Consider the following 55,622-nt stretch of genomic DNA (forward strand, 5'->3'; position numbering starts at 1 on the left):
GAGCTTCCAGATGACGACCTTGTACGACTTCACGACGCCGCCCCCTCCGCCCGTTCCTCCAACCAGTCGTTGAGCACGTCACGCCGGACCCGCAGCTCGCCGTTCGGCAGCCGGATGCAGGCCGGGGCGAGGCGCAGTTCGCGCCAGCGGTAGAAGGTGCGTCGGGAGATGCCGCCCAGTTCGTCGAGCACCTGGCGCACGGTGAGCAGCTCGGCCGCCTTCGTACGGGTGTCACGCGCCATGGGAAGCGCCGCCCTCCCGCACCGAGGCAGCCAGGAGAGCGGCTTCCGGTGAGTAGCCGAGCCCCGCGTAGCTCCACCGGCCGACCGTGATTGTCGGATGGCCGGCCAGGCCGAAGGAGGCTCGTTGCTGCTCCGCCCGGTGGTCGGTGCGGGCCTGCCGGAGGGCGGTCAGCGTGGTCGAGTAGCGCCGGGACTTGGAGGAGAAGTGGCCGCCGTACCCGAGCATGTGCGCCCAGTGGCGCAGGCCGAGCGGAGCGAACTCCGGTAAGCCCCCGAGCCACCAACACGTGGCGATCATGCGGAGCACGTGTGCCCGTACCGGCAGCATGACCATGTCCCGCGCTTGATGGATCCGGCCGTCCACCGCGCCAGCGGACTCCGCTCCTTTGGTGGCGTACTTGGCGATGTAGCCCGCCACGGTGGCCGGAGATGTAGGCCGCTCCCCCGCATCCTGCCGATACGAGATGACCGGACGTACGTCGACCTGGGCGCCGAAGCGCAGCACCCGCGGACCGATGACGCCTGCGCCGGGGGCGTTCAGCCCCACCCGTCCGACCACGGCCCGCACGGAGTCGACCAGGAGCGGGACGGTCGCCCAGTAGGGCGGATGCGAGTCGGATCCGTCCGGACCGTCGAGGCGGATCACGGCATGGAAGTGGACCAGGCCCCGCCGCTGGTACTCGGCGACTTTCGCGTACGACAGTCGGGCGACGTCCCCGAACTCGGTACGGGGCAGACCGGCCCGCCGTGCGACCTCCCGCCGAAGCTCCAGCCCGAACCGATGCCAGAGCCGACCGGCGAACGCGTGCCAGAGGACGGCCCCCGCGTAGTCGTAGCAGCGCGGGCAGAGCGGTTCGCCGAGACGAGGATCGTCCGCCAAGTGCCGGTCACGGCATCCGACCGGAGTCCCGTGCGGGCAGTGGTCGCCTGCCCGACGAGGCCGGCAGGGCGGCACCCGTCCGTCACGCTCGCGGCGGGTGTGCACCGGGCCGAACCCGGGGGCGGTGAGCGTGGCGAACACCCGCGGGTGACCGCTCACCGTCTCCGGGACGTTCTTGCCTCCGACGAGACCGGCACGGACGAGTTGGTATGTGTCCGCCCGGTACAGCGCCGAGCAGGCCGGGCAGACCGTCGCGCGCCGGTTGCCGCACGCGGTGAGCAGGCGACCGCCGTAGACGTCCGAGCCGTAGGAGAGCAGGGCGGCGCCGGTCGTCGTGTCGTACACGGTGGCCGCGCCGACCAGGTGGATCGGGTTGGTGCAGCCGCCGAGGCGGACGATGTTCCGGCGCCAGGCCGCGAACTCCGGCTCCGACGCCCTGTCGACGAGAGCGGCGACGCTCTGCGGAATGGTGGTTGTCATCGGCGACCACCCCCGTCGCCGAACGCCTCCCCCATCACGGCCGAGATCCCCTCCGGCCGAGTCTTGGCGCTGAAGCGGAGCGTCGGGTCCGTGAGCCAGACGGCGGCCGCGTGCGCGGGACACAGCCACTGCTCGGTTCCGTCGAGCTCGACGAAGACGATCTGTTCCCGTCCGGCGCAGGTCGAGACCTGAGCGTCGCGCTGCCTGAGGTCGCAGTCGAGGGACGGGGATTTGCGCGAATGATGCGCGGTGGACAAAGTGTGAGTGCTCCTTTCACTGCTCATGTGGCGGATGGAGTGGGTTCCTGACGGGGTCGGGTTTGGCGACTTCGCGCCCCGTCGGGAGCCCTTCGTACGGGCGATCACTGCCGTTCCTCGGGAGGAATCCCGATGGCGCTGTACGAGATCGGTCCGAAGTCGCGGCGTGCGTCGAAGTAGCCCCGGCCGATGTCCTCCGTCGGCACGCCGAGCGGAGCGGCGACGGAGTCCACGCCGTCGCGGCGAGCGGCAGAGTCCGAGGCGTCGACCAGGACGGTGACGGACGCGTGACGCGGTACGACGACGGCCGGGTTGGCGGTCAGGAAGTCGACCAGCTCCCGCAGACCGGCCAGGAAGGCGGCGCGGTCACCGGAGCGGATGACGTAGTCGGACACAGGAAGTCCCCTTGTCGGGTCAGTGGTGAGGTGCTTCAGAAGCGGAGTTGGCCGAGGAAGCCGTTCACGCCGTCGAGGAGGGCCTGAACGAACGGCGCGGCCACGGTCCGGGCGAGCAGGAAGCCGAAGGTTCCGCAGAGCAGCGTGTCGGCCCACCTGAGGTACCGGATGCGCAGGAGGAACCAGATCAGCAGGCCGAGCAGCAGCACGGCCGACATGGACACCAGCACGGCAGTCCCCTCTCACAGCGCTTCGACGTGGAGTTCGGACAGGACGGGAGTCAGGTGCGCGTACTCCGCGGCGACGGCTTCCGCCTCCGCTTCGGTGATCAGGTGGGACCGGGCGCGTTCCCAGCCGTCGCCGGAGGCGAGGACGGCCGTGCCGGCCTGTTCCGGGGTGATGGCCTGCGCCGCCTTCAGCGCGTCGGGGTTGAGGTCGCCGAGCGCCATCTCTGCCGTACCGGGGTCGGCCACGCGATGACACACCCGGCCGCCCAGCTGCGCCCGCAGAGCCGTGACACCGGGTCCGAGGTCGGAGCCGACACGCTGGCCGGCCACGACGAGGAACACCCCCAGCGCCGCCCCGAGTTGTGCGAGCCGGATCAGCGCCGTACCGGCCGCATGCGCTTCGTCCTTCTCGCTCCGGCTCGCCACGAGGAAGAGTTCCGCGATCTCGTCGACGATCACGACGACGGGGACCGGCCGTTCCTTGTCGGGCAGGCCCCAGATGTTCCGGACGCGGGCCGCCCGGCAGAGGGTCATCCGGTCGAGGGTCAGGTCGACGAGAGCAGCGAGCAGCTGGACGGCTTGCTCTCGGTTCGTCGCGAGGGCGGACAACCGCGGCTCGTAGAGGGACAGTTCCATGCCGCCCTTGCAGTCGATCCCGACCAGGGCGACGGGCTGCGGGGCGAGGCCCGCCACGAGTGCGTTGATCAGGGTCGACTTGCCGGAGCGGGTGGCCCCGACGATCAGCCAGTGAGGGACACGCCGCAGGTCGACCACCCACACGGCTCCGGTCTCGAGGGCGCCCACAGTCACGCGGAGCAGATGGCCGGGCCCTCGCTGCTTCGGCACCTGGGGATCGGCCAGCGGGTCGGCTGCCGAGGCGACGATCCGCACGACCCCCGGCTTCCAGGAGGTCACCCGCACCGCGTGCACCTGCCAGTTCTCCGCCATGGCAGGCGCAGCCTTGACGAAGTGCTCCGGCACCTGGCCCGGCAACAACCGCACGAGCACTACGAAGCCGCCGGAGGTTGGACGTATGAGTCCCCGCCGGGGCACACGCGGCTGCGGCGGAGGTGCCCCTTTACCGACGAGCCCGGACACCACAGTCAGCGCTGGCCGACGACTCACAGCAAGCCCGCACCCAGCCATCAGAGGCCGCCAGGTCTGCACGACACGGAAGGCCACGGCCGGGAAGCCGCATAAGAGCCACCAGGCAGCGGGATAGCGGCGGCGCAGGGCCGGGCCTGCCAGAAGCAGACCCGATACCAGCGCTGCGACCACCACCAGAACCCAGCTCGGCCAGGTCGCACCGGCCGAAGTTGCGGAGGCCAGCCTCATCACTGACTGGCCCCCTTACCCGCCGGGTTGGCGGGAGCGCTCAAGGGCCGGATCTCCGCCGCACGGAACGCGATCCCGTGCCGCCCCTCGTTCTCCCACGGCGTGGCGACCAGGTCCCGCACGGCCACCGGCATCCCGAGCTGCACGCCAGCCGGCTCACCGGCCACGCTCACGTTCACGACGTCGGCCGATGACCCCGCCATCAGGCAGAGGCCGACTTGGTACACGGTCTTACCCGTGTCGCGGTCAACACGGAGCTGACCGGTCTCACGGTTGGCGACCCGCGGAGCCGGGGGAACGGCGCAGATGATCCCCGTGAACTTCGCGGTATCGATCGGAAGGCTTGCCACTGTTCGGATCTCCTCATCTCAGGCACCCGAAGGCTGTTCCTCCGGACTGCTATACCACCCGTAGTACGGGTGACGAAGACAAGATTGGCCACCCGTAGTACGGGTTGTCAACCGCCTTCGCGTGGGAGAAGCTATGACCGTCCACGGACGGCACGTACCGCCCATGGACGGAAGAAGCAGTGACCACGGCCTGGAGGGCCCGCATGCCGCCGAAGAACACGCAGCCGAAGTACCGGCAGATCGCCGACTACCTGCGCGAAGGCATCCTGGACGGCACCTTCCCCGCCGGCCAACCGCTCCCGTCCGAGGAGGCGCTGGCGAAACAGTTCGGCGTGACGCGCCCCACGGTCCGTCAGGGCTTGAGCGAACTGCGGGCATCTGGTCTCGTCGAGGCCATCATGGGCCGCGGCACCTTCGCCCGCTCCCCCCACAACCGCCCCAGCCACACGCGCCCCCGCGGCGTACGCCGAACCCCGGATGGCCGCTACGTCGAGGCGGACGGCATCCGCTGGACAGACGCCGAGCCACCGGTAGCCACCCGCACCGACGCCCCACTTGCGCTCGCGGACCTACTCCGCATCCCACCGGGCGAGCCGATGTTCACGTACGACGCGTTGCAGACCGCAGACCACGGCCGCCTCCGCCAACTCCACCGCACGTACGTCCCGTTCTCCGTACTGATCGACACCAAGTACGAGGAGGAGGCCCCACCGCCGGCACCGGAGCTCTACACCGCCCTCGCCGACCTGGGCCACGAACTCCACTTCACGGAGTACGTCCGCACCCGCATGCCCCTACCCGATCAGGCTCAGGCTCTACGACTCGCCGACGGGGTCCCGATGCTCCACATCATCCGCGTGACCCTCACCGAGTCAGACAAGCCCCTCGCCCTGGAGGAGTTCCACCTCCCAGGCGACGAACTGGAGCTGTCCTTCCGGCTATAGCACCCGTTCGGGTGGCTCAGACTTTCTCTACGTTCATCAAGGCGCCCCGCCTACGGCGGCCCGCGCGGCGGCGGCCCTAAGCCGCCGCTACATGCCTCCACCCGACGCGCCAGAGCGTGCACCATCGGCAGTCTGAGCACTGGGCCAACGTCTACCACGCCCTCACACCCACCAACCTGGGACCGGTTCACGAACCGTAAGGCTATGAGCCGCAGGGTGGGTCAGGAGTCATGTAGCAGCGTCGCCAACGTCCAGGCTTGAGGACGTGCGGCCCGCGACGCTTGATAAACGTGGCTGAGACCCGAACGGGGCTACTGGAGACACACGTGACGGGCGCTCTCTTTGAGGCACCACCGTCGTGGCTAACTTTCTATGGCTCAGGCCAGAAAAGCGCTTCTTAACCGAACTGTCCCATGACTGCGCGGCAACAAAGTAGCGAGGCCACTGCAGTACCACCCGTTTTGACCCTTAGCGCAGCAGGGAACGCAAGATTTTCCTTCTGTCCGACTCCTCAAGCTTAGAAATCACACCAAGAACATACTGATTCGCCATAGCAGGAGGGTATATCTTGATCATCGAATCTCGCAGTATAATCACAGCCTTTTCCATCGGATCTATTTTCTCACATTCAGCAGCACATCCATCCAGGGCTTCTCTGCAGGCGGCGAACAAATCTCGTACTGCTTCACCCTGATGACCGGAAGCGTGCAAGGAGAGCGCAATAATTCGAGCGAGCATCTCATGGCGTGCCAAACTGTCTGAAGCGCCAGCGTAAGCTGCTCCGCTGATCGCCCTAGCAACCCAAATGGGTACCAGGCCAGAATCATGACGCGCTACTTCTTTTAGTAGACCTTCAAGCACGCTTAGACCGTTACCAAAATTGATCCAAGTCGCTGGCCTAGCAAGAACTGACGCCACAGCCCCGTCCTGGAACACCTCCTCCCTTGCCATCTCAAGTAGTCGCGGAAGCGACAGAGGCACGTCACCTACGTTTTGGGAAATTAGATGACGTACAGACTCCTCATAATCATCACTGGAAAGAACTCCGCGCTCGACCAACACTTGCAAAATAGCTGGCGTGGAAATGGTCATGACTCCTGCGGACCGAACTAGCCTACCCAGGGCACTGTCATCTACCCACAGAGGAAGACCACTAGACTTAGCCAAATCTGCAGGAGCCAGCCACGGGGCACCAAGTTCTTCGGGTATGCGCGAAAGAATTCGCTCCGCAGGCCTCGCCCTAATCCGACTTTCAGCAACAAAGTCAAAAACAGCCACAGCATCCCGCGCACGCTTCTCGGCGACATGCTTTGGGATTTCAAAGAGGCGCCCAGAATTACTGACTTCACTCCATCCCCAAGTGGATGTACTTCGGGGATCGACGTACTGAAGAGCGTCTCTTGCGTCCCTTAGGGCCGAGTTGGTCGTACTCAGGCTTTGAAAGTAGTTTATAACTTCCCCTCTAATCGCGGACGGAAGCTCATTACTCACCACAGCCGCGCTCAGGTCGAAAATAGCCGATTTACCAAAGTGCTCCCTAGCATGCCCGAGGCATACGAGGTTTTCTTGTGGGTCATGACTCCAGGCCGTCACCATTCCCGTGGATCGAGTCACAAGTGCCTGCGAGTAAGATTTTCTAGCGTACATGGCCAGAAAACCGGTAGGCAGCTGACCGAGGGTGAGAGCAGTCGTAAGCTGCCGTCGCCGACGCGCTTCCTCTTCATCGACCTTAACCATGTCGGTCATGTAGCGGATAACTTCCGCCGGATTACTCGCATCCAGTTTCTTGAAATACGGACTGTCAGGCCAACGCAAGAAGAAAGCCTCGTGCGCCTGCCTCATCTCAGCGGCAAGCTCTTCTGTGAGTTCGACTGACTCATACTGGGGTCTCAAAATTGCCATACAAGCTTGCGCTGAGACCACCTCAGAATCAGGAAACTGGCGCATCAGACGCAAACACCCCGCGATGACACCTTCAGCATCTGAAGATTTTTCGACGTGCATTTGCATCCAGGCGCACGCCTCACCCGAAGTCGATGGTTCCAGCGACTCAAAGTGATCATTAAAGACGCGCCATGCGGCACTCACTTCCTGCTGCTCCAGAAGGAGCCTGACCAGCCTCCAGCGAGCAGTGGCATCTTTTGCATCCTCTTCCAGCAAAGCACGGAGAAGGCGCAGTGAATTCTCTGGATCTTCTGCCCTCAATGACAGGTCGACAGCGAGCCTCAGAGCCTGGACTCTACCCGACCAGAGTGCTGACGCTACGGCCAACAATGAGTTGACTTTTTGTCGAGCTTCGTCAAAGCGACCTGCCCGGTAGAGCACACGCACAGCTTCATATCTATAGGCAATATCTCGGAAATCCTCTGCCGCCCTTTCGTAAGCTTCGACAGCGCCATCTGTGTCATCGATGGACATGTAGGCCATAGCCAATGAGATAGCTGCAGATTCGGAACTACTGGCCTTTGCTTGCAGGGCACGAATTCCCGGGCCAGTTCGCCTGCCACTCGCTACGTCTGCAATGGCTCTGATCTCGGCTACTACGTCGGGATGCCGATCAGCGTACTTGGCTAGCTCAGGAAGGTTATCTACACCGCATCGAGCCAAGCCTGAGAGGGCAATTACCTCTTCGTGTTCTTCTGTAGCCGCTGCCAGAGCCTCACGCCATAGAGACTCCGATTCCCGACCGGATCGCCGAGAAGCCAGGGCTAGGATACGCGCACGATTGTACGGATTAGTGAGAGTTTCAGCGATTTTCGCCGCTTCTTCATGCTGGCCCAGAGCAATCTTGGCAAGGGCTACGGCTTCTCGAACCTCGAGTACATCTGCCTCTGGCTGAAGGGCCTGACCGCCGCTTCCGTAGGTACCGAGTAGCAGGACCCGGTCTGGGTCACCAGCTTCGAGTAGAGCTTGACAAGCAAGCGCAACAGCCTCACCGCTGTCGCCGTTCCACGATCTCCGCTCATCCCGAGCTCTAATTGCGAGGTCAGCTGCTTTATAAAAGTCTGTGAGCGGATGGGATGACCAAGATCGCCTAGCCCTCTCAAGCAAATAGCGTGCGTGCTGAATGCCAACGCCAGGAAGCCATTCCACAGCAAGGATTTCTCCGGTCACCGCCACAGCGTCATCTAGCATCTTGAGGGTGATAATGACGTCTTCAGGCGAAAGAAATATGTGCCGCACTTTCAGATTTAGCCAGATAACTCTGTCTTCGGCCTCTTCCGGCCTCCATGAAGCAAGCTCCATGTCGAGGGAATTCCAGTCCTCTTCGAGTACAGCAGCCATTGCTCGCATTGAGCTCGCCTGCTCAAACAACAATGCCGATGCCCTGTTTAGCACAGTGCCGGCCTGCTGCGGATTCTCGTCGAAGAAATAGTATGCAGAAGCACGGCAGAACCAGGTAGCAGAACTTGGCTCAATCTCTGCCATTTTCTCGTACATCCTGGCAGAAAAATTCATGAGTCCGTAGGAACTCGTCAAGATAGCAGCGGCCAAGACTGCTGGCATGGAAGCTGTGTCAAGCCAGACCGGAGGTTCCTGACTCCACGACGTCAAGACATCGACAGGCATTTCGCTTATACCGGTGAGCTCTGTTACTATCCGGCCCACTTCGCCCGGTGAGCTCCTCCATAGATCAAACAGATTATCCCGGTCTCGACCCGGAAGTTGCCTTAGCCTGTCTTGTATTTCTACGGTGTTTTGCACTGCACTTTCATCAGATACGGAGCTTGCTGCCACGTTATAAGAGAACCAGATCCCCTTATCATCCCGCGGCGCCCAAACCCCGCCATCATGTGCGATACGTTGTGGCCTTTGCCCTACACAAGCACTTTGCAAAGGTGCTCGGAGTTCAGCTGCTCTTAGATAGGCTCCTACCGATGGTATCCCATCTCGGAAGATCGAAGTAATTGTTCTCGTAAAAATTCCATCGAACGCAGGTTGGTCAGCTGCAGACGTGAGTATCTCGTACCTTCTAAGGTGCGAACCAAGCCCAACTTCACGCCACTGTGATACCTGGCTTGCACCTTTACCCGAGTGGCAGGTATCTAGCAGAACTCCCAGGCCGTCGAGATTACTGCTGGCACGGAGATTCTCCTTCAGTAGCTGCGACAGGTGGACGTCCTTTCGTGAAGAACCTATCCCTTGCGAATCTTTCGCTAGGAAATAAAAGTCTTCATCGACCGCAATACCGTGCCCGATGAATGCCAAGATCAAAAGTGCGCCAGCATCGTCGGCCTCACGAAACGCCGCATCAACCTGCTCGATCACCTGTTCGCGACTTGGGTCTACGAGGAGACCACCGGCGGTTGATTGGCAGCATCCTCGCTCCGGATCCAAGAGGACCTTCGATAGATCGTCGCCAAGAGCTTCCACGAAGGTCAGCGGCGGAAGGGCGTCGCATTGGGAGGCGATGACAAGTGCATAGCGCTGCTGCATGAAACCAGGATGGCTGACGAAGGTCGGTCTCCGCCAGGTGTCTGCGGAACCTTGACTCCTCGCCGATCAGGATGTGCCAGAGTAGCTTCATGGTAGACATCGTTCTTGTACACGGCATAGCCCAAGAGCAGCGGTCAGCCGACGCGCTTGAGGCTGAGTGGGTTCCTGCGCTTGCGGGAGGCGTCCGGAACGCCGGCTTCCCCGAATTGGCTGACCGGTTGTGGCGTGCCCAGCGCCCCGGTTCTCTGGATACGCGTATGGCCTTCTACGGGAATGAGTTCATCAGAAAGGGATCTCAGGGGGCCACTGATGGCATTCTCATCGACACTGATGATGCGACTATCGAATCTCTCGCAACTGAGTGGCTAGAGAACGCCACGGAATCTTGTAACGAGAGAGACGCCGGGAACGCCGCAATGGAGCTGGCAGCGCTGCGCGCAACCGGCGAATCTCAAGGCCTCAGAAGTGGTGCCGTGCTAGCCGTGAGAGGGATAGATAGGATCCCTTGGATGACCCGAGGTGGCCTTGCCGTTGTTGGTCGATTCAATAAAGCCATCACTCAGGTCGGAGCATATATGTCCAACGATGCCGTGCGAAAGAAGGTCTTGAGTCGAGTCGAAGCATTGCTAGACTCTGATCCAAAAATTGTAGTTAGTCATAGCCTTGGCTCAGTCGTGGCCTACGAGTTGTTGCGGGATCGATCCCAGCGGATCCCTTTGTTCATAACACTGGGGAGCCCCCTCGGACTGCGGACTATTCGAAACCGTCTTTCGAAGGGAGCGCAGTTCCCTTCTGTTGAGAAGTGGATAAATTTGGTCGACCGGAATGACATAGTGGCCGCTCGACCAAATATTCAGCGTTTCTTTGACGCTGGCCGCCCGGAAGCGGCCTTGTTTGAAAGTTCCTATACAGTTGACAATGGTTCTAGTCCTCATGATGCACGCTTCTATCTAGGCAAAGAAGTCGTCGGTAGCGCTATTGCTCAACTACTGGACTCCGGAAGCTAGGTCGCCAAATCTGACAAGCGGTGAATCACGATGAACGATGACCACCAACACAGCCACGGAACGATCGTTCTCCCAGGCTCCCAAGGCCGCTCCAAACGTTCGCGGCTTCCAAACCCTTGCCATCAGTCCGCCTGTTGCTTCGTCCGGGCTGCGGCGCTGGGGCGCCGGTCCCGGCCAAGCAACAGGTCACACGATGTGCCGGGATAGCAGAGGGCCCCGTACAGCAGCGCTGGGAGCGGTGTCGTACGGGGCAGGCCAACTGATCACGGGAGTACGCTCGGACCGCAGTCAACTGGTGCCGAGGGAGTTCAGGCCGCAGGTGCTCCCCCTTCAGCGACCAGGGGCGTTTCAGCCGTCGTGCCGTGCAGCTCTTCTTGCAGCCCGGCCACGATCAGCGTCGCCAGCAGTTGGGCTGCTTCAGGGCGAACGGTCCCGAACTGCACCAGGCCGTCACCGAAGACGTTCACGTCGGCCACCAGTCCGGGAAAGTCGGAGTCCAAGCCGAGCAGCACGAGTTGATCGGCGAGAGTGCCGGCGCTTCGTCGTGCGCGGTTCCAGCCGCGGACGTAGGGCACGCCGGCCACCAAGTCCTCCGCGCGTTTGGCCACCACTCCTCGCCGGTCGGTCATGGTGTCAGGTCCTTCCCTGGTGTTCTTCGGCAGTGGTCTGTGCGTGTCCGTCGTCGATGCGGTCTCCGCCGAATCCGCTCGCCAGTGCCAGGCGCAAGAGCTCAGCGAGGCGCTCGGCCGTGTCTGGGGATACCCGACCCAGCTCCACCAGGCCGTGTCCGAACGCATTCAAGTCCGCGCGCAGGTAAGGGAAGTCCTTCTCCAGACCGGCGCGAACGAGGGCATCCCGCAATGCGGTGGTCGCGTTGCGTGTCGCGTACCACGCGTCGCTGTCGAGAGGTGACCACGTGGCGGTGTCGCGTCCGTCGGTCGACTCACCCGCCATCAGTGGTCGTCTCCTCGGGAAGCGCAGCGACCGCCGAGTAGGGAGTCGGGTATCGCTCGTCGAAGCGGTCGAGTCTGGCAAGGAGCTCCGCAGAGGCGACCAGTGCGGTCGCGAGGGCGACTGGGCGCAGTGGGTTGGCCTCCGGCCGGCGCGTCGGGGCGCGAAGCCACTGGTAGCGGTCTTCCGACAGGGGGATAGGACCCGGCACGACAACGGCAGAACCTTCGCCAAGGTACCGGAACGACGGCGGAGAGTCCGTCTCGCGTCCCAAATAGAACGCGAAGGTCTCCCGGCTTTCCGAGCAGAGGAAGAAGCCAACTCTCTGCGCCTTCCGGTCGATGACCGAGGGCCCGTGCGGCATCCCGGTGCGCTGGAGACGATCAAACATCTCCATTCCGAGGCGCTGCTCCACGCTCACCACGTCGAAGAAGCGGCCGGTCGGCAGCAGGCACGGCATCCGTGGGTCATCCGCCCAAACCTGTCGACATTCGGCCGGGTTGTCCGCCGCCGCGGACAGCCACTCCATGCCCCGCCTGGTCATCCTCTGCACGTCGTCTCACCCTCAGCCCGAGTACCGAGCGGCCCCGATGCCGCCGTGAATCCAGACTCACGGCCCAGTACCTGGCCAGGGCAGATGACGAGGGGTGACGGGGGATGACGCGTCCACGCGCGCCACGTCATCCCCCGTCACCCACTATGCGTGGACGATCTCCGATTACTGCCTGCGAGAAGCAATCACCAGCGCGTACATTCGATCGGACAGGCCGAGTTGCCACGCCGGCGCATGCGCACGGGAGTGAAGGGTCACGTCTTCATGAAGCCGACCAGTGCCCGCTTACGCGAGGCTCGCGCCGACCGTGGCTGGAGTCAGCCGCGTTTGGTGAGAGAGTTACGCCAGGCAGCCGCCCAGCGTGGTCATCAGCTCCCATCAGACGCCAGCGTTAAGCGGCGTATCGCCAGTTGGGAGAACGGGCACAGCACTCCGGACGACTTCTACGGGCCGCTTCTCTGCGACGCGTTCGCCGTGAGCGCGGCGGAGCTCGGTCTGAGTCATGGAGAACCACAGGACTCTCCGGTACTCGACGCTGCGTATCCCGCCAGTCCGGACGACGCCATTCAGGCAGTCGGCCAGTTGTGGCGCGCAGATCTCAATCAATACGACCCGCTACTCACGGCGGAGCCGTCCGAGCCTGCGTGGAACGAGGCGTCCCTTCGGTGGCTGGTTGCACCAGAGCCGGGCATTCCTCGCCCACGCAACGAGGGGGTGCGCGTCGGTCTCGGCGACGTGGCCGCCATCAAAACCACGGCGGACATGTTCGCCCAGCTCGACGACCAGTTCGGTGGAGACCACGCGCGTCACTCGGTCATCCAGTACCTCAACAACGATGTGACCCCACTTCTGCGCGGTCGGTACACCGAGCAGGTAGGCCGGGCCCTCTTCTCCACCGTTGCCGAAGCCACGCTCCTCGCCGGTTGGATGTCGTATGACGCCTGTCGCCACGGACTTGCCCAGAGGTACTTCCTTCAGGCTCTCCGCCTCGCCCAGGACGCCAACGACCGCCGGCTAGCGGGCAGCATCCTGTCTGCGATGAGTCACCAGGCGACCTTCCTGGGGCGGTACACCCAGGCCGCCACTCTTGCCCGCGCAGCGCTCATGGGTATCTCCCCCGTGGCCACGCCCACACTGCGGGCTCAGTTCCATGCAATGGAGGCCCGCGCCTTTGCTCGCACCGGGGATGTCGCAGCCTGCGAGGCCGCTCTGAGCGCGGCAACCAAGGCGCTTGAGAGTCGGAACAGCGAGGACGAGCCGGAGTGGATCAGCTACTTCGACGAAGCAGAGCTGGCCGCAGAGGCCGCCCACTGCTTCCGTGACGTCAACAGGGCTCGCCAGGCCGTAGCGCATGCAGAGAACGCCATGAGCGGCAGTCACGTACGAAGCGACTTCTTCGCGACCATGGTTCTGGCCGACGCTCACTTGCGCGCGGGTGACATCGAGGAGGCGTGCCGCGTCGCTCTCGACGCCATGGATCTCGGTGAGCAGCTGAAGTCTGCGCGGTGCATCAGCTACCTCGCCGAGTTCCGCCAGAACCTGAGCGCGGCCGGCCCCAATGCCGCAGCGCGTGACCTTGCAGAAGAAGCGCGAGAACACAGGTTGTGGATTGCCGCGGGGAGTTAGCACACCCCTCGCGGGCCAGTGACCGCGTTGCACCGCCAGCGTTTAGAAGGCTCCCCAAGTGTCGCGGCCCTCGCACGTTCGCAGAGACCGCATACGTCGAGCGAACTCTGCGGCGAAGCGCTCGCTGGTGCCCACCTGGTGGCCGATCCACGCGACCATCATCAGTTCTCGTAGGTCGGCCAAGGTCTCGTATCCGGGCCAGTTCATGAGGTCGAAGCCGTATCGGTGGACGAATTCGGCGTACTGCGCCTTCGTGTGCCAGCCGTACCGGTCGTAGTAAATCGCGGTCAGGATCAGGTCCCACTCGCGCGGGGCGAGGGCGAGGCCGTCGAGGTCGATGAGGACCGCATGGCCGTCTCGGTGACGGAGGACATTCCCAATGTTGGCATCCCCGTGGATCAGACCGAAGGGAAGGACGAAGTCCAGTCGGTCGTAATCCTTCGCAAGCTTGGCCGCCCGCTCCTCCAGGAAGGACCGGTCCTCCTCGGAGACATCAGTCAGACCGTCCAACGACGCCGACAGCTTGGCCAGGGGGTCGAAGTACGGGAGCCGCAGCGACTCGGGTTCTTCGAGCCAGTGGAACCGGCGGAGCAGGTCGGCCAGTTCGCCGATCGTCGCGTACTCCTCGCGCTCCTGGACGCTCTCCCAAAAGGTCACCACCAGTCCGCGCACGGCAATGGGCTGAGCGACGCCAACCAGGACACGCGTCGCCGGGAAGTCGACCGTCTCCAACCACCGGGCGACGTCCACGGCGCGTTCCATCTCGGCGAGAACGGCCGGGTCACGCGCGATGCGGACGATGACCGGTAAGGACGCCAACCGGTAAACCGCGTTGGATCCCAGACGCAGCAGTTCCGCCCCAGTCGAGTCCAGTCCGGCTGCCTCGCACGCCTCGCGGAGGACGACTTCCATCCCCTCCGCCGTGAACTCCGTACCGCCGCCGTGCACTTCCCCGCCGCTGCCCGAGATCATGTCTCCGACCATACGGCGCAGCCCCACCGCCGGACAGAGCGCCCACGTAATAGGGGCGTAATGATCTTCGTCTGGGTTGCTCTCTGGCACCGCTCCCCCGCAGGTCAGAGGCTCCGGAGCCCCTCGCTCTCACCTGGGCTCCGGAGCCGTGTGCGCAGGTTCGAATCCTGCCGGGGGCACCTTGAATGAGGTGCCCAAAGACCCCGCCACCAGCGCTTTCGCTGAGGACGGGGTCTTGGCGTATGTGCAGCGGTATGCCGCTCGGAGCGGCCGTATGTCGGGTGCTGTGGACTATGCGTGGACTGGCCGCCGACCAGGAATCAGCAGGTCAACCCCGGAAAACGACGAGGCCCCCGGACCGTAGTCCAGGGGCCATCATGCCGCAGTACGTGTGTCGCTATCAGAGCCCGTTGCCGGGCTCGTTCTCCTGGCCGTCGTCCTCGCCAAGGAGTTCGGCGATCCGGCGATTGGCGACGTCCTGCCGACCGTCGAGGCACTTGGCGTACCGGCTCAGCAGCACTTCGACGCTGTTGCCTGCGCGCTCCGCAACCTCGGTGGGGTCCACGCCGGCGTTGAGCCACGAGGAGAGCGCGGCGTGACGCAGGTCGTACGGCCGAGCGGCGAGCGGAGAGGCCACCTGCTCCGGGGTGAGCGCCAGGTGCCGCGCCTCGTCCCAGACACGCCAATACGTTGTCGAGGCGACCACTCCCCCGCGTTCATTGGCGAACAGTCGGCCGTCTGCGGCCATACCGAATTCCTCGATGTGAGCCCGGAGCATGCGCACCAGGCGGGGCGGAGCCGGAACGATGCGGGTCTCGTTGGCGGGTCGATTCTTGAGGCCGCGGTTGTCGTGTACCTCGCCCGTTCCAGTCCAGCGCTTCCCAACGGTAGGGCGGCTCTTCTCCAGGATCAGCGAGCCCCACCCTTTGTCCGGCAGCGTGCAGTCCGGACGGCGCAGAGCCACGGCTTCCGCCGGCCGCAGCCCGCCGAAGTACATGCAGGCGAAGAGTGCGACGAGTCGGCGCCCACGGGCCCGGCGGTAGCCACCGACGTACGAGACTGCGCCCAGAAGCTCAGCCGCCTGCCGGGGGTTCACCACGACTCGGCGGTCAACTTCCTTCGTGACCTTGGGCAGCTTCCACTTCACGAGCGTGACCGGGTTCTCCGGGAGCTCCCCCAACTCGACCGCGTAGGCCAGGGCGTTGAAGAGGACAGCCCGCTTGCGCCGCACCGTCTCGGCGGCGGCCGGAGCTCCGGCAAGGGTGAGCTTGAGCGAGTCGAGAACGCTGCGGATGCCTGCCGGGTTCTTGAGCGTCGTCAGCGGCAGTGAAGCCTTGGCGACCCATCGGAGGGCGTTGGCCATGTCCACCGGCGGGGCCTCCTCGTCCGGGGCCTGGACGACGAAGGCCCAGCCGCGTAGGGCACGCCTCAAGACATCGTCTGCCGGACGACCGGGCCGATCCCCCAGCAGTTGAGTCGTGACGAGCGTCATCGTCTCGTTCAGGCTGTCGCGGGAGTTCGGAGCGGCGTGCGGCCATTTCATGGCGACGTACGCCCGCGCGAAGTCGTACCAGGTGAGGGACTCTTTGATCGGCGCCATCGAGTCCGGCAGACCGGTTTCCGTATCGAATGCCTCGCCCTTTTGCGCAGCCCTGAGCAGCTTCGCGCGGAAGTTGTCGGCGAGCGCCTTGGTCCGGAAGGTCTCGGAAAACGGCGGGACGTCGCCGACTTTCCATCGCACGTCGTACGACGGCGTCTTGTACGGCCGCTTGCGGATGCTCCACACCTTCACGTCATGGGACTTCACGCCGCCTCCCCGAGTCCGTGGAGCCACGAGGTGAAGTCACTGCGCCAGAAGCGGAGTTCACCGTTCGGAAGCTTGATCGCCTCCGGAGCCTGTCCCAGCTCGCGCCAACGGTAGAAGGTGCGGCGGGAGACTCCGCCCAGCTCGGCGAGGATCTGCTTGACGGTCATCAGTTCGTCTCGTCGACGGTCCACGCCAACTCTCCTTCCGTGTCTGGGGTGTCGGGTCGCCGTGAGGTGGCGAGCCAGGATTCGGCGGCGGTCAGGCCGGTACCAGCGAATCGCCAGTGCGAGAGGACCAGGACGGTGTCCGGGTCCGGGAGGGGGTGGCCAGCCAGGGCTGCTCGTTCGCGGGTGAGTGCTTCGTTGTGGTCGGCGCGTTCCTGGCGGAGGGCGCCGAGGGTGACGGAATACGCGCGGGACTTGGTGGAGAAGTGGCCGCGGAAGCCGAGCATGTGGGCCCACTTGCGCAGCCGGAGTTCTTCGAGTTCGGGCAGTCCTCCTAGGTGCCAGCAGGTGAGGATCATCCGGCGGGCGTGGTCGGTGACGTCAGTGCCGATCAGGTCGGTGATGGGGTTGCGGATCGGGCGGTCGATGGTGCCGGTCGCGCTTTCCGCTCCCTTGGTGGCGTACTTGGCGATGTAGGCGGCGACGGCCCGGCTGGTCAGGTCGGTGGTTCCGGTGAAGTCGGCGGAGCGGATGGGGCGGATGTCGAGCTGTTCGCCGAAGCGGAAGGTGTGGGCGCGGCCATCGAGGGTCGGGCCGGGGGTCTCGGCGAGCCGGACGGCCGAGCGGATCGCGTCGGTGAGGAGCTCTGTCGTGGCCCAGACGGGCGGAGAGTCCTCGGCACCTTCGGGGCCGTCGAGGCGGATCACGGCATGGAAGTGCACGGCTCCGCGCCGCTGGTATTCGGCGACCTTGGCGTACGAGAGCTTGAGGCAGTGGCGCAGTTCGGAACGGGTGATGCCCCCACGGGAAGCGATCTGTTGGCGCAGGTAGGTGGTGAACCGGGCCCACAGGGCACCGGCGTGCGCGTTCCAGAGGACGGCGTCGCGGTAGTCGTAGCGCTCGGGGTTCAGCGGGGTGCCGAGGGCGGGGTCGTCGTCCGGGTGGAGGCGTCCACAGCGGCAGCGACCGGCGCCGGGCCGGTTGTGGACGGGGCCGAAGGACGGGGCGGTGAAGGTGGCGAAGACGCGGGGGTGTTGGGCGACGGCGGGGCTGATGCCCTTGCCACCGCTGAGGCCGGCCGTGACGAGGTGGTACGTGTCCTTGCGGTAGACCTCGGCGCAGGCGGCGCAGCGGGTCGCGCGGCGGTTGTTGCAGCGGATGAGGAGCTGTCCGGCAGGAAGGTCGTGGTCGAAGATCTCGCGGACGATTTCGCCGGTTGCTGCGTGGACGTCGAGGCGGTGGCCCTCCATCCGTACGGGCCGCTCGCAGCCGCCGAGCCGCTGAACCTGGTGTGCATAGGTGCTGAGGTCGCCGTGCTGGGCGAGGGCTGCCAGTTGGCGAATGGCTCCGGTGGGAGCCTCGGGGCGCATGTGCGGGTGCCTCCTTGGAGGGGCGGAAGTTCGGGACGGGCACCCCGGCCTGCGTAGGGGGCTAGACAGCGTGGGCAGGCCGGGATGCTGCGCAGATGCGGTCAGCGGCGGTCGCTCCTGAGAATCGAGCGGATGACGACCGCGCAGACGGCCACTGAAGCGGCAGTGATGGCGACCGCGAGGAGCATGGAGACCAGGACCGCGCCGACGACCAGGACCAGGGCTCCCCCACCAGCGGCGAGGGTGAGCACGCTGCCCGGGGTGAGTTGGACCGTCGGCCGGTTGGAGGCGGAGGCCGCCGGAACCGGGGCCGGGGCGTAGGCGGTGGGGTTGTAGACCGACGGGCTGTAGGTCACCGGGGGCGTGCTGGTGGGGATCGGGGCGGTATCCGGGCGGGGGTACTTGGGGGTGAACACGGGGCGGTCCCTTCTGTGGGTCAGTCGAGGAGCGTGGCGACGGCGGGGGCGAGGACGCTGTTGGCGACGAGGTAGCCGCCGAGGAGGAGCAGGGCGACCAGCCACCACGGCGGTCGGGCGAGCTGAATGCCGAGGACGGCGACGACGAGGACGGCGAACCAGAGCGGGACGTCCATGGCGGGATCTCCTTCTCAGGCCTTGCAGCGGTGGGTACGGGCGGCGAGCTCGGCGGCGGCGCGGCTGTCGTACTCGGTGGAGAAGTCGCAGCGGGGCGCGGTGCAGGCGGCGAGGTGGCGGTTGCGGCCGCGGGCGATGTAGGAGGCGACCTGCACGGGGCCGATGCGGCGGACGTTGCGGAAGCGCGGGTTCACGGTGTTCGTCCCTTCTCAGAGATGGGCGGCGACAGCGGGCGTCATGGACGGAGGCAGGCCCAGCCGGACGCGGACGGCGTCGGGGTCGGCGGCGAGACCGGTGGTGGCGCGGTGTTCCTCGGCCAGGGCCTGGGCGCGGTCGACGAGGGCGGGCGGGAGGGTGACGGCCGGGGCAGGCGTCGGAGCGGGGACAGCCGCGACCGGTTCGAGGGTTGCGGCCAGCTCCGAATCGGAGTCCGGGGCGGCGACCAGGGCCGGAAGCGCGTCGTGTTGGGGCGCGTCGGCCGCAGTCGGAACGTGGGCCGGTTCGGTGTCCGTCTCGGGCGTAGCCATGGCCGTGGGCGCGTCCGGAGTGCGTGGTGTGTGGGCGAGGAGGGTTCCGCCGAAGAAGGCGACGGCGGGCCAGCCGGCCACCACGACGCGGAGCGACGCGGGAACGTCGTCCAGGTCGAGGAGCCCGGCAGTGGCGATGTTGGCCCCGAGGGATGCGGCCAGGGCGATGAGGAACCACAGCCGCGGTCCCCCGGCCGGTTGTCCGGCGCGCTGCTGTTCGCGCATCCGGCGCCAGGCGGCGACGAGCAGCAGGTCAACGGACACGGGATACGCCCATGCCTTCCAGCCGCCCTGTCCGGCCGCGTCGGCGAGGTCGTGAAGGTGCGAGAAGGACAGGGCACCCGCGATCACGGCTTGGACGATCACCGCATCTACGCGGGCGAGCTGGGCACGCATCGGCTCGCGATCCCTTCCGTGCGGTCAGTTGGCGGACTTGAGTGAGTCGGCACGCTCACGGGCCAGACGGGCCACCTCGGCGGCGTCGGCGTCGCCAGGCGTGCGAGCCGCGATGCGCTCCAACAGGTCTGCCTTGCGGTTCATGAGCGCCGCGTACTCGGCGGAGGTGCGGTTCGGGTTCTGGCGCAGCGCGGCCAGGTCGGCGATGAGTGCGCTGACCTCGGCGATGGAGGGGCGTGACATGGGCTTCCTTCCGGTTCGCGGCATGGGAGGGGTAGGGACTTGGCGCGAGGCGGTCACGTCGGCCGTGGGGAAGGTGGTGCGGCTACTCGGTCACCGGCCGGGCGGTGGGCACAGCGGCCGGAGTGAGCGTCTTGGAGGACTCGACGGCGACGACGGGCCGGAAGGCGTCGAGGCGGGGCAGTTCCGGCACCAGGGCGGCCGTGTCGCGGCAGATGGCCGCCGCCTCATCGAGGGAAAGATGCGGCGAGCGGGCGCGGGACCAGCCGCCGGAGGAGTCGCCGACGATGGCGACGCCGGGCCGTTCGGCCGGGATGGAGGTGGCGGCGAGGGCCGCTTCTGGGGAGATGTCGGCGAGCGCCATGTTCGCCGAGGACTCGTCATTGACTCGGTGGCAGATGCGGCCGGTGAGCTGGGCGCGGAGCATGGTCGCGCCCTTGCCGAGTTCGGAGCCGAAGCGCTGCCCGCACACCTCGAGATAGATGCCGGCCGCACGGCCGAGCTGGGCGATCCGGATCAACTTGGTGACCATGGCATCCCGCCTCTTCTCGTCATCGCGGCTCGCGGCGAGGAAGAGTTCCGCGACCTCGTCGACGACGACCACGACCGGCACCGGCCTCACCGCATCCGGCAGCCCCCACACGTCCGAGGTCAGCACGGCGTCCGGGCCCGCAGCAGACGAGAGACCGATCAGACGAAACCGTGCCTCCATCTCTTCCAGCAGGACGTCAAGGAGTTCGTTCGCCCGGTCCGGAGTGTCGGCGAGCGCAGACAACCGAGGTGCGAACGGAGCCAGTTCGACGCCCCATTTGCAGTCGACACCGACGAGCACAACCCGTTGCCGGGCCAGGCCGCACACCAGGTTCCGCAGGTACACGGACTTGCCGGACTGCGTCGCACCGAGGATGAGTTCATGAGGCACGGCGCGGAAGTCCCGCACGTGCCACCGTCCGTCATCCCGAAGCGCCAGCGGAAGGGTGAGCGGCCCGCGCTGCCTCCACCGCCGTGCGGGCTGCACGTCGGAGAGAACGTCCCAGCCGATCAGGCGCAGTTCGAGCCAGCCCGGCTTGGTCGGACGGATGTGCACGGCGTGCGCGGCCCAGGCGTGGCGCAGCCGATCGGCCGAGGCCATGAAGTCCTCGGGAGCCTGCCCGGTCGCCATGCGCAGCCGCATCACGAGCCCGGACCCAGTCGGCCACGGCAGCGACCGCCGAGGCGGGACGGGGGCCGCCTCCCGCCCGATCATCCGGGCCGTGGCCCGACGGACGGCCGAGGCCGGGACCGTCAGGCCGCACGCGTCCATCGTGGCCCGGTAGGTGGTGAGCACGCGCAGCGCGACGAAGGGGTAGCCGACGAGCCACCAGAACGCGACCGGTGCGCGGCGGCGCAGGACCAGCAGGGCGGCGAGTGCCAGCAGGCACAGTGTCAGCGTCCAGACGGTGTTGGTCATGGCGTTCAGCCCTGCACCGGAGCCGGGGCGTTGACCATGACCGCGTCCGCCCGGTAGGCGATGCCGTGACGCATCCGCCCGCCGAACTCGCTCTCCCACGGCCGGGCGATGAGGCCGGGCAGGATGACCGGAGCTCCCATCACCAGGCCCTCACCGATGCCCTTCTCAGGAACGGTGACCTTGATCATGTCCGAACCGCCCGCCGCGATGAACACCAGCTCCAGCACCATGAGCCGGTCGTTGGTGACCGGGTCGATGGCGATCTCACCGGTCTGACGGTCCTTCACCTTGACCTCGGGCAGCTTGGTGACGAGGAGCGTCGCAGCGGAGACGTCTACGGGGATGACACGCATTTCGTGAACCTCACTTGGTCGGCGATGCTTTCAGTCCGCACCGCTTGAGTCTGGATACCCCCCTAGACAGCAGAGGGGTGGCCCGCCCGAACTGTCTAGGGGGGTTGACGACCACGCTAGACCGACGGACCGTCAACTGTCTAGGGGGGTATCCAATTCGGTTTCGATGCAGCTGATTCCCCGGTGCTTCGCCCAGCCGCACGGGGTAGCGTCCGCCTAGTGACTCTCCCTCTCCACAGCGACGTTCCCGGTCGGCTGACTCGCAGGGCCCGGAGCTTTGTCAGCTGTCACGGCATCAAGGTCGACACCCAGTCGATCGACAGGCGTTGGTGGCTTGAGCGGGACATACCGGCAGCGGTGATCGACCGAATGGCTGCCTACCAGCAACGATGGGGCGGTCTCGTCTTGCCGCCGGCACCGCAGTACGACGGGGGCCCCAGGTACTTCCACCCTGACGTGCCGGAATGCTCTCCCTCTGGGGGGTGGTCATTCGAGGCAGGGGATCAGCGAAGCGCAGTCCCCTACTCGTTCATGATCGGGCCAGCCGACGAGTTCGGCATCCACGCACATCAGTGGACGCCCCTGCACGCGACCGTCGAGGGATGGGTGGAGTCGCTTGCACTCACCCACCATGCGTCCATGTGGGCGAAGCAGATCACCAGGGTCACCGGCGACGACGTCGACAGCATCGCGCTTGACGCTTACGAGCCGGTGAGAGAGGTGAAGGGGTTGGCGGATACGTGGTGGCGAGGAGCCGACTCGTTGGTAGCGGTCTACATGGGCGAAGCCACATCCCTGTCCTTCCCCCCGGCTCGCACTGCGTTGATCTACTCAGGCCTTGACGACTGGGGGCTGCGAGGCGGAGTCGAGGACAGTGACGTCTGAGACCACTGGAGACCGATCCCAGACCTGACCTCCCCGGCATGCAACCTCGCGTCCGCGTGACGTCGCCAGGCCTACGACAGCGCCCAATGCAGGACCGTGGCGTCGTCGCGCGCCTTGCCGCGCGGCCAGCGCTGCCCCTCAGAATCGTCAGCTTCTGCCGCGCGTACCTGGCGGATCAGTTCATCCGGCCCAGTCGAGCTGAGAACAGTCAACATTCCTCCCCAAGTGGCAAGTTCGAAGGAGTCGACGAGGCGCGTCGCACCATCGCTCAGCAGCGTCACGGACGCCAGTGACTCCAGCGGTACCGCCCCGGAAAGGGCATGTTCGGCCGCTTGCGGATCCGGCCCGGCGATCCAGAAGCCACCCGGCCGGTTGCGGAGCCCCGTCAGGGCGTCGCGGTACAGCGCCAGAGCGGCAGCGTGTTCGGGTGAGCCGGTGGGCAGTTGGTCGACCGGCCCGCGAAGTCGTTTGCCGACCTCGTCCAGGCGCTGGTCGGTGACGGCGGTCGTCTTCCCGTCCTGGTCGGCGAGGAGGAGGGTCGAGTCGCCGAGCACGAGGTAGTCCAGAGCTCCCGCGCTGGCCCGGACGGCGACGACCGTACTTGTCGGACTGGCCCGATAGGTCAGGTCGCAACTGCCCTCGTGCAAGGACCGAACGACCCGAATCGAGTCGGCCAGGCAGTCGACGAGCGACCGGGCGGGGTGCGCGGTGATGGCGCTCAGCAGCAGCCCGCCCAGCGTCGAGGAGAACCAGGCGATGCCGTGCGTGCACCCGGTCTCCGCCCCGGCCACGCCGGCCCCGTCCAGGAGAACAGCCGCCCCGGCAGCCGCGGCGGCGAAGTCCTCGTTTTCCCGTCCCGGTTCGGCAGGCAGTGAGGCGAGGGCGATGTTCACGCCGTCGTCTCCTCGTCGTGCCGGTAGAGCGGGGTGAGCAGTTCGACGGACTGCGGTTCACCTGTCTCGGGGTCGTACTCGACCCCCACCAGCGTGGAGAAGCGATGCTCTCCCACCTGGCCCCACAGCGTGATCAGGTCTGAAGCGAGCAGGTGGACGACTCCGAGGGAGCCCTCGGTGTGAATACCGGCGATGGCGAGCACAGAGCCGTTGCCGTCCGGGCGAGCCAACCGGCCGAGGTATCCGACGTCGTACGGGCGCTTCGAGTCGGTGTCCTGTCCCGCGCGGTGCGCCGTGCCGGTACGACGGTCCACCAGCGCCCACGGTTCGCCATCGGGGTGTTCCCAGCTGAGTACCGGGTCCTGGGCGTAGAGGTCGCTCATGTCCTGGGACATGCCTGGCCCGCAGACGACGACCAGGCCGTCACGGTTGAGGTCGACCTCACCGCTCACGAGCACGTTGCCGGCGCTAACGTCGAGCCCGTACGACTTGGCCAGCTCCTCTAGGCGCTTCCCGGAGTTGACGTCAGCCATGGCGACGACCGTGCGCTTCTTCTCGTCATCCCACCGCAGAGGAGTCACGACCGTCACGGCACCCGCACCGAGGAATGCGCCCTCAGGCGCCGGGCCCGTATGCCGGATCTGATGAATCCGCCCACGGCTCAGGCCGGCCTTTTCGGCGATCTGCGCGTACGACAGTCCTTGCGAGTGAAGGTCCTGAACCACACGACGGCGGAGCCGGGCGAGTTCGGTCACCTCCTGCTGCGCGTCGGCCAACCGCGTCGTGACCTCACGCAGGAGCAGGTACGGATCATCAATCGCCATGATCCGCTGCAACTCGTCCGACATGACCACACCTCCTAGAAGTACCCAGGAGTCTAGGGCCCTAGACGGAATGGGCGGGAGTCGCCTGCCCGAATGAACACCGATCACATAGAAGCCGGACCTCCGGCGAGGCACCCCCCGAGGGCTCACCCGCCACTACCTACGAGACAGCTACGGATCACCGCCGCGCATGAGCCCCTCACGAGCCGTTCCGCGCCAGCTCGGCCCAGACGCAGCGCGCGCCAGAGGGTCGGTCCTTCACTCCCCAGTCTTTGGCACAGGCAGCAATCATCATCAGCCCGCGGCCATCCTCTTCCACACCTCTGGCCACACTTCGAACCCGGGGCTCCTCGTCGCCGCCCTGGTCGACGACTTCGACGCGGACCAGGTCGTCGCGGAAGTGGACGACCACGAGGAACCATCCGCGGTACCAGCCACTCCGCGTGTGTCGGACGGCATTGGCCGCCAGCTCTCCGACGACCAGGACGGCGTCGTCGACGAGGTCTGAAGCCTCTTCCTCAAGCAGGGCGGCGACGAAGTGACGGGCCTGCGCCACCTGCCAGGCCAAGCCGGGAAACATGCGGCACCAACTTTGGGACATGGAAACACTCCTCCTCGTCTAGGGGGCTAGACGACACAGCGAGCAGAGTATTCCCATGCGTGACCGATGAGCCAGGCATCTTGAGGAATTATTCCTCTAACGGGTGGCGAAGTCTTCCATCTCCCGGAACTCCTGCATCACCCGGAGCAGGAGCTCTCGTGCCTCATGGCCAAAGATCGCAGCCTCTTCGAAGCGCCGGAAGGTCTCCTCGTAGGCGGCGACCTCGTCGGAGTCGTCCAAGACCCGCTCACCACGGAAGGACTCGACAACGACCGCCCGCTGGTCACACAAAGTGAATCCGTGACGAGGCATGACCGGCACCGCTCGCCGCCAGGGGATCACCCCGAGGCGCACAGTGCTGAGACTCTCGACGGCCAGGAGCCGGTCGAACTGGGCGAGCATCAGCGAGGGGTTCCCCGGCCACGTCCGCAACACGGCTTCCGTCAGCACGAACGCCGACTCCCGCCCCGGCTCGTACAAGAGGCTTTGCCGCTCGACGCGCGCAGCGACAGCCCGACCGACCGCCTCATGCGTCGAGTTCGGCGCGCTCGCGAAGACGTGCCGGGCGTACTCCGCACCCTGAAGCATGGCCGGCAGAACAACGCACTGGAACGAGCGAACCAGCCGAGCAGACCGCACCGCGGCGTCGAGGACTGCCCCAGCAGGAGCCTCCTCGCTGGACGCCTCGACTGTGTCCGGCGCGACTTCCACGGCGACCAGAAGGTCACGCACCTCACGAGAGGTTGGCTCGTCGAGGTCAAGAGCGAGCGACAAGCGGCCCAGGACGTCGAGGCTGGGAACCATGCGTCCGTTCTCTACCTTGGACACGGTCGGCTGCCCCACGCCAGCACGTTGCGCAAGGACGGCACCCGTCAGGCCAGCCTCCATACGAAGACCTCGCAGACGCGCCCCAAGCGTCTTCATCAGCTCTCGTCGCTCACTCCCCATACCCAGGTTCTACACCACGGCGCAGCGGTCTCCCGATGCACCGAGGTCCATCCGTCCCGCAGGCCTCAGGAAGCGTCCTCTTCCAATCGCACCCAGGCCAGTTGCTCGTCACTGAGCAGAGGAGAGAACCCGTCGGGGGACGCCATCATGAGGGGCTGAGGCCACATGTTCTCGGCCCCATGTCGTTCGCAGTGCAGGGCGATGAGGTGCGCCCCTTCGCCACAGCCGTCGTACCAGTAGAAGCGGTCATGGGCTTGACAGAAGTACGAGAACGCTGAGCAGTCGTCCTCGTCTACCGGATCATAGAAGTCCGGATCACACACAATCTGCGTCACGGGCTCCTGCCGGTTGAACCTAGGGATGGGTCTGGGGTCACGCCACAGCAGTCGAGATGGGAGCACGCAACCATCTTCGCTCTAGGCCCGCCGCTGCCTGACTTGCTCACCCGGGAAGACACCAGCAGCCGGACCATGATTCAAACTTTCTCTACTGGTTCAAGGCGGCTCGCTGCGCTCCCCGCGCGTGGCCCGGCCCCCGGCCGGGCCTGCGCTCCTGTCTCCGCCCCGCTACAGCCCGGCCGGGGGCCGGGCCACGCGCACCAAACAGGACCTGCCAACGTTGCTGCATCGACCACACTGCCGCCAACGATCCGGGGAAAATACACCTACAGCAAGAGCAATGGAGCGGTGGTCTCTCGAGTGGCGGACTCCACCTCACAGAGAGACAATGATAGTTAAAGGCCCGGGCTAGCTTCATTCACCTTCCCGACGGAGCGTAGGGCCATGGACGACTCACCCGATGCATCAAAGAGCGGCCTCAAGACCGGCGATGTCTCAGATGCCAGCGATATGGCACCGGGGAAAGACCCGGAGCGCCTCCATTTGGCATATGATGCCGCCCTGGGATTCCTCGCGAAGCAGGATGCCACCCTTGCCAACTTGCGCAATAGGGCCGTCACTTTGCTTACGATCGCGGCTCTCGTAGCGACTTTCGCGTCAACTGTCGGACTCGTAGTGACAGACCCGTCACGTGGGCGAACTCTCCCAGAGTGGGCAGCGATTTCGCTCCTGGTGGTTCTGGTTGCGATCGGATATGTGGCGATTCGGATATCTTGGCCGGTCATATTCTACTTCGGCCCAACGCTTGCCGATATTCTCGATCCGCGCTATACGGACACTTGGAGCAGTCCCATATCACCTGCACTAATAAACAAGTTGAAGTCCTGCATAGACCGAAACAATGAGGTCCTAAGGTTGCGGTCCAAGCTGTTCGAAGTAGGGGCCCTGCTTCTCCTTGCGGAAGTGGTCATTCTCCTCGCTGCCACATTGTCAGACATGTAGCCAATCCTTTAGGGAGTTCCCGTGCCCGGTAATGACGTGCGAGCCCCCATGGCAGACGATCGGTTCGAAGATGAACCGCCAGGCACTAATTGGCCGACAGCCTTCCCTGTACCCGCAAGGTTCAACTTTCGAGTCGTCGCAGCGCCAAGCCCCGAATGGATCACCAGCATAATCGGACAACAAAGCAGGCTCTCACTGCAATCTGTAAAGCGACTCAAGCGCAAAAACGTTTTTGAGGTACAAGTGGTCGGCGAAAATCTCTCAGTCATTCATCGAGCCATCGGGAAAATACGCGAGGAACAGAAACGACTGGGCTCGCGAGGATGACCTTCCCAACCCCTCCGCAGGCCCCGCATCGCTCATACGGGCCGGCCGCAAACTGCTTGCGGTGGTGGACTGCACCAGCAGCGTGGTTGAGGCAGGTGGGTCTACAGCGAGGCATACGCGCGCCTAGTCGTTCTGGCTGGCCCGCCGCCGTGGTTGACGGTCGTCGGTTGAGGTTCAGACTGCGCGCTACGAGCACATCTGCCTCCAGTCGAGTGCACCGAGCATGGCCTAGCCGTCCGCGGTCACGGCAGCCAGCCCAAGGCAGCGCTCCCGCCCGAGTTGCTTCGGGACGAAGAGGTCACTCAGATCGCGGGGGAAGCACCGGGGAACGACGGGCAGCTGCGGTGAGCGCGCGCCACGAAGGCCCCTGACCGATTTACCTGGTCAAGGGCCTTCGACACGTGCGGTGGGCGTGGGATTTGGAATCCACGGTGACTTGCGCCACGACGGTTTTCAAGATTGCTCGAGTGGGCTGACACGACCATTGAGGCTCCGCCCGACCTTTGGGTGCTAGCCGCGCGCTTGAGCGCGCACCGCAGCCTGCGCCTTCATTGTTCGGATCTTCGTGCGAAGATCCGCGTATACGGGAGGCAAGTCGTCTCCCACCCACAGGCGGACAGCGATGGCGTACGGCTGCTTCCTGGTAGCTGAATCCCATCTGTTTACATTCTGCACAGCTAGGACAAATTCCGAAGAATTCTCATTGAATTTTTTCAAGGCAGATCGCCACACGAGTTGACCAACCTGGTTGGCGCCAGCCGATCTTGCAGTTCGGCTAGGCTTCAACGGAATTCTTTGCCTATCGGGAAGACTTGACAGTGTCGGCAGATTTTTCCCAATCTGCTTCCTTGCCTTCCGGGCTTCCTTTTCCTCGGCCAGCAGCAGGTCAATCGTCGCACTCGGACTAACACCACGCAGCAGTTCGAACTGCATTCGGGATCCCAGGTAATCCATCCGGCGAGCCCGCACGGGCGGATCGTAGCAGAGGGAAATAGTGATGCCTCGCTTTTCACGACCTGAAGCAAAGAACGCCTCTGGAATGGGCACCGTGTAGATATGCACCGAATCAAGCGGAATTATTTCTTCGGCGAATAGAACCGTGTCCCTGTCGCCGCTGAGAACGCTGCGCTCCTCCGATACTTGGCCGTATCCGGACAGCCGGAGCCTCTGGCTATCCCGCGCGCCATCAGACGTGCCGTCGGCATCCTGCAACGGCGAAACCCCACCCGTCACGGACTGCAGAACTAAGGCCCTGATCAGATTTGACGACGCTTCTGGGTAGGCTTCCTGCACAACAGCGCAGGCGCGTGCAACATGGGGTGCGGCCAGGCTTGTGCCTACGTCGTAGGAAACCACAGCCTGGCTGTCAAGCCGTCCATCGGCAACAGCAATCATAAAAGCGTCTTCACGCTGTAGGTCATTACCGTCGATACCTTGACCGAGTGTTCCGGCCGGCGCGTTAACCTCGGGCTTGATCGCACCGTTGATTCCTGGACCGATCCGCGAAAACGGGGACGGCCAACCCGGTTGACCAACAGGGGCCTTCCCGAGCGGCGCTGGCCTAAGAGAAGGAACCGCACCACCGACGGTTAGCGCGAGAGCCGCCGGCGCAGGATCCAGGAGCCCACCATTGGGACTCTCGAGCAAGCGGTATGGGTAGTCACTGCGGAATTTTTCATCGAGCACGCCCGAATACTCCGCTGGGATGACGTTACCAGTCGGCACAATGAAGACCACGCCAAACTTACGTGCCAAGCTATCCAAGACCGCGGCAAGCGTTGGCGCCCGTTCACCTGCCATGACCCCATCTTCGTCACCAAGGCTCAGATTGATCACCTTGACACCCTGGGATGAAAGGTATGCGACGGCGTCCGTGATTTCGGACTGAGGCAGTCTGCTGTGAGGCATCCTGTTGTCAGCGTCCAGTACGCGAACTGAAAGAATACGACAGGGAGGAATCTCCCACTCGCCAGACGCTAGCTGTTCCTCAATGGATCCACGAAGCAAGATGCTAGCAATGTTAGTGCCATGCCCGTGCCTGTCAGCACCGTCATCGAAAGAACCACTAACTGTCGTCGCATCTACGATGCAGCCACGCAGAAGCGGGTGCTCGGACTGAACTCCACTATCAATGAGACCCACAACGGGGGCATCTATCGGCGCAATAGGAAGATCTGCCACCTGTTCCAGGTTGACATCGGCAGGGCTCAAGTGACCAGTATTTCCGTCTGCCAAAGTATCGACCTTGGCAATCAGATCGACATCCAACAGCCGCGAGATGATCTCTACCGGCGCCGTGGCTCTCAGCAGAGAAACACCCGCAGCTGGACTCGAAAACGAGTCGTGTACTTCTACGCCAAGATCTACTAGAGCGCCATCGATCGCACCGACCCAACTATCGGCCTTTTCTTGATCTCCCGGATGCCATACTTCAATATCAACTGTCAGCTTCGCGCTCTGATCTTCTTCTAATTGCGCGAGCCGAACATCAAGCGATGAACCGACCCTATCGGCCCGCCCATATGGTCGCACACTGGCTATGTTATCGAAGAAGGCCTCGTAAGTGGCTGTCTTAGCATCCTTTTGCGGACCCTTCGAGTAGACATCGAGGCGGCGCAAGAACTCCGTCATCTGAGGGTCATCACTAAAGGCAACTACACGGCTAGCCTCTCTTGCTTCAACAATCCGCAAGCCAGATCGGCTCCAGTCGGCTTCATCAGTCGGACCAACCGTTTCAGCACCGATCTCAACTACAAGGATCAGTCGAGGATCGATGCCGAGAGCAGGCTCGCGCTGTTGTAGTTCATGGAACACGAAGTCGAGATCGCCATGAATGTCGTCGCCATGCTTCTTCCGGTCGTCGAAGCGGCGCCCAGAACCCCGCTTTTGCGCCTTGCGTCTAGCTCCTTCAACTGCGGTTCGATCGATCTCCAGATGTGGAAGCGCAGCGGACTCGAAGATTGGAAGCGGAATCAGGCCTGAGATTTTCCTGCCTCCTTGTACCTCTTCTTCCGGGCAGCAGCGCTACTCACTATATCTTCTGTTGAAATCAACTTAGCGCCAGCCAGGACCGACTTACGCATTACGTCCAAGCACACTGATTCAATTTCCGCGTGACTCATCCCGGCCAGAGCGCGGGATACTTGCTCCTTGTTTACTTTGTAAGTAAACTTACGCAGCTTTATTTCCAGGAGCGCGCCAATTTGACCCTGGGTGGGATGACGGTAAGTGAGAACTTCATCGAATCGCCGCCACATTGCAGCGTCAAGCGACGTTCCATGATTCGTAGTCGCTATGACCAAATTATCCGCGTTATATTCCTCTAGCTGCTGAAGAAGAACGGTGGAAACACGCCGCATTTCGCCATGGTCGGAGTCCTCACGCTCCCCCGCGAACATGTCGATTTCGTCGAAGCTCACTACCCATCGACCGCTCTCGGCGTACTTAAGAATCCGTTCCAAATGTCGAGCAGTCTGCCCTAGATAGGATGATACGACCGCAGACAGCCGCACCTTCACCAATGGAATTCCCAGTGCATAGGCTAGAGCTTCAGCAGTGCGAGTCTTTCCAGTACCACTGGGTCCCGCTAGCAGCAATTTACTCCTGGGGCGCAACCCATAGGCTGCAAGTCTGCTGGCATGACGCTGTTCATTGAGGATTTCCCTCAAAGCGGTGACGCTCTGTGGTGTGAGCACCAGATCATCCAATGAGATCAATGGCTCACTCACGGTGACGAGCGGTACATCCTCGTCACTCAGAGGTACGGGTGCCAGATTGTTGACCGTCATGGGCCTGCGGCGTCCCCGGCTGGCAGCAGCCCGCTCCAGCCGGCCCGCGAGACCGGCTGGCTGACGACCGCTGTCATGGAGGGCGGACCGGACGGCGTCGGTCAACGAGCTCTCTTCATCCATCCACAGAGTCTCAGCCTGGTCGCTGGCAGCCACTTCGATCCTCTCAGGGGCTCGCAATGATGTCCCTGGTGACACCTTCCCAGCGCTACCATACCCAACACTCGGCCGGTTCCACACAGTTGGGCCGAAAGAGATGTGGATAAATGAACGCGTGTCTGGGGTGTAACAAGATGGCAGAAAACACCGTTGGCTACTCGCGAGTAGAGTATCCCGAATTGCTGACTGCGATCAGAGCCGGACTGTTCAAAGTCGTAACGGGCAATGGAATCGCAACTCTCAGCGGATCCTGCCCTCGTTGCGGCCATGAATTCTCGTGCAGTCTCTCGGTGAGGCCTATGATCGTCACGCCCGGTTCCTACGTGACTGGCCAATCCTCGGCCGGGTCTCTGACAGCCGCCCCGCAAGAGCACACCATCTTTTGCGCGTGCACCTATGAGCACGAAGGCCGGCCAGCGGAAGAATCTGGCTGCGGCGCCATGACAAGAACTCTCCTTCAGCAGAAGGTTCAGCCATGAGTGCATCGCGAGATAGGGGGTCGGACCTCGATCTGAGCGGCGTCCCAGCTGATCAACTCGAGTTTCTGCCTTCTCCCAATCCAGCAACCCCCGACGATATCCGCTGGGCTAGGCTGGCAGATGAGGCCCGGTTCAATGGGCTGCCGGACATCCAACGATCAGCAGAGCGCTGGGGCGCGACAATCCTCGTAATTACGGGCTTGTTGACGACGCTTACCGCTGTTCGAGGTGCATCTGATCTGGCTGCCCTTCAGGACCTCTGGCCTTACAAACTCCTGGTTGGTATTCTAGCTGGAATTGCCTTGCTGCTCGCGGTGGCCAGTGTTGTTTGGGCGGCCATGGCTGCCCAAGGACAGCCCGTCGCCATCATTGTGAGCGGACCTAGGTATGCAGAAGAAACCATCAAAGCGACAAAAGTAGCCAGTAGCCGACTCAAGACGAGCCGCCGCCTTGCGCTCGTGATGGTCCCTTTCTATATGGCGACCCTAGGCCTGATGGCGTACGCCCCCCAGAAAAGCGATGAGCCTGCAAAGATCAATGTGACTGACAATGTGGGCGGAAACTATTGCGGCCTTTCCGCCAAGCATGAAAAAGACATGCTGATTATTGTAGGAGAGAAGGGGGTGGTCGCAAGAATTCCGATTCTCAGTGTCACCAAGATTTCTTCCGTGGATGAGTGCTCGAAAAAGAAATAAGACTAACGCCTGCAGCGTCTGCCGTCAGCAGACTGCACCCACACGGGCTGTGTCCCTCCACGACGAAGGTGCCGTTTGCGTGGAGGCACTGGGGGCCAGAACCTCAACGAGGCAGACGGCATGTGCCTGCCCATCCACAGTGCCCGCGTTCACTGTGGCCGCCCTCGTGGCGGCCTGTTGAGGTCATTGGACGTTGATCCGTAGCCCGCGGATTCCGCCCGCCCAGACGGTGGCCTCCCTGGCACGCTCAGCCTGTGCGTCGGCGGCCGGCCGGACGCACGAGGACTCACGTTGGATCCCAGCGGGACGGGGAGCGAGGAGTAAGGGCATAGCAAAAGCGCGATCGGAGGCGTAAGGATCACAATAGTCAGGCGGTATGCCCCGAAAACGCATCCGGGGCCGCATCGGCTATACACGCCAGCTCATGCAGCACAACCAGTGAGGCTCCAGCCGTCTCTGCTGCTTGCCATCGTTCGTATGCCTCGTGGAGTCGGTACCGCATAGCCTCGTACTCCGGTTCTGCTCCGCCCGCCTCGGTTTGATGACCTCTTATCTTCCGACAGTGCCCTCGAAGCTTGAAGCAGGCATACGCCATGAAAGACGACCTCACCGGGCCGTGGACTATTCGTGGACTCGGGCCATCAGATCCACCTTCGGCAAGGCCCCTACCTGCTGCTTTATGCAGACCCGGAGCGGCCTCCGGAGGCGTGTGCGCAGGTTCGAATCCTGCCGGGGGCACCTTGGATTAGGTGCCCAAAGACCCCGCCACCAGCGCGAACGCTGAGGACGGGGTCTTGGCGTATGTGCAGGCGTGTGCCGCTCGGAGCGGGCGTATGTCGGAGCCCGTGGCCTCTTCGCGGCCGGGCCGCAGGGCAGAAACCGCAGGTAGACGCCAGGAAACGACGAGGCCCCCGGAGTGAAGTCCAGGGGCCATCATGCCGCAGGTGCGCGTGTCGGAGCTGTGTCGAAATCTAGGCCCGCCGCCGACCTCCGTCCACGCCGGCCCGGCGAGACGCCCGCTTGGGCCAAGCCGACATGCACCTTGACCGCCGACCCGTAAGGCTGAAGCAACGTCACACGGCTAGGGAGCACCATGCCTCACGAACAGTGCCAGGCAGCAAAAGCCAAACTCAAGCAAGCAGAGCAGCGAAAGAATCGCCTTCAGAGAGACCTGACAGAAGACGAAGCGAAGCTCGCCCACTTGAAGGCGGAATCGCATCCGGACGCTGCGGCGATCGAGGCCCAAGAGCGCATGGTCGAGATCGACCGACGAGTCCTGGGAGCGGCCGAAGTGGAAGTCACCGGCTTTGAAGAGCTGGTTCACGCCCTCTGTGATGACCTGCCGTAGTCGTGCCGCTCAGGACGGCTTGAGTACCCTCACAGCGACCAGTGAAGGACCTTAGCGTCATCGGTCGCCTTGGCCCGCGGCCAACGGCGACCGTCAGGGTCTCCTCCCCCAGCTTCCCGTACGTGGCAGATCAGTTCACCCGGCCCGGACGCGTCGAGAAGGTCAGCGTCGTTTCCCAAGTGGCGAGTTCGAAGGAGTCGACGAGGCGCGTCGCGCCGTCGCTCAACAGCGTCACGCACGCGAGAGTGTCGAGCGGCACCGCCCCGGCGAGGCATGTTCGGCCGCTCACGGATCCGGGCCAGCGATCCAGAGGGCGTCGCGGTACTCGGCCAGAGCGGCGGCATGCTCTGGTGAGCCGGTGACCAGTTCGTCGACCCGCCCGCGAAGTCTCTTGCCGACCTCGTCCAGGCGCTGGTCCGTAACGGCAGTGGTCTTCCCGTCCTGCTCGGCGGGGAGAAGCGTCGAGTCACCGAGCACGAGGTATTCCAGAGCTCCCGCGCCGGCCCGGACGGCGACGACCCTACTGGTCGGGCCGCCCGACAGGTCAGGTCGCAACTGGAAGACGCATCCCGAGCGCCTTCATCAGCTCCCGCCGTTCACTCCCCATATCCAGGGTTCTACCTCACGGTGCACCAAGAGCCGGGCCCACCAGCGTTGACGATCACTATCAGTAGCTGGCCATGATTCAGAGTTTCTCTACTGGTTCAAGGCGGCTCGCTCCGCTCCCCGCACGCGGCCCGGCCCCCGGCCGGGCCTGCGCTCCTGTCGGCTCCGCGGCTTTACGCAGCCACTTTTGCGTGAGCCTCGAAGATCATGGCCCCAACGTCGGGCTTTAGCGGGCAGGAAGGTCCACAGGCTGCCCGACGCGCCGGAAGCTTACGGGGCCATGATCACTCGCGCGAACCGGGGCAACTCGAACCGTCAATCAGACACACCGGCGGTCCTTAGACGAATCCCCAAGGACCAAAAGAACACCGCCCGCGAAACACGTGCCCGGTCCGAGCATCAAGACGAATGCATCGCTCTGTTTGTGCTGGATCACATCTCAGAGGTCGTTTTTAGAGGGGGTGCTCATTGAGCACTCTACGACTGAATTTGGCGTGTCTGCACAGGGAAGCCCCGGTTCTGTGGTCCGCCCGACCGACCGTGGTGCCGTCGGGCAACTCGCATACCGGCGATCATGTCCGTACCGCGTCCACCGCGTGACCTTCAGCTGCACGAGGCCCCCTTCACTCCGGGCTTGAAGCATCGCGGCAGCTACGCCTCGAAACGAGGGCGTTCTCCATCGCGGTACGCGGCTGTCGCGATCTCGATGAACGATCGGATCAGCGGGTTGGTGTCACCCTCGTTCCACGCCGCCACCACTCGGCTCGGCGCCATGTCGATCAGCGGGACCACGGCCAGCTCTGCGGGCAGGTCGTGCCCCAGCGGGGCCAGGCCGACCGTGCCGTTCCACAGCACGGCCTGCAGGCATTCCTGGACGACGCGCACCACTGGGCCCTCGCGCGGCACGCCGCCGTTCCAGTACGACTGCCAGATTGGGTCGGTTCCCTGCGGGAACTGGAACCACTGGCGTTCGCCCAGGTCGACCAGTTGCAGCCGGCCGCGGCGGGCCAGCGGATCGTCGGCGCGCAGGACCACGCCCACCGGATCGGTACGCAGCTCACGCACCGTCAGGGAGGTCTCGTCGAACGGCGCCCGGGTCAGGGCGACGTCGACCAGTCCGGCGCGCAGCCCGCAGGTCGGGTCGGTCAGGTCGGTGTCGCGGATGCGGATGTCGATGCCGGGATGCCTTCGACGGTAAGCGGCGGCCAGCCTGGTCGCTCCCGGGTCGGTGCTGTCGCCCAGGATGCCGACGGTGAGGGTCGCGACGCCGGCCGCCGCGCTCACACGTACGCGGACGCGGTCGGCCTGGTCGAGCAGGGCCCGCGCCTCGTCGAGCAGTACCGCGCCCACCGGGGTGAGCGTGACGCCGGCAGGCGAGCGGGTGAACAGCGGGGCGCCGACCTCGGCCTCCAGCTGCTTGATCGCCCGGCTCAGCGGCGGCTGGCTCATGTGCAGTCGAGTGGCGGCCCGGCCGAAGTGGAGTTCCTCGGCGACCGCCACGAAGTAGCGCAGGGTACGTAGCTCCACGCTGCGACGATACCCAAGCGGTATCGGCGGTGCGGAATGGGTCTTGGACAGTCGCGGATGCCTGGCGGTGCACTCGGAACATGACGGAAGAAGCGAAGACCAGCGCGCCGCAGGCCGACCCCGCCGTATCGGTGGTCGGTCCCGGCGACGGTGAGACGATCGTCCTGGGCACCACGCGCATGCGCATCCTCGAAGACGGCAGCCATACCGGGCACCGCCTCGGAATCGCCGAGTCCGTCCTCGCCCCGCACACCCCCGGACCGCCGCAGCACCGCCACGCCCAGCACGACGAGGGCTTCTACATCGTCTCCGGCACGGTGCGATTCACCGTCGGGGACAAGGACTACGACGCCGCCACGGGCGCGCTCGTGATGGTCCCGCCCGGCGCCCCTCACACCTTCGCCAACATCACCGACCAACCCGCCGTCATGCTCAGCACGTTCACCCCCGACCTGTATGTGCAGTACTTCCGCGACCTCCGGAACGTGGTCGTCAGCGGTCGGCCGCTCACGCCACAGGCCGGCATCCAGGCGATGAGCCGCTACGCGACCGAGCCCGCCACCGACCTCACCTGAAGCCGGCTGGACGACACCGCCCGGCCGCCTCCACCTGACCGGCGCAGCCGGGGCGCTCCGCCTTTCACCTTCCGGGTCACTCAGGCAACGGCTCGGGCCTTCTCCAGGGGCTGCCCTGGGAAATCGACGGGTCACCCGCAAGCCGGTGACCGTGGACGGGAATCATGAACATCGCGTATTGGATCGTCGCCGGACTGCTCGCCCTCTTCTACCTCTACGCAGGCGGGATGAAGGTGTTCCGTAGCCGAGATCAACTCCGCCCGATGATGGCCTGGGTCGATCGCATGCCCCTGCCCGCGGTCAGGGCGCTGGGGACGGTCGAAATACTCGGCGCGGCCGGGCTGATCCTGCCGCCTCTGACCGGCATCGCACCCTGGCTGGCACTGGCCGCGACCATCGGGTTCGTGCTCCTGCAGATCGGTGCGATCGCCGTCCACCTGACCGGCGAGGACCGCCGGATCACACTCAACGTCGGGCTCATCGCCACCGCGGCCGTGGCCCTCTGGCCGGCCACCACCTGGCTGTGATCGAGCACGGTTCTCGACCGGTGGATGTGCCTGCGAGCCAGGGCGGGCCTGGATCCCCTGGTCGCCGCAGCTTTGGCGCGCCGTCATGTCGGGATGAAGCCCGGCCACCAGGGCGGGACGTTGCCCGGGCATCGAGGGGCAGGGTAGGAGTCGGCCACGCCGAGCCACGTCACCAGGAACCATGTGACGAACACGGTGAAGACGAGTCCCGCGGTCAGTGCTGTGCCTGGACGACGCCTTCCCAGGGTGCGGTAGAGGACGACCCAGGCAATGGCTACGCCGATCCATATGAGAGGGGCGAGCAGCAGCAGCGTCAAGCTGTTGGCCGCTGCGTTGACGCCGATGTCGCACGCGGTCCAGACCCTGCCGATGGCGGCGATGGAGACCACCGAGGCCAGGCCCCCGAAGAGGGTGCCCCGCAGCGTCCCTCCGGACCGAGGTCTCACGGGCCTCGGCGGTCCGGCTTCCGGCATCGTCTGTCTCCTCTCCTCGGAGTGGCGGAGACCAGCAAAGTGCAGGAAGCGGTTCCCCTGGCGCTGCTTCCCGAGCCGTCGTGAGGAGTTGCGTCCGCCGGCGCGCGACCGCACGTGCCCGCGGTGGGGTTGAGGACCACGTCGGACGGACAGCCCGCCAGCCGGAGGGAACGAGGGGGGTGCCGACTCGGTACGGGACCTCCGGACCTCCGGACCTCGGGACCTCAGGACCTCAGGACCTCGGGACCTCGGGACCTCAGGACCTCGGGACCTCGGGAGGACGCGCCATCGTCCTTTCCAGGCACCCGGAACTCAATGCCCCTTGTGCGGTGGTGGATCCGGCGCGGTGGGGCCGGGCCTTCGGGCCTCGGGGGGTGGGGGCCCGGTGGGGTGCGGGGTCGGTGTGGAGTGCCTGGTCACGTAGGTGTCCAGGGGTTCCAAGGCGCCCCAGGCCTGGTCGAAACTGTCCGCGAAGTACGCCAGGAACTGGGGATTTTCGACGCTGAATCCGGTCAGTTGTCGGCGACCCGCGCCGGAGAAGGAGAGAAAGGTGACCGTGTCGTCGATGAGGCCCATGTTGTACCAGGCGCAGGAAGCGCTCCACGGCATGACGCGTGCCTCGTAGGTATAGAGATCCTTGACCTCCTCCTGGTGTTGCCTCAGCCACTCGAAGTAGGTCGCTTTCGGTACGCCCTTGCGTTCGGGGACGCCGATGATGCGCCTTACGCTCGCGCACTCGGCGGAATTGTCCCTGGCCCACTGCAATACCGTGTCGTAGTACGAGGCGGGTTCCGTGGATCCCCATTGGGTGGGCGGGTGGAGCCGCACGTAGGTGAGGCGGATTTCGGATCGGGCCGCGCGAATGTGATCGGCCACGGCCTTGTAGAAGGCGGGAGGGTTCGGGTAGCACACCATCTCCGCCTGGGAGGTGCTCCGGAACGCTTCGGAAAGGTCCGGTCCCGTGCCGAAAGCCCCTGGTTCCCGGCTCGCGTCCGGGGTGTCCCGCCTCAGCTCGTCGAGTTCCGTCTTCGCCGCACGCCACAACCCGCCCCAGTGCGCCCAGTCGCCCCCGAGCGCGGCCACCAGACGACGGGTGACCGTCTCGCTCGCGAGGCGGTGCCCGTTGAGCACCTCGGAAACGGTCGCCGGACTGCACTGGGCCCGCGAGGCGATCGTCTTGACCTGAGGCTCACCGGCGGTGATGCGCAACCGTCGTAACTCCGCGGCGAAGCGCCGCACGGGCGGTGTCTCGGAATGCTGGTTGGTGCCCATGGTGCCCCCTCTCATGCACAGCCCACCGGCTCATGCATACCCCACCGGGCGGATGAGATCGTCCCACCAGATCCTTCGAACGCGCAGCGGTTCACGGAACTTCATCGGGCTTCACCGAACTTCATCGGACTTCGTCGGCTTCATCGAGCTTTACCGAACCTCGCTGGAATTCACTGCTATTCGCTGCTATGCGTTGCCCTTCGGTCAGGAACGGCGTCTTCGCAGGTGGCGGAGAGCCCGCGTTCGGCATCGTACGTACGGGATGCGCTCGGGTTCCGTGTCGATCGGGACATCCCGGAATCCGTGGACGGCCGGCCGGGGGACTGGTCGAATGGCCCCCATCTCAGGCAGGACAAGACAGCAGGACAGGACGGGAAGAGGTGAGGGTGCGTGCGCATCAGCTTTCGGGCCGTGCTTCACGATCACTACATGGGATTCCTGGCAATTCTCGTGACCGGAGTCATTCTGATCATCGCCGGGAACGGGATCTCGGAATCCACGTCGATCTATCTGGACTGCGTACTCGGTGTGGCCGGCCTGGTCGCCGCCTATGCGCTCACCGCGCCGCCCGGCCCGCGCACCGCCCCGCATCCGCTGTGACGCGTAAGCCGGCGGGTTTATTCGGCAGGCTTCCGGTTAGGCGTTGGCAGTGCTCGGTAAGGAGGTACGCCCCCGGCCGGCCGGGGAGCGCCCGCCGGGTTCGCTGTCGTCCGTTGCTCGGACTCACCCCGGATTGGAGTCCTTGGTATGAGCCAGCTGTCCCGGCACCCTGCCGAAGGAGGCTCGGCGGCCGATGTGTCCGGCTCCCGGTCCCGACAGGGAAGCGGACCGCAGTGGCGGCAGGACGATCTCGATCTACGCAACCGTCTGTACGGCCGCGCCGGGGTCGCCCGTGCCGAGGGGGTGTTGCTCGACCGCTACGGTCTCGGCTCCACCGATGAGGCGTTCGCACTGATGAAGAACGCCTCCCAGCAGTTCAACATCAAGCTCTCCACGCTCGCCGACGCCGTCGTGCGCACACCGGCGCCCGATGCCGACGCCGAGCTGTGGTTCCCCGGCCGGGTGCGGCGTGGCCCGCCCGCGCTTCCCGGGCTCCCGGTCGAGCGTGGCAACGGCACCAGCCAGGGCGCCGTCGTCGCGGCGACCCTGCAACGGGTGCTGTCGATCACCCAGACACCCATGGGCAATGTCCAGCTGAGCGAGCGAGGTCGGCTCCGTCTGGCCCGGCACACCGGTCTGAACAGGTATTTCACCGACTTCTTCGCCTTCGTCGACACCGCGACCACCTCCTGCTCGCAGGCGGCCGAGCAGCGTCGGCAGGTCACCGTGCGGGACGTGGAGTCGGCGCCGGTGTTCGACGAGGCTTCCCGCCACGCCATCCTGCAGACCGGCAGTCGGGCCGCGCACAGTGTTCCGCTGGTGAACCGGCTGGGCGTGCCGCTGGGAATGGTGTCCTCGCATCACGAGCGGCCGCTGACCGGTTTCACCCATGCCGAGCTGGCCGCCCTGCGGCAGACCGGCAGCGATGTCGGCCGGTGGCTGGCCTGGCACTGGAACACCGTCGTGCTGGACGCCCTGGAGCATCTCCATGCCGCGGCCTTGCGGGGCCCGCGCGATGGAACCCGGTCAGACGCGTGACCCCGGTCGGCGTGGGCCGGCCGTGCTGTGGCGGACGCACAGGTCGACGGGGACGATCGTGAGCGGGCTGCCGGGGGTCGACGGGCTGTCGATGCGGTTCAGCAGGATGCGGAGGGAGATCGTGCCGATGTCCGTGAAGTCCGTACGGATCGTGGTCAGCGGGGGAAGGAAGTGTGCGGCCTCGGGGATGTCGTCGTAGCCGACGACGCTGACGTCCTCCGGGACCCGGCGGCCCGCCTCGTACAGGGCGCGCAGGACGCCGAGGGCCATCTGGTCGTTCGACACGAAGACGGCGGTGACGGACGGGTCCTTCGCCAGTTCGCGGCCCAGGTCGTAGCCGGAGTCCGCGCTCCAGTCGCCGAAGACAGGGGTGTGCACCTCGGCTCCGGCCGCCTCGAGGGTGGTGCGCCAGCTCTCCGCCCGGCGGTCCGCCGAGGTCCAGCCCGCCGGGCCCGCCAGGTGGTGGACCGTGGGGTGGCCGAGGGAGAGGAGGTGCCGTGTGGCCTTGCGGGCGCCGGTGCGGGCGTCCGAGGTGACCATCGGGGTGCCGTCACCGAGGTCGTTGTCCATGACGACCAGGGGGGTGTCCAGGTGGGCCTCGGCGAGCGCGCGGGCCACCCGGACCTGGGGGGCGATCGCGATCACGCCGTCCGCGCCCTCCGCCGACAGCCGGTCCGCGGCCCGTACCACCGTGTCCCGGTCCGCGGTGTCCAGCGCGATCGAGCTCACCAGGTAACCGGCCTCCTGCGCCGCCGTGTTGATGGCGGTCAGGGTGGAGGCGGGGCCGTAGCGGGCCGCGTCGAAGGAGATCACGCCGAGCATGCGGGTGCGGCCGCTGGCCAGTGAGCGGGCGCTGCTGCTGGGGCGGTAGCCGAGGGTGCGCATGGCCGCCCGGACCGCCTCCCGGGTCTCGGCGCGGACGGCCGGGTGGTCGTTGAGCACCCGGGAGACCGTCTGCTTGGAGACTCCGGCCAGTTTCGCGACGTCGTCCATGACCGGACGTGAGCCCGCGAAGTTGCGTCTGCTGCGTCCCCTGGACGCCGGGCCGGCCGGGCCGTCGGCGGCGCTTCGGGTCATGGTGGGGGCTTCTTCCTCGGGACTGGTCCGGGGCCAGTCGCGCTGGGCCGCCCGGCGGACCCACAGGATAGGCCGGGCGGACGAGGAAGCGCGGGTCAGGTCGTGCCGAGCCGCCAGGTGCGGGTCGTGATCCGTTCGGCGTGCCGTACCTCGGCGATACCGGCCGGCGGGGTGACGGGCAGGTGGACCGCCGCGTCTGCGGCGAGCGGCAGGATTCTCAGGGTGAGCGGCTCACCGGGCGGGAGTCGGTCGAGCGCGATGTCCCACGGGCGGCCCGTGAAGAACTGGTCGGCGACGAGTGTGTCCCCCACGTAGGCGCGGGCCACGTCGCCGGTCCAGTGCAGGCGCAGCAGGTCGGAGCCGGGCGGGGTGGGGGTGCCGGCGCGGGTCGCCGGTACGTCGGCGCGGGTCGCCGGTACGTCGACGCGGTAGACGGCCGCCTTCGTGTCGTAGTGCTCGTCGGCGGGGGCGCTCGCCCGGCCCAGTACGCCCGTCTCCGGGGTCGGTGCCGGGCCCGCCGGGCGGAGCGCGGTGAGGGTGACGGCGGGGACGGTGGGCGCGTCCTCGTCGGGGACGAGTGTGTAGCGGGTCAGGGCGCCGTCCTGGCTCTCCTTCACGGTGGCACCGGGTGTCGTCGGCGGGCGGGGCGGGGCCGGGAGGACGGAGAGGGAGACCGAAGGGACGGCCGTGCGGGCGCGGGGCCCCTCGTCCTGGGAGGTGCGGGGGTGGATGCGTACCTCGCCGTTCGGCGCGTCGAAGACCACGCCCTCGGGGCACAGGACGAGCCGCCGCGCGCCCCAGGCCTCGCCCCGGTAGGCGGTGCGGGCGGTGGCGGCGTCCAGGACGAGGAGGGCGACCCGGTCGCCGGCCGGGGTCTCCGTCTCGACCAGGGCGTCCGTGCCGGGGCGCAGGCCGGTGATCAGGATGCGGTCGCCGTCGGCCACGGTCGCGACGTCCGTACCGGGCGGGGTGGCGACGGACCTCACCGTCCGTGCGTCCAGGGCCAGTTCGGGCGCGATGCCGTCCGTCGCCGCCAGGACCAGGACCGTACGGCCGTCGTCGTCCACGATCGTGCAGACGGGCTGGGCGGTGGCCCAGTCCAGGCGCAGGCCCGCCACGTCCAGGCGCAGCGGCCAGCAGAAGTAGGCGCCCGTGGGGACGGTGACGGGGATGCTGGGGAGGGTGAGGGGCGGGGCGTCGGGGAAGCCGATCGTGAAGCTGGTGTCCGGGTGGTCCGGGAGCGGCTCGTGCGGCTGGTGGTTGGTGACGAAGAGGAAGCCCGAGGTGCGCCCGTCGCCGCGGACCGCCCAGCGCAGGGTGTCGCGGTCGTGCTGGCCGCGCGGGCGGCCGTCCGGCAGTACCGACCGCATGGGGGCGATCACCTCGCCGAAGTCCGCCAACAGCAGGTGCTGGAGGCGCAGTTCGTCGTACGAGGGGCGGTACTGGCCGTATTCGCCGAGGGGGGCCTGGAAGTCGTAGGTCAGGACCGGGAGGTCGTTGGGGTAGGCGGTGGCGTGGGACTCCTGGAGGGTCGTCCGCTCCCCCGCCGGGTTGGTGCCGCCGTGGAACATGTAGTAGCCCTGCCAGACCGAACCGCAGCCGATCTTCGTGAGGCCGAGGGCGCCGATGTCGGGGGCGTCGACCCGCGGACGGCGGTGGTAGGCGACGGCCATGCCACCGCCCAACTCGCAGGTGGCCCAGGGGAATCGGTCCGCGTGGGTGTCGGGATCCGTGCCGCGTACGGTCGTCGGGCGCAGGTCGGCGCCGATGCCCTCGTCGTCGCGCTGGTGGGTGAAGAAGAAGTGCTTGCGGCAGGTGTCGGGCCAGCCGCCGTCGGCCTCGGTCCAGAAGGCCTCGGGGTAACCGCCGTAGAGGGGCAGCAGTTCGTCGTCGGGGAGGTGGACTCCGCCCCATGCCGTCGAGGTCCACAGGGGGGCGCTGAGGCCGGCCTCCTGGGCCATGCGCTTCAGCGTGCGGAGGTGGCCGGGCTGGTCGTAGAGCTCGTTCTCGATCTGGATCGCGACGATCGGGCCGCCGTGCGCGCGGTCCAGGCCGTCCAGTTGTGACGCGATCGCCTCCCACCAGGGGCGGACGGCGGTCAGGTACGCCGGGTCGTCGGTGCGGGGGGCCGCGGTGCGGGCGAGCACCCAGTCGGGGAGGCCGCCGCCCCGGACCTCCGCGTGCGACCACGGGCCGATGCGGGGGATGAAGTCCAGGCCGTGGCGGGCGCAGAGCCGGGCGAAGCGGCGCAGGTCGCGGTCGGCGTCGAAGCGGACGCGGCCCTCGGTCTCCTCGTGGTGGATCCAGATGACGTACGAGGCGACGGCCGTGACCCCGCCCGCCTTCATCTTCAGCAGCTCCTCCTCCCACTCCCGGGCCGGGTACCGGGAGTAGTGGAACTCCCCCGAGACGGGGAACCAGGGGCGGCCGCCCCTGGTCAGCCAGCGGCTGGTCACCTCGACGAGGTCGGGGGCGGTGGAGGCGTCGGCGAAGGGGAGGTGGCCTCGGAGCGGGGGCCCGGAGGGAGGCGGAAGGCTCACCCGGTGCCGCATCAGGACCGCTCCGGGCCGAGGTCGGGGGTGTCGGTGAGGTGGGCGTCCAGGGTGGTGGTGCCGTGCAGTTCGAGGACGACCAGTTCGTTGGCGCCGGGGCGCAGGGCGGGGGCCGGGACGTAGAGGGTGCGCTGCGGGCCGCGGCTCCAGTAGCGGCCTAGGTGGAACCCGTTGACCCAGGCCTGGCCCTTCGTCCAGCCGGGGAGGGAGAGGAAGGTGTCGGCGGGGGTCCGCACCTCGAACGTGCCGCGGTGCAGGGCGGGTTCGGCGGAGGTGGGGTTCTCGGCCGGGGTGAACACGGCGGTGACCGGTACGTCGTCCAGGGGCAGTGCGTGGGAGTCCCAGCCGTGCAGGGGTGTGCCGTCGAGCGTGACCGGGCCCAGCAGGCCCTTGGGGACGCCGATACGGGGGCCGTAGTTGACCCGGCCCATGTTCTCCACGAGCACCTCGAGTACGGCGTCGGGGCGGGGGACGTGGACGGGCAGCGTCTCGTCGTAGCGCTCGCGTTCGAGGACGCCCGCGGGGGCGCCGTCCAGGAAGACCTGGGCGCGGTCCCCCACTCCGCCGGCGAAGTGCAGGAGGCCGGCCCCGGGGGCGGGGACGGTGGTCCGGTACAGGGTGTACCCGGAGCGTTGGTTCAGCTCGTCGGCGGAGCGGGGGTGCGTGGCGTGCACGGGGCGGTCGGCGAGCGGGAGGAGCGGGGCGCGGTGGGTCAACCGGACCGTGGTCGGGGGGAGTTTGGGCGACGGGGCGGGCACCGGCTCGTCCGGGACCGGGGCGTGGCGGGCGATGACCTCGCGGAAGGCGTGGTACTTCGGGCCCGGGTCGCCGCTCTCGGTGAGCGGGGCGTCGTAGTCGTAGGAGGTGACCGTGGGCACGTAGGCGTGGTGGTGGTTGGCGCCGTTGGTGTAACCGAAGTTGGTGCCGCCGTGGAACATGTAGATGTTGACGGAGGCGCCCGCCGAGAGGAGCCGGTCGAGGTCGGCGGCGGCGTCCTCGGCGTCCCTTCCGTGGTGCGGGCCGCCCCAGTGGTCGAACCAGCCGATCCAGAACTCCCCACACATCAGGGGGCCTTCGGGCTGGGCCTCGCGGAGCCGCCGGAGGGACTGGTCCACGCGGCTGCCGAACGTGCCGGTGGCGAGGACACCGGGCAGCACGCCGTTCTTGAGGTGATCGCCGTCGGTCTGGTCGCAGGTGAAGAGGAGCTCCTCGACGCCGCGTTCGCGGAGCGAGTGCTCGAGGTGCTTGAGGTAGGCGATGTCGTCGCCGTAGGCGCCGTACTCGTTCTCCACCTGTACGGCGATGACCGGGCCGCCCGACGCCGCCATGTACGGCAGGAGGGGTGGGAGGAGGAGGTCCAGGTAGCGGTCGACGACGTCCGTGAAGCGGGGGTCGCTGGTGCGCAGGCGGATGTCGGGGTCGGTGGTGAGCCAGTGCGGCAGACCGCCGCCGTCCCACTCGGCGCAGATGAAGGGGCCGGGGCGGAGGAGGACGCGCAGGCCCTCCGCGGCGGCCAGCCGCAGGAAGCGGGGCAGGTCGAGGAGTCCGTCGAGGACGAGGGTGCCGGGTTCGGGCTGATGGAAGTTCCACGGGATGTACGTCTCGACGGTGTTCAGGCCCATGAGGCGGGCCTTGCGCAGCCGGTCGGTCCACTGGTCGGGGTGGACGCGGAAGTAGTGCAGAGCGCCGGAGAGGATGCGGAACGGTTCGCCGTCGAGGAGGAAACCGTCGGAGGTCGTGGTCAGGGCTGGCATGCGGGTCCCTTCGTCGGAACGGACGTGCGGGTGCGTACTCGTGCTCGGTCTCGTGATCGGTCTCGTGCTCGGTGTCGGTGTCGTTGTCGGTCTCGTGCTCGTGCTCGTGCTCGTGCTTGTGCTTGTGCTTCGGGGGGCCTGCTCGTCGGGGCGGACGTGCGGGTGCGTGGGTGTGGGTGTGGCTCGGGATGCCCGCGGGTCGGCGACGGGCTCGGCCGCACCGCCCCGGGCCGGCGGTGCCGCGTGGCGGCCGGGAGCGGCGGGGTGGTCACCGCGCGGGCTTCGGGCGGGTCGCTCGGGTCAGCCAGAGGGTGGCCGCGAGGCAGACGGCGGAGACGGTGGCGAGGAGGAGCGGGACTGCTCGGACGCCGGACCACTCGATGACCTTGCCGAGTGCCGGGCCCGCCGCGACGCCGCCCATCATGGACGCGGCGATGACGACCGCGCCGGCCCGGCGGGCGTGCGGGGCGGCCCGGTGCAGCCAGGGCAGTCCGGTGGGGAAGATCGGTGCGATGAAGAGGCCCACGCCTGCGTAGGCGAAGGGCGCCAGGTCCGGTACGGCCGCCAGCAGAAGGCAGCCGGTCATGCCCGCGCAGGACACCGTGATGATGGTCTGGGCGGAGAAGCGCAGCGCGATCGGGGCGACCAGGAATCGGCCGACGGTCATCATCAGCCAGTACACGGAGGTCGCGGTGGCCGCGACGCCGGCGCCGTGCCCGACGGTCTCCAGGTGCGTGGGTTCCCAGCCGCCGACACCCGCCTCGATGCCGACGTGCAGGACGTAGAGGGTGACGAAGACGGCGAGGACGGACCGCAGGGCGCGGTCGGCGGGCGTGGACGCCCCGGTGGACGCGGGGCGCCCCGGGGGCTGCGGTGACCGTGGGGGGCTGTCGCGTACGCCGTGCAGACAGAACAGCAGGGGCAGGTTGGCGAGCGCGAAGACCAGGAAGACGACGGGGTAGTGCTCGGCGCCCACCACCGCGATCAGGACCGGGCCGAGGATCGCGCCGATGCCGAAGTGGGCGTTGAGGATGTTGAGCATCGCGGTCGAACGGTGGCCGAAGCCGACCGCGAAGAGCTGATTGAGGCCGTAGTCGATTCCGCCGAAGCCGAACCCCGCGAGGAGCGCGGCGGTGAGGGCGAGCGGCCAGTTCGGCGCGACCGCGAAGCCTGCCGACCCGACGGCCATCAGCAGATACGAGGCGGCCAGGATCCGCCGGTTGCCGATACGGCCGTACAGCCGGTCGAAGAGGAGGACTCCCGCGACCCCGCCGACGAAGTGAGCGCTGAGCCCGAGGCCCGCCACGGAGGGCGAGAGCCCGAACTCCTCGCGCAGGCCCGGGATCGCGGGGCCGTAGAACGCCTGGAGAGCGCCGATGAGCATGAAGCCGACGCAGGAGGCGACCACGGCGGACGGGGTGAAGACGGGGGCGGAAACAGGGGCCGGGGCGGGGACGGGAACGGGGACGGGGGCGGTACTGATACCGACGCTGGTACTGGTGACGTGGGTCGTGCCGTCGGTCGCGTCGCGGGGCCTGTCGTCGGTCGGGCCGTGGGTCGTGCCGACGGTGGAGTCCGGCGTGGGCGGGCCGGCCGGGGCGCGCTGCGCCGTGGGGTGGTCGGTCACGCGGACTCCCGAGGGCGGACGGCCCACCTCTGCGTGGGCGTGCGGTTGGTGCTCCGACGGACAACGATGTTACCGGTAACATGCGCAGCGTCAAGATGCCTGACGCGTAGTCGGTGCTCTTGGACTCCGGGTCTCCGGCCGTTGTCAGTGGTGGCTGTCAGCATGGGTGCAGGGTCGAAGCGCCGCCGGGGCTCACGGACGCGGCGCGGACGGCGGCTGCCCGACCGCTTCTTCGGGTGGGAGCGGGCCGGCCGGTGTCGTCCCGGGTACGGCTTGGTTGCGACAAGGACTAGTCGCCGCAGGGAAGTTGGGGGGCGGGCAGCATGCGACGTATGAGCCGAGACCGGTATGTCGACTTCCTGCGGGCGTGGGCGATCCTGCTCGTCGTGCTGGGCCACTGGCTGATCACCGGGCTGATCCGGCATCCGGACGGCGAGATCACCGCCCCGGAACTGCTGGCGACAGTGCCCTGGACGCAGTGGCTGACCCTGGGCTTCCAGATCATGCCGTTGTTCTTCCTCGCCGGTGGACATGCCGCCGCAGGCTCCTGGGCGCGGGCCCGGGCCGCCGGCGGGAGCGCCGCGGGATGGGTGGGGCAGCGTGCCGTGCGGCTGCTGCTGCCCACGGCCGTGTACAGCGGCCTCGTGCTGCTCGCCGTCGGGGTGTGCTCCGCGCTCGGCGTGGACCGCGCCACCCTCGCGCTGGTGGGGTGGGCGATGGCCATGCAGTTCTGGTTCCTGCCGGTGTATCTGCTGCTCAGCGCCCTGACTCCGGTGCTGTACTCCCTTCATGAACGGTGGGGCCTGCGCGTCCCTGTGGGCATGGGTGTGGTGGGTCTCGGTGTCGGCATGCTCGTGGCGGCGGGCGACGCGCCCTCACGCGGCTCGGCCGTCGAGGCGATCGGCGCGCTCAACTACCTGCTCGTGTGGGGCGTCGTCTACCAGCTCGGTCTCTGCTGGCGGGACGGGCTGCTGGGCGGCGACGGGGGGACGGCGCCGCGGGCGCGGGGACGGGCGGTGGCCCTGGCGGTGGGGGGCGGGGCGGGGTTCGCCCTGCTCGTCGGGCCCGGTCCGTTTCCCGTCAGCCTGATCCTGGTGACCGGGGAGGAACTGAGCAACACCAATCCCCCGTCGGCGGCCATGCTGGCGTGGAGCCTGGCTCAGGTCGGGGTGGCGCTGCTGATCGCACCGGTCGTGCGACGGGTGCTGGAGCGGGCCCGGGTGCGGCGGGCGGTGCGGGTACTGGGGGCCGGCAGCATGGCGCTCTACCTCTGGCACATGCTGCCGGTGCTGATCGTCGCCGCCGCCTTCTATCTGACCGGCCTCGCCCCCGAACCCCGTTACGGCTCGACGGGTTGGTGGGCGTTGCGGGTGCCGTGGCTGCTGATGCTGGGCGTCGTCCTGGTGGGGGTGGTGCGGGCGTTGCGGCCGGTGGAGCGGGCGTTGGCCTCCGTGGAGGTGCGCGTGCGGCCCGGCGCGGGGATCCGCGGGGCGGCGGCCTGGCGGATGTGGGCCGGGCTCGGCGTGAGCGTCTGGGCGCTGACGTATTTCGCGGGGCACGGGTTCGCGTACGGCGGCGAGTTCCCGGTGCGGCCGGCCGTGGGGCTGGCACTGGGCGTGGTCACGCTGTGCGCGGCCTTCCCCCGCCGGGACGACGGAAGCGAGGGGAGCGACGGGAGCGACGGGAGCGAAGCGGACGACAACGACGGCGGCGCCGAGGCCCAGGAGTCAGGGCGAACAGGGCGAACAGGGCGGTCGGGGCAGGCCCAGCCGTCGGGACGGGCCCTCCGGGGTCGAGGGGCGCCGGAAGAGGCTGCCCGGCTTGGGCGACCCCCCGCCGAAAGGGAGACCCGCAGCTGAGGGCGTGCGGTCGGCGAGGCGAGTGAGGAGCGGAGGAGTTGAGGGCGAGGTGGTGGGGGGGGGAAGTGGTGCGGGCGCAAGGTGGCGGGGGGGTGAAGTGGTGCGGGGGCGAGGTGGCGCGGGGGCAAGGTGGCGGGGGCGAGATGGCGCGAGGTTGAAGTGGCGCGGGGTTGAAGTGGCGCGGGGTTGAAGTGGCGCGGGGTTGAAGTGGCGCCGGGGGCAGGTACCGCCGGGGGGAAGGTGGGAGGGCTGAGATGGGGGTGGGCTTCGGGCGGGGTCAGGCCGTGCGTTTGCGGGCCGTCGTCGTCTTCTTCGCAGCGGACTTCTTCGTCGTCCCCTTCGCCGTCGTCCCCTTGTCCGTCGTCTTCTTCGCGGCGGCCTTCTTGGCCGTGCTCTTCGTCGCCGCCGTGCTCTTCGACGCCGTTGCCTTCTTCGCCGGCTGCGTCGACCTCGCCGTCTTCGACGTCGACTTCCTCGGCGCCGCGGTGGTCTTCTTCGCCGTCGCCGTCGAGGTCGACTTCTTGCCACCCGTCCCCTTGGGCGCGGCACGGGCCGACCTGCGCTGCGAAAGATGTCTGACCTCGGCCTCCGACTCCGACTCCGACTCCGACTCCCGGTCCGTCTCCTCCGTCTCCTTCTCCGAAGCGGCCTTCTCCGGCTCCTCGCCTCGCGACTGCTTCGCCGCCCGCACGCTCTTCTCCAGGGCCGCCATCAGGTCCAGCACCTTGCCGCTGGACGGCGCGGACGGGGCCTCGGGGGGTGTCTCGCCAGCCGCCTTCGCCGCCACGACCTCCTCCACCGCCTCGCGGTACTCGTCGTGCAGGTCCTCCAGATCGACCTCGCCGAGGGTGTCCATCAGGGCGTCCGCGAGGTCGAGTTCCTTGTCGCGAACGGTGACCGAGGTGTCCGGGGCCACGCCTTCCGGCGCGCGGACCTCGTCCGGCCACAGCAGACCGTGCATGGCGATCGCCTCGCCGACCACGCGGAGCATGCCGAGCCGCTCGCGGCCGCGCAGGGCGTACTTCGCGATCGCCACCTTGTGGCTGCGCTTCAGGGCCTCCCGGAGCAGCGTGTACGGCTTGGCCGCCGGGGCACCGCCCGCCTGGAGGTAGTAGGCGGCGTCCATCTGGAGCGGGTCGATCCGGTCGGCCGGGACGAAGGCCACGATCTCGATGGTCTTGGCGGTCGGGAGCGGCAGATGGGACAGGTCCTCGTCGGTGATCGGGATGATCGTGCCGTCCGCGTCCTCGTACCCCTTGCCGATCTCCGCCGAGCTCACCTCGCGGTCCTCCAGCTCGCAGACCTTGCGGTAGCGGATGCGGCCGCCGTCCTCCGTGTGGATCTGGCGGAAGGAGATCGAGTGGCTCTCGGTGGCGTTCACCAGCTTGATCGGGATGCTGACGAGGCCGAAGGAGATGGCGCCGTTCCAAATGGATCTCACGTGCAGCGCCCTCCTGAATGAACCTTATGTGACGGTTTCATGTGATTCTCATCGTATGACGCCGATCACGGAGGTGGAGGGGAGACGGCTCGCGCTCAGCAATCTGGAGAAGGTGCTGTATCCGGCGACCGGCTTCACCAAGGGTGAGGTGCTGCACTACTACGCGACCGTCGCCGACGCCCTGCTCCCCCATCTGCGCGACCGGCCGCTGTCCTTCCTGCGCTACCCGGACGGGCCCGACGGGCAGATCTTCTTCGCCAAGAACGTGCCGCCGGGGACGCCCGAATGGGTCACCACCGCCGAGGTGCCCCGGTCGGAGGGGCCCGCGCGGATGGTGGTCGTACAGGATCTGGCGAGTCTGGTCTGGGCGGCGAACCTCGTCACGGAGTTCCATACGCCCCAGTGGGTGATCCAGGATCCGGAGACCGCCGACCGGCTCGTCCTCGACCTCGATCCCGGCACTCCCGCGACCGTCGTCGAGTGCTGCGAGGTCGCGGTGTGGCTGCGGGAGCGGCTCGCGGCGGACGGGATCGAGGCGTTGCCGAAGACGTCCGGGTCGAAGGGGCTGCATCTGCTGGCGGCGGTGCGGGGTGCCTCCTCCGAACGGGTCACGGAGTACGCGAAGCGGCTGGCCGTGGAGGCGGAGCGGGCGATGCCGCGGCTGGTTCTGCACCGGATGACGCGGAGTCTGCGGCCGGGGAAGGTGTTCGTGGACTGGAGTCAGAACGCGGCGCGGAAGACGACCGCGACGCCGTACACCTTGCGGGCGCGGGCCGAGCCGACCGTGTCGGCGCCGGTCACCTGGGAGGAGGTCGAGGAGTGCCGGTCCGTCGGGACGCTCACGTTCGCGGCCTCCGACGTCGCTCCGCGGCTTCAGGACTTCGGGGATCTGCTGGCGCCGCTGCTCGACGCGGGGCGAGCGGGGGCGGTGCCGTGACCGGGCCCTCCGGCCCGTTCTCTTCCCGCCCGGCCGGCACGGGCTTCGTTCCCGCCCCCGCCGCCCCTACCCGTCCCGTCCCTGGGGGCTGCGCCCCCAGACCCCCGCTTCGGCCCTGAACGGGCCCTCGTACTCAAACGCCGGACGGGCTGAAGGTCACACCCTCGCCCACGTCCCCCGGTCGCGGGCCATCGCGTGCAGGGCTTCCACGTCCGCCGGCTTCAGTACGCCGCCGAGACGGGTCAGGTCGGCGAGCTCAGTGTCGGTCAGGACGCGGACCTCGCGCGGCGGGACGGTGACGGAGACGCCGGTCGGGCCGACCAGGGCCAGTACCGGGCGGACCTCGGCCGTCAGGGCGTAGGACGCGCGGTCGGCGTCGGCGCGTACCCGGCGCAGCAGGGGCTGCGGGTCCCGGCGGCCCAGGCCGACCAAGGGGTCGGAGATCCGGACCCGCTGCTTACGGGCGTACAGCGTGTGGACCGCGAACAGGCCGGCCGGGCCGATGGCCAGGTGGTGGACGCGGTCCCCGCCGGGGAGGGGCAGCGAGTGCAGCGTGTGCCAGCCGGCGCCGTCCAGGCGGTCCAGGGCCACGCCGACGGTCTGCTCGGCCGCCAGGGCGCGGCGGCGCGGATCGGCCCGGAGGCGGTGGACGGTACCCGGATCGCGGTCCAGGTCGATCAGGAGGGCCTCGCCGGGGCGGTTGGGGGCCAGGTCGTCGTCCGGGTGGAGGGAGAGCCGGGCCAGCTCCGCGGGTGTGGGGACCGGGGGCGGGCCGACCGTGACCGGGCCGGTGATGAAGGGGCCGAGCGCCTCCAGGACGTCCTCCCTGCGGCTCTCCCCGATCAGGTTGACCCTGGCCGCCTCACGGTCGTACCAGGCGATGTTCCTGCCGTCCGTGAGACATACGTAGAGCCGCTCCTGGCCATGCCGCCAGGTCGGTATGACGCGCAGTCCGTTCATGCACCATCACCCCACGACCATGGGAACAGGAGGGGCGCTCCGGGGCAAGAAGGCGGTTACCTTCGAGGGGAGTTGGGCAGGCACTGAGCAGCGGTTTGGAGAGGCGCCGTTACCGGGCAGCGCGTTTGGGGAGGCGCCGTTGCGAACCCGCAGGAAGCAACTCGACGTACCGCCTCCGGACCGTCCGTGGAGCGAGATCGTGCCCGGCCTGTGGATGGGCGGACACGAGTTCCGGGGACGCTCCGGCGAACTGGAACTCGCCGTGGTGCGAGGCGAGTTCGATCTCGTCCAGACGTTGACACGGGCCCGGCAGGGACATGGGCCCGATCCCGGGGTGCAGCATCACGTGTGGCCGATTCCGGACGGTCCGCTGGACGGGACCCAGCTTGCCGGGGTGATCCGCCTGGCGCGGGCCGCGGAGGACGCGATGGACGACGGCCGGACGGTCCTCGTCCGCTGCTACAGCGGCTACAACCGCTCCGGCCTGGTCATCGCCCACACGCTGGTACGCCGGGGGCACTCGGCCGAGGAGGCGATCCGGCTGATACGGTCGCGGCGCTCACCGTGGGCCCTGCACAACGAGTTGTTCGTGGAGTACCTGCGGGCGGGGCTGCCGACGGCCAGGCTTTTGGAGGAACTGGCCGAATAATCGTTTCGCCATGGTCAGGACCCCGGCGCCTCCAGTGCTTTGCCACCCCCGGCCCACCAGTACGCAAAACGGACTTCCATACGAATAAGGTGTACGGGCCTGACACCGTCGTATCTCCAGAGGAGTCACAGGAGTCCCGTGCCCCGCCGTAGTCCCTCCCGCCCCTTCCGCCTCTCCCGTCCCGCCCGGCGCGGGCTCGCCGCCGTCACCGTCGCCCTGCTGGCCTCGGTCGCCGTGGGCTGCGGTGACGCGGGTGAGCTTCAGGGCGCCGGGGCGACACCGACCGCGATCAGCCCGGACAAGCTCTGGCCGGATCTGACCCCCGCCTCCAGTCCCGCCTTCGACATCGGCGAGGTGGACACCGAGGTGGTGAAGGGCATCACGGTGCCCGGCGGCGACATCCGCAAGGTGGACCCGGTCGCGGTCGTCCGCGAGGAGATCACCACGCATCCGGGCGACTACGCCCAGGGAACCTACGCCGAGACGGCCCGCCGGATGGCCGACTGCGGCAGGAGCGGGGCGGCGGGAAGCCGGTGCCCCGTACTCAAGGCGTACTACCGGGACCTCACCGGCGACGGCCACGACGACCTGACACTGGGCTTCCGGCAGCTGCCCGGCAAGCTGACCGCCGTCCGCGTGTACACCGTACGCAAGGACAGACTCGTCCAGGTCATGGCCTACGAGGACGCCGTGAGCGGGGTCGAACTGGCCGGACGGTCCGTGATCATCCGGGCCCCCTCGGAGGTCGCGGGCTACGAGTACCGCCTCCAGTGGACATGGGACCAGCAGCAGCGGGCGATGCTGCTCACGCACGACGAGATGCTGCGCACCGGGGGCCGGAAGTACTCGCCCCACCCCTCCGCGTCCCCGACCTCGACCGCTTCCGCCTCCCCGGCCCCGGCCCCGGCCCCGACCCCGGCCGCCTCCTCTTCCGTCTCTTCTTCGGCGAGCGGCCGATGAGGCTCGCGTTTCCCTCGTGGGCCGGCACGCTCGCCGTGAAGGCCGCCGTCTTCATCACCGTGATGTGCTGTGCGCTGGCCGCCCTGCTCGGCGTACTCGTGCATGTCTCGGTGACGAACCAGACCGTCGGACAGGCCCGTGACCTCGCGCTCTCCCGGCTGAAGGACGCGACGGCGGCGTTCGAGGCCGGGGACACCCTCGAGTGGGGCGCGAGCCTCGATCCGCCGGGCCTGCCCGGGTCATTGCGGGCACTGGCGCTGGCCGGCGAGCGCGGCACGATGGTCGCCGACCATCAGGGGCGCGCGACGATGTGGGCGGCCGGTCCCGTCGACGGTGCGCGGGCCCTCGCGGTCCCGGTCGACTACTCGCAGAGCGCTCGCACCATCGAGGCCCTCGACACCGCGATCCTGTGGTCGTCGATCCTGGCCATCGGCGCGACGCTGCTGGTCGGCGCCGTAGCGGTCACCCGGGTGACCCGGCGGCTGCACACCACCGCGCAGGTGGCCAGGCGGATCACCGCCGGCGACCTGGACGCGCGCGTGGACGACCCCCGCACGAGGGAACCGGGCCGGCCGCAGGACGAGGTGGGGGCCGTCGCCGTCGCGCTGGACTCCATGGCGTCCTCGCTCCAGGGCAAGCTGCTGAGCGAGCAGCGGTTCACCGCCGACGTGGCGCACGAGCTGCGCACGCCGCTGACCGGGCTGCACGCGGCGGCGGAGCTGCTGCCGCCGGGGCGGCCGACGGAGCTGGTCCGCGACCGGGTGGCGGCGCTGCGCACGCTGACGGAGGACCTGCTGGAGATCTCCCGCCTGGACACCGGGCGGGAGCGGCTGGAGCTGGACGCCGAGGAGCTGGGCGCGCTGGCGGTCCGCGTGGTGCGGACGGCGGAGGCTTCGGGCACCTCCGGGACCTCGGCGACCGGCACCGAGGTGACGGTCGTCCGGGACGCGCGCGTGGAGACCGACCGGCGGCGCCTCGAGCGGGTGCTGGGGAACCTGCTCGCCAACGCGCACCGGCACGGGCGGTCGCCCGTCGTGCTGTCGGTGGACGGGCCCGTGGTCACCGTGCGGGACCACGGGGACGGCTATCCGGAGTACCTCCTCACCCACGGGCCGCAGCGGTTCCGTACCGAGGGCGGGGCGAAGGGGCACGGGCTCGGGCTGACGATCGCGGTCGGACAGGCGGAGGTGCTGGGCGCTCGGCTGACGTTCACCAACGCACCGGACGGCGGTGCGGTGGCGACACTGACGCTCCCTCAGACGCCTCCCGCCAGGAGCGTCCTCCCCGATGGCGCAGCGTGACGGGCGACACGCGCGAACCGATCCTAATGTGGCGATTAGTCAGC

Annotated in this window: 56 protein-coding genes and 1 pseudogene (1 of these 57 running past the window's edge); 17 read left to right on the forward strand and 40 right to left on the reverse strand. The window is 67.0% G+C overall.

The window, feature by feature from the left end; genetic code table 11:
- From OG933_RS15020 to OG933_RS15055, 8 genes are all read right to left on the reverse strand, one after another.
- Nucleotides 1-33: the 5' end (the start) of a tyrosine-type recombinase/integrase gene (locus tag OG933_RS15020; protein ID WP_405627429.1), read on the reverse strand. 1,353 nt of this gene lie to the left of the window's left edge; 33 of the gene's 1,386 nt are visible here — the first part of the coding sequence; it begins with the start codon at nt 31-33; the stop codon falls past the left edge of the window.
- On the reverse strand, nt 30-242 hold the full coding sequence (locus OG933_RS15025) for an AlpA family transcriptional regulator (RefSeq protein WP_020131201.1): 213 nt from the start codon (nt 240-242) through the stop codon (nt 30-32). Before OG933_RS15025 ends, OG933_RS15020 begins: the two co-directional genes overlap by 4 nt.
- The gene (locus OG933_RS15030) at nt 232-1,602 is read right to left on the reverse strand and encodes a replication initiator (RefSeq protein WP_405627430.1); all 1,371 of its coding nucleotides are present in this window, start codon (nt 1,600-1,602) and stop codon (nt 232-234) included. The genes OG933_RS15025 and OG933_RS15030 overlap by 11 nt, the downstream gene beginning before the upstream one ends.
- On the reverse strand, nt 1,599-1,859 hold the full coding sequence (locus OG933_RS15035) for a hypothetical protein (RefSeq protein WP_405627431.1): 261 nt from the start codon (nt 1,857-1,859) through the stop codon (nt 1,599-1,601). The genes OG933_RS15030 and OG933_RS15035 overlap by 4 nt, the downstream gene beginning before the upstream one ends.
- 104 nt (nt 1,860-1,963) lie before the next feature.
- Nucleotides 1,964-2,254, reverse strand: coding sequence for a hypothetical protein (locus OG933_RS15040; RefSeq protein WP_382030353.1), 291 nt, complete (start codon nt 2,252-2,254; stop codon nt 1,964-1,966).
- Between the two features lie 35 nt (nt 2,255-2,289).
- The gene (locus OG933_RS15045) at nt 2,290-2,484 is read right to left on the reverse strand and encodes a hypothetical protein (protein ID WP_020131205.1); all 195 of its coding nucleotides are present in this window, start codon (nt 2,482-2,484) and stop codon (nt 2,290-2,292) included.
- Nucleotides 2,485-2,496: 12 nt separating this feature from the next.
- On the reverse strand, nt 2,497-3,816 hold the full coding sequence (locus OG933_RS15050) for an FtsK/SpoIIIE domain-containing protein (RefSeq protein ID WP_405627433.1): 1,320 nt from the start codon (nt 3,814-3,816) through the stop codon (nt 2,497-2,499).
- Nucleotides 3,816-4,166 (reverse strand): hypothetical protein, encoded by a 351-nt coding sequence (locus OG933_RS15055; protein WP_405627434.1) that lies wholly within the window; start codon nt 4,164-4,166, stop codon nt 3,816-3,818. The genes OG933_RS15050 and OG933_RS15055 overlap by 1 nt, the downstream gene beginning before the upstream one ends.
- 203 nt (nt 4,167-4,369) lie before the next feature.
- Between OG933_RS15055 and OG933_RS15060 the strand changes: the two genes are divergently transcribed.
- The gene (locus OG933_RS15060) at nt 4,370-5,110 is read left to right on the forward strand and encodes a GntR family transcriptional regulator (protein WP_405627436.1); all 741 of its coding nucleotides are present in this window, start codon (nt 4,370-4,372) and stop codon (nt 5,108-5,110) included.
- Nucleotides 5,111-5,578: 468 nt separating this feature from the next.
- Here OG933_RS15060 and OG933_RS15065 read toward each other — a convergent pair whose 3' ends face one another.
- A complete protein-coding gene (locus OG933_RS15065) occupies nt 5,579-9,547 on the reverse strand; it encodes a PIN domain-containing protein (RefSeq protein ID WP_405627437.1) in 3,969 nt (1,322 codons plus the stop codon).
- A gap of 89 nt (nt 9,548-9,636) precedes the next feature.
- Here OG933_RS15065 and OG933_RS15070 point away from each other — a divergent pair, with 89 nt between their 5' ends.
- Nucleotides 9,637-10,554 carry a hypothetical protein gene (locus tag OG933_RS15070; protein WP_405627439.1) on the forward strand — a complete coding sequence of 306 codons (918 nt, stop codon included), beginning with the start codon at nt 9,637-9,639 and terminating at the stop codon, nt 10,552-10,554.
- A gap of 308 nt (nt 10,555-10,862) precedes the next feature.
- Here the strand turns inward: OG933_RS15070 and OG933_RS15075 are convergent, their stop codons facing one another.
- The 3 genes from OG933_RS15075 to OG933_RS15085 are packed head-to-tail and all read right to left on the reverse strand — an operon-like array spanning nt 10,863 to nt 12,058.
- Complete coding sequence (locus tag OG933_RS15075; RefSeq protein ID WP_405627441.1) at nt 10,863-11,183, reverse strand: hypothetical protein; 321 nt, start codon at nt 11,181-11,183, stop codon at nt 10,863-10,865.
- A 4-nt stretch (nt 11,184-11,187) separates the two neighbouring features.
- Entirely contained in the window at nt 11,188-11,508 is a 321-nt protein-coding gene (locus tag OG933_RS15080; RefSeq protein WP_405627443.1) for a hypothetical protein, read from the reverse strand.
- Nucleotides 11,498-12,058: a bifunctional DNA primase/polymerase gene (locus OG933_RS15085; protein ID WP_405627444.1), complete on the reverse strand. Its 561-nt coding sequence runs from the start codon at nt 12,056-12,058 to the stop codon at nt 11,498-11,500. Before OG933_RS15085 ends, OG933_RS15080 begins: the two co-directional genes overlap by 11 nt.
- 264 nt (nt 12,059-12,322) lie before the next feature.
- On the opposite strand from OG933_RS15085, the gene OG933_RS15090 reads away from it, so the two are divergent.
- Nucleotides 12,323-13,684 (forward strand): hypothetical protein, encoded by a 1,362-nt coding sequence (locus OG933_RS15090; RefSeq protein ID WP_405627445.1) that lies wholly within the window; start codon nt 12,323-12,325, stop codon nt 13,682-13,684.
- Nucleotides 13,685-13,726: 42 nt separating this feature from the next.
- On the opposite strand, the gene OG933_RS15095 is transcribed toward OG933_RS15090, so the two are convergent.
- The 11 genes from OG933_RS15095 to OG933_RS15145 form a co-directional block, all read right to left on the reverse strand.
- On the reverse strand, nt 13,727-14,656 hold the full coding sequence (locus OG933_RS15095; RefSeq protein WP_405633394.1) for a phosphotransferase family protein: 930 nt from the start codon (nt 14,654-14,656) through the stop codon (nt 13,727-13,729).
- A gap of 400 nt (nt 14,657-15,056) precedes the next feature.
- Nucleotides 15,057-16,463, reverse strand: coding sequence for a tyrosine-type recombinase/integrase (locus OG933_RS15100; protein WP_405627446.1), 1,407 nt, complete (start codon nt 16,461-16,463; stop codon nt 15,057-15,059).
- Nucleotides 16,460-16,630 carry a helix-turn-helix transcriptional regulator gene (locus OG933_RS15105; RefSeq protein WP_389054698.1) on the reverse strand — a complete coding sequence of 57 codons (171 nt, stop codon included), beginning with the start codon at nt 16,628-16,630 and terminating at the stop codon, nt 16,460-16,462. The genes OG933_RS15100 and OG933_RS15105 overlap by 4 nt, the downstream gene beginning before the upstream one ends.
- On the reverse strand, nt 16,630-17,997 hold the full coding sequence (locus OG933_RS15110) for a replication initiator (RefSeq protein ID WP_405627447.1): 1,368 nt from the start codon (nt 17,995-17,997) through the stop codon (nt 16,630-16,632). The genes OG933_RS15105 and OG933_RS15110 overlap by 1 nt, the downstream gene beginning before the upstream one ends.
- Nucleotides 17,998-18,098: 101 nt before the next feature.
- On the reverse strand, nt 18,099-18,413 hold the full coding sequence (locus OG933_RS15115; protein WP_405627449.1) for a SpdD protein: 315 nt from the start codon (nt 18,411-18,413) through the stop codon (nt 18,099-18,101).
- 20 nt (nt 18,414-18,433) lie between these two features.
- A complete protein-coding gene (locus OG933_RS15120) occupies nt 18,434-18,589 on the reverse strand; it encodes a hypothetical protein (RefSeq protein ID WP_167795700.1) in 156 nt (51 codons plus the stop codon).
- A 15-nt stretch (nt 18,590-18,604) separates the two neighbouring features.
- Entirely contained in the window at nt 18,605-18,784 is a 180-nt protein-coding gene (locus tag OG933_RS15125; RefSeq protein WP_030795965.1) for a mobile element transfer protein, read from the reverse strand.
- 15 nt (nt 18,785-18,799) lie between these two features.
- On the reverse strand, nt 18,800-19,513 hold the full coding sequence (locus tag OG933_RS15130; protein WP_405627450.1) for a DUF2637 domain-containing protein: 714 nt from the start codon (nt 19,511-19,513) through the stop codon (nt 18,800-18,802).
- Between the two features lie 24 nt (nt 19,514-19,537).
- Nucleotides 19,538-19,756, reverse strand: coding sequence for a hypothetical protein (locus tag OG933_RS15135; protein WP_266728568.1), 219 nt, complete (start codon nt 19,754-19,756; stop codon nt 19,538-19,540).
- Nucleotides 19,757-19,838: 82 nt separating this feature from the next.
- Nucleotides 19,839-21,203 (reverse strand): FtsK/SpoIIIE domain-containing protein, encoded by a 1,365-nt coding sequence (locus tag OG933_RS15140; protein WP_405627452.1) that lies wholly within the window; start codon nt 21,201-21,203, stop codon nt 19,839-19,841.
- 5 nt (nt 21,204-21,208) lie between these two features.
- Nucleotides 21,209-21,556 carry a hypothetical protein gene (locus OG933_RS15145; protein ID WP_069768393.1) on the reverse strand — a complete coding sequence of 116 codons (348 nt, stop codon included), beginning with the start codon at nt 21,554-21,556 and terminating at the stop codon, nt 21,209-21,211.
- Nucleotides 21,557-21,775: 219 nt separating this feature from the next.
- Between OG933_RS15145 and OG933_RS15150 the strand changes: the two genes are divergently transcribed.
- A complete protein-coding gene (locus tag OG933_RS15150) occupies nt 21,776-22,441 on the forward strand; it encodes a hypothetical protein (RefSeq protein ID WP_405627453.1) in 666 nt (221 codons plus the stop codon).
- Between the two features lie 71 nt (nt 22,442-22,512).
- On the opposite strand, the gene OG933_RS15155 is transcribed toward OG933_RS15150, so the two are convergent.
- The 5 genes from OG933_RS15155 to OG933_RS15175 all read right to left on the reverse strand — a co-directional run bounded on the left by OG933_RS15155 (nt 22,513) and on the right by OG933_RS15175 (nt 26,042).
- On the reverse strand, nt 22,513-23,334 hold the full coding sequence (locus OG933_RS15155; protein WP_405627455.1) for an integrase: 822 nt from the start codon (nt 23,332-23,334) through the stop codon (nt 22,513-22,515).
- Nucleotides 23,331-24,182, reverse strand: a complete 852-nt coding sequence (locus tag OG933_RS15160) for a sigma factor-like helix-turn-helix DNA-binding protein (protein WP_405627457.1) — start codon at nt 24,180-24,182, stop codon at nt 23,331-23,333. The genes OG933_RS15155 and OG933_RS15160 overlap by 4 nt, the downstream gene beginning before the upstream one ends.
- Nucleotides 24,183-24,357: 175 nt before the next feature.
- Nucleotides 24,358-24,759, reverse strand: coding sequence for an ATP-binding protein (locus tag OG933_RS15165; RefSeq protein ID WP_394639617.1), 402 nt, complete (start codon nt 24,757-24,759; stop codon nt 24,358-24,360).
- 96 nt (nt 24,760-24,855) lie between these two features.
- Nucleotides 24,856-25,707 (reverse strand): helix-turn-helix domain-containing protein, encoded by an 852-nt coding sequence (locus tag OG933_RS15170; protein WP_405627458.1) that lies wholly within the window; start codon nt 25,705-25,707, stop codon nt 24,856-24,858.
- A 65-nt stretch (nt 25,708-25,772) separates the two neighbouring features.
- A complete protein-coding gene (locus OG933_RS15175; protein ID WP_405627460.1) occupies nt 25,773-26,042 on the reverse strand; it encodes a hypothetical protein in 270 nt (89 codons plus the stop codon).
- 447 nt (nt 26,043-26,489) lie between these two features.
- Between OG933_RS15175 and OG933_RS15180 the strand changes: the two genes are divergently transcribed.
- Nucleotides 26,490-27,047, forward strand: coding sequence for a hypothetical protein (locus OG933_RS15180; protein ID WP_405627461.1), 558 nt, complete (start codon nt 26,490-26,492; stop codon nt 27,045-27,047).
- 837 nt (nt 27,048-27,884) lie between these two features.
- On the opposite strand, the gene OG933_RS15185 is transcribed toward OG933_RS15180, so the two are convergent.
- Nucleotides 27,885-30,188: a S8 family peptidase gene (locus OG933_RS15185; protein ID WP_405627463.1), complete on the reverse strand. Its 2,304-nt coding sequence runs from the start codon at nt 30,186-30,188 to the stop codon at nt 27,885-27,887.
- Between OG933_RS15185 and OG933_RS15190 the strand changes: the two genes are divergently transcribed.
- Entirely contained in the window at nt 30,180-30,356 is a 177-nt protein-coding gene (locus OG933_RS15190; RefSeq protein ID WP_405627465.1) for a hypothetical protein, read from the forward strand. The two genes, OG933_RS15185 and OG933_RS15190, sit on opposite strands and share 9 nt — an antisense overlap.
- Here the strand turns inward: OG933_RS15190 and OG933_RS15195 are convergent.
- On the reverse strand, nt 30,347-31,285 hold the full coding sequence (locus OG933_RS15195) for an AAA family ATPase (protein WP_405627466.1): 939 nt from the start codon (nt 31,283-31,285) through the stop codon (nt 30,347-30,349). The two genes, OG933_RS15190 and OG933_RS15195, sit on opposite strands and share 10 nt — an antisense overlap.
- 511 nt (nt 31,286-31,796) lie before the next feature.
- On the opposite strand from OG933_RS15195, the gene OG933_RS15200 reads away from it, so the two are divergent.
- Both OG933_RS15200 and OG933_RS15205 read left to right on the forward strand, forming a co-directional pair.
- On the forward strand, nt 31,797-32,495 hold the full coding sequence (locus tag OG933_RS15200; RefSeq protein WP_405627468.1) for a hypothetical protein: 699 nt from the start codon (nt 31,797-31,799) through the stop codon (nt 32,493-32,495).
- A gap of 1,093 nt (nt 32,496-33,588) precedes the next feature.
- Nucleotides 33,589-33,843, forward strand: coding sequence for a hypothetical protein (locus tag OG933_RS15205; protein ID WP_362526151.1), 255 nt, complete (start codon nt 33,589-33,591; stop codon nt 33,841-33,843).
- 29 nt (nt 33,844-33,872) lie between these two features.
- Here OG933_RS15205 and OG933_RS15210 read toward each other — a convergent pair.
- Together OG933_RS15210 and OG933_RS15215 are read right to left on the reverse strand one after the other, a co-directional pair.
- Nucleotides 33,873-34,400: pseudogene (locus OG933_RS15210) on the reverse strand (integrase); the annotation flags it as partial.
- A 700-nt stretch (nt 34,401-35,100) separates the two neighbouring features.
- Nucleotides 35,101-35,976, reverse strand: coding sequence for a LysR family transcriptional regulator (locus tag OG933_RS15215; RefSeq protein ID WP_405627469.1), 876 nt, complete (start codon nt 35,974-35,976; stop codon nt 35,101-35,103).
- Between the two features lie 80 nt (nt 35,977-36,056).
- On the opposite strand from OG933_RS15215, the gene OG933_RS15220 reads away from it, so the two are divergent.
- Nucleotides 36,057-36,551 (forward strand): cupin domain-containing protein, encoded by a 495-nt coding sequence (locus OG933_RS15220; protein ID WP_405627470.1) that lies wholly within the window; start codon nt 36,057-36,059, stop codon nt 36,549-36,551.
- Between the two features lie 164 nt (nt 36,552-36,715).
- The gene (locus OG933_RS15225; RefSeq protein WP_405627471.1) at nt 36,716-37,078 is read left to right on the forward strand and encodes a DoxX family protein; all 363 of its coding nucleotides are present in this window, start codon (nt 36,716-36,718) and stop codon (nt 37,076-37,078) included.
- Between the two features lie 83 nt (nt 37,079-37,161).
- Here OG933_RS15225 and OG933_RS15230 read toward each other — a convergent pair whose 3' ends face one another.
- Nucleotides 37,162-37,524: a hypothetical protein gene (locus OG933_RS15230; protein ID WP_405627473.1), complete on the reverse strand. Its 363-nt coding sequence runs from the start codon at nt 37,522-37,524 to the stop codon at nt 37,162-37,164.
- A gap of 339 nt (nt 37,525-37,863) precedes the next feature.
- Nucleotides 37,864-38,823 (reverse strand): helix-turn-helix transcriptional regulator, encoded by a 960-nt coding sequence (locus OG933_RS15235; RefSeq protein WP_362526139.1) that lies wholly within the window; start codon nt 38,821-38,823, stop codon nt 37,864-37,866.
- A 390-nt stretch (nt 38,824-39,213) separates the two neighbouring features.
- On the opposite strand from OG933_RS15235, the gene OG933_RS15240 reads away from it, so the two are divergent.
- On the forward strand, nt 39,214-39,423 hold the full coding sequence (locus OG933_RS15240; RefSeq protein WP_362526137.1) for a hypothetical protein: 210 nt from the start codon (nt 39,214-39,216) through the stop codon (nt 39,421-39,423).
- Nucleotides 39,424-39,570: 147 nt separating this feature from the next.
- Nucleotides 39,571-40,461 carry a GAF and ANTAR domain-containing protein gene (locus OG933_RS15245; protein ID WP_405627474.1) on the forward strand — a complete coding sequence of 297 codons (891 nt, stop codon included), beginning with the start codon at nt 39,571-39,573 and terminating at the stop codon, nt 40,459-40,461.
- Here the strand turns inward: OG933_RS15245 and OG933_RS15250 are convergent.
- The 4 genes from OG933_RS15250 to OG933_RS15265 all read right to left on the reverse strand — a co-directional run bounded on the left by OG933_RS15250 (nt 40,450) and on the right by OG933_RS15265 (nt 47,228).
- Nucleotides 40,450-41,538 (reverse strand): LacI family DNA-binding transcriptional regulator, encoded by a 1,089-nt coding sequence (locus OG933_RS15250; protein WP_054239937.1) that lies wholly within the window; start codon nt 41,536-41,538, stop codon nt 40,450-40,452. The genes OG933_RS15245 and OG933_RS15250 overlap by 12 nt on opposite strands.
- A 95-nt stretch (nt 41,539-41,633) precedes the next feature.
- Nucleotides 41,634-44,090, reverse strand: coding sequence for a beta-galactosidase (locus OG933_RS15255; RefSeq protein WP_405627475.1), 2,457 nt, complete (start codon nt 44,088-44,090; stop codon nt 41,634-41,636).
- A complete protein-coding gene (locus OG933_RS15260) occupies nt 44,090-45,844 on the reverse strand; it encodes a glycoside hydrolase family 35 protein (RefSeq protein WP_405627477.1) in 1,755 nt (584 codons plus the stop codon). The genes OG933_RS15255 and OG933_RS15260 overlap by 1 nt, the downstream gene beginning before the upstream one ends.
- Before the next feature lie 268 nt (nt 45,845-46,112).
- Nucleotides 46,113-47,228 carry an MFS transporter gene (locus tag OG933_RS15265; protein ID WP_405633398.1) on the reverse strand — a complete coding sequence of 372 codons (1,116 nt, stop codon included), beginning with the start codon at nt 47,226-47,228 and terminating at the stop codon, nt 46,113-46,115.
- A gap of 575 nt (nt 47,229-47,803) precedes the next feature.
- Here OG933_RS15265 and OG933_RS15270 point away from each other — a divergent pair.
- Entirely contained in the window at nt 47,804-49,330 is a 1,527-nt protein-coding gene (locus tag OG933_RS15270) for an acyltransferase (RefSeq protein WP_405627479.1), read from the forward strand.
- A 277-nt stretch (nt 49,331-49,607) separates the two neighbouring features.
- Here the strand turns inward: OG933_RS15270 and OG933_RS15275 are convergent, their stop codons facing one another.
- Complete coding sequence (locus OG933_RS15275) at nt 49,608-50,771, reverse strand: Ku protein (protein ID WP_405627481.1); 1,164 nt, start codon at nt 50,769-50,771, stop codon at nt 49,608-49,610.
- Nucleotides 50,772-50,826: 55 nt separating this feature from the next.
- On the opposite strand from OG933_RS15275, the gene ligD reads away from it, so the two are divergent.
- The gene (gene ligD / locus OG933_RS15280) at nt 50,827-51,708 is read left to right on the forward strand and encodes a non-homologous end-joining DNA ligase (RefSeq protein ID WP_405627483.1); all 882 of its coding nucleotides are present in this window, start codon (nt 50,827-50,829) and stop codon (nt 51,706-51,708) included.
- Between the two features lie 156 nt (nt 51,709-51,864).
- On the opposite strand, the gene OG933_RS15285 is transcribed toward ligD, so the two are convergent.
- Nucleotides 51,865-52,668, reverse strand: a complete 804-nt coding sequence (locus OG933_RS15285) for a nuclease-related domain-containing protein (RefSeq protein WP_405627485.1) — start codon at nt 52,666-52,668, stop codon at nt 51,865-51,867.
- A 139-nt stretch (nt 52,669-52,807) separates the two neighbouring features.
- On the opposite strand from OG933_RS15285, the gene OG933_RS15290 reads away from it, so the two are divergent.
- The 3 genes from OG933_RS15290 (at nt 52,808) to OG933_RS15300 (ending at nt 55,578) form a co-directional block, all read left to right on the forward strand.
- On the forward strand, nt 52,808-53,317 hold the full coding sequence (locus OG933_RS15290; RefSeq protein ID WP_082412653.1) for a dual specificity protein phosphatase family protein: 510 nt from the start codon (nt 52,808-52,810) through the stop codon (nt 53,315-53,317).
- 138 nt (nt 53,318-53,455) lie between these two features.
- A complete protein-coding gene (locus tag OG933_RS15295) occupies nt 53,456-54,277 on the forward strand; it encodes a hypothetical protein (protein WP_405627487.1) in 822 nt (273 codons plus the stop codon).
- Nucleotides 54,274-55,578: an ATP-binding protein gene (locus OG933_RS15300; RefSeq protein ID WP_405627489.1), complete on the forward strand. Its 1,305-nt coding sequence runs from the start codon at nt 54,274-54,276 to the stop codon at nt 55,576-55,578. Before OG933_RS15295 ends, OG933_RS15300 begins: the two co-directional genes overlap by 4 nt.
- Nucleotides 55,579-55,622 lie beyond the last annotated feature (44 nt).

The organism is Streptomyces sp. NBC_00016, assembly GCF_045040885.1.
Lineage (GTDB): Bacteria > Actinomycetota > Actinomycetes > Streptomycetales > Streptomycetaceae > Streptomyces > Streptomyces coriariae.

Excerpts from the sequence above, each read along its gene's own strand:
- OG933_RS15105 (WP_389054698.1), bottom strand. The coding sequence starts at position 16,630 with ATGACCGTCAAGCAGATCCTCGCCGAGCTGGGCGGAGTCTCCCGCCGC.
- ligD (WP_405627483.1), top strand. The coding sequence starts at position 50,827 with ATGACGCCGATCACGGAGGTGGAGGGGAGACGGCTCGCGCTCAGCAAT.
- OG933_RS15250 (WP_054239937.1), bottom strand. The coding sequence starts at position 41,538 with ATGACCCGAAGCGCCGCCGACGGCCCGGCCGGCCCGGCGTCCAGGGGA.
- OG933_RS15225 (WP_405627471.1), top strand. The coding sequence starts at position 36,716 with ATGAACATCGCGTATTGGATCGTCGCCGGACTGCTCGCCCTCTTCTAC.
- OG933_RS15140 (WP_405627452.1), bottom strand. The coding sequence starts at position 21,203 with ATGACCAACACCGTCTGGACGCTGACACTGTGCCTGCTGGCACTCGCC.
- OG933_RS15265 (WP_405633398.1), bottom strand. The coding sequence starts at position 47,228 with ATGCTCATCGGCGCTCTCCAGGCGTTCTACGGCCCCGCGATCCCGGGC.
- OG933_RS15255 (WP_405627475.1), bottom strand. The coding sequence starts at position 44,090 with ATGCGGCACCGGGTGAGCCTTCCGCCTCCCTCCGGGCCCCCGCTCCGA.
- OG933_RS15130 (WP_405627450.1), bottom strand. The coding sequence starts at position 19,513 with ATGCGTGCCCAGCTCGCCCGCGTAGATGCGGTGATCGTCCAAGCCGTG.
- OG933_RS15190 (WP_405627465.1), top strand. The coding sequence starts at position 30,180 with ATGGAACACGAAGTCGAGATCGCCATGAATGTCGTCGCCATGCTTCTT.
- OG933_RS15050 (WP_405627433.1), bottom strand. The coding sequence starts at position 3,816 with ATGAGGCTGGCCTCCGCAACTTCGGCCGGTGCGACCTGGCCGAGCTGG.
- OG933_RS15110 (WP_405627447.1), bottom strand. The coding sequence starts at position 17,997 with ATGCGCCCCGAGGCTCCCACCGGAGCCATTCGCCAACTGGCAGCCCTC.
- OG933_RS15095 (WP_405633394.1), bottom strand. The coding sequence starts at position 14,656 with ATGATCTCGGGCAGCGGCGGGGAAGTGCACGGCGGCGGTACGGAGTTC.
- OG933_RS15200 (WP_405627468.1), top strand. The coding sequence starts at position 31,797 with ATGAGTGCATCGCGAGATAGGGGGTCGGACCTCGATCTGAGCGGCGTC.
- OG933_RS15075 (WP_405627441.1), bottom strand. The coding sequence starts at position 11,183 with ATGACCGACCGGCGAGGAGTGGTGGCCAAACGCGCGGAGGACTTGGTG.
- OG933_RS15025 (WP_020131201.1), bottom strand. The coding sequence starts at position 242 with ATGGCGCGTGACACCCGTACGAAGGCGGCCGAGCTGCTCACCGTGCGC.
- OG933_RS15300 (WP_405627489.1), top strand. The coding sequence starts at position 54,274 with ATGAGGCTCGCGTTTCCCTCGTGGGCCGGCACGCTCGCCGTGAAGGCC.
- OG933_RS15080 (WP_405627443.1), bottom strand. The coding sequence starts at position 11,508 with ATGGCGGGTGAGTCGACCGACGGACGCGACACCGCCACGTGGTCACCT.
- OG933_RS15170 (WP_405627458.1), bottom strand. The coding sequence starts at position 25,707 with ATGGGGAGTGAGCGACGAGAGCTGATGAAGACGCTTGGGGCGCGTCTG.
- OG933_RS15245 (WP_405627474.1), top strand. The coding sequence starts at position 39,571 with ATGAGCCAGCTGTCCCGGCACCCTGCCGAAGGAGGCTCGGCGGCCGAT.
- OG933_RS15065 (WP_405627437.1), bottom strand. The coding sequence starts at position 9,547 with ATGCAGCAGCGCTATGCACTTGTCATCGCCTCCCAATGCGACGCCCTT.
- OG933_RS15260 (WP_405627477.1), bottom strand. The coding sequence starts at position 45,844 with ATGCCAGCCCTGACCACGACCTCCGACGGTTTCCTCCTCGACGGCGAA.
- OG933_RS15145 (WP_069768393.1), bottom strand. The coding sequence starts at position 21,556 with ATGCGTGTCATCCCCGTAGACGTCTCCGCTGCGACGCTCCTCGTCACC.
- OG933_RS15235 (WP_362526139.1), bottom strand. The coding sequence starts at position 38,823 with ATGGGCACCAACCAGCATTCCGAGACACCGCCCGTGCGGCGCTTCGCC.
- OG933_RS15180 (WP_405627461.1), top strand. The coding sequence starts at position 26,490 with ATGGACGACTCACCCGATGCATCAAAGAGCGGCCTCAAGACCGGCGAT.
- OG933_RS15285 (WP_405627485.1), bottom strand. The coding sequence starts at position 52,668 with ATGAACGGACTGCGCGTCATACCGACCTGGCGGCATGGCCAGGAGCGG.
- OG933_RS15270 (WP_405627479.1), top strand. The coding sequence starts at position 47,804 with ATGAGCCGAGACCGGTATGTCGACTTCCTGCGGGCGTGGGCGATCCTG.
- OG933_RS15090 (WP_405627445.1), top strand. The coding sequence starts at position 12,323 with ATGAAGCCGACCAGTGCCCGCTTACGCGAGGCTCGCGCCGACCGTGGC.
- OG933_RS15120 (WP_167795700.1), bottom strand. The coding sequence starts at position 18,589 with ATGGACGTCCCGCTCTGGTTCGCCGTCCTCGTCGTCGCCGTCCTCGGC.
- OG933_RS15205 (WP_362526151.1), top strand. The coding sequence starts at position 33,589 with ATGCCTCACGAACAGTGCCAGGCAGCAAAAGCCAAACTCAAGCAAGCA.
- OG933_RS15165 (WP_394639617.1), bottom strand. The coding sequence starts at position 24,759 with ATGTCCCAAAGTTGGTGCCGCATGTTTCCCGGCTTGGCCTGGCAGGTG.
- OG933_RS15135 (WP_266728568.1), bottom strand. The coding sequence starts at position 19,756 with ATGTCACGCCCCTCCATCGCCGAGGTCAGCGCACTCATCGCCGACCTG.
- OG933_RS15030 (WP_405627430.1), bottom strand. The coding sequence starts at position 1,602 with ATGACAACCACCATTCCGCAGAGCGTCGCCGCTCTCGTCGACAGGGCG.
- OG933_RS15070 (WP_405627439.1), top strand. The coding sequence starts at position 9,637 with ATGGTAGACATCGTTCTTGTACACGGCATAGCCCAAGAGCAGCGGTCA.
- OG933_RS15060 (WP_405627436.1), top strand. The coding sequence starts at position 4,370 with ATGCCGCCGAAGAACACGCAGCCGAAGTACCGGCAGATCGCCGACTAC.
- OG933_RS15195 (WP_405627466.1), bottom strand. The coding sequence starts at position 31,285 with ATGGATGAAGAGAGCTCGTTGACCGACGCCGTCCGGTCCGCCCTCCAT.
- OG933_RS15160 (WP_405627457.1), bottom strand. The coding sequence starts at position 24,182 with ATGTCGGACGAGTTGCAGCGGATCATGGCGATTGATGATCCGTACCTG.
- OG933_RS15220 (WP_405627470.1), top strand. The coding sequence starts at position 36,057 with ATGACGGAAGAAGCGAAGACCAGCGCGCCGCAGGCCGACCCCGCCGTA.